At 66.5% G+C, this 48,027-nt stretch carries 39 protein-coding genes and 3 pseudogenes; 17 read left to right on the forward strand and 25 right to left on the reverse strand.

All coding sequences use genetic code 11. From position 1 onward, the window contains the following. The 6 genes and pseudogenes from ON27_RS36695 to ON27_RS36725 all read right to left on the reverse strand — a co-directional run. Nucleotides 1-639, reverse strand: a 639-nt coding sequence (locus ON27_RS36695) for a PLP-dependent cysteine synthase family protein (RefSeq protein WP_043738320.1), incomplete at its 3' end; no start/stop codon positions are given. 98 nt (nt 640-737) lie between these two features. Continuing rightward, complete coding sequence (gene lpqS, locus ON27_RS36700) at nt 738-1,181, reverse strand: putative copper homeostasis (lipo)protein LpqS (RefSeq protein WP_043738242.1); 444 nt, start codon at nt 1,179-1,181, stop codon at nt 738-740. A gap of 713 nt (nt 1,182-1,894) precedes the next feature. Next, a pseudogene (locus ON27_RS36710) lies at nt 1,895-3,314 on the reverse strand (MFS transporter). A 216-nt stretch (nt 3,315-3,530) separates the two neighbouring features. Continuing rightward, nucleotides 3,531-4,910 (reverse strand): MFS transporter, encoded by a 1,380-nt coding sequence (locus tag ON27_RS36715; protein WP_051047438.1) that lies wholly within the window; start codon nt 4,908-4,910, stop codon nt 3,531-3,533. A gap of 114 nt (nt 4,911-5,024) precedes the next feature. Beyond that, entirely contained in the window at nt 5,025-5,876 is an 852-nt protein-coding gene (locus ON27_RS36720) for a DUF8832 domain-containing protein (protein WP_051047439.1), read from the reverse strand. Nucleotides 5,877-6,378: 502 nt separating this feature from the next. Further along, nucleotides 6,379-7,374: an AraC family transcriptional regulator gene (locus ON27_RS36725; RefSeq protein WP_083888086.1), complete on the reverse strand. Its 996-nt coding sequence runs from the start codon at nt 7,372-7,374 to the stop codon at nt 6,379-6,381. 146 nt (nt 7,375-7,520) lie between these two features. Here ON27_RS36725 and ON27_RS36730 point away from each other — a divergent pair, with 146 nt between their 5' ends. Then, on the forward strand, nt 7,521-8,567 hold the full coding sequence (locus ON27_RS36730) for a saccharopine dehydrogenase NADP-binding domain-containing protein (RefSeq protein WP_043738248.1): 1,047 nt from the start codon (nt 7,521-7,523) through the stop codon (nt 8,565-8,567). Nucleotides 8,568-8,620: 53 nt separating this feature from the next. Here the strand turns inward: ON27_RS36730 and ON27_RS36735 are convergent, their stop codons facing one another. After that, the gene (locus ON27_RS36735) at nt 8,621-9,001 is read right to left on the reverse strand and encodes a peptidase inhibitor family I36 protein (protein ID WP_157227829.1); all 381 of its coding nucleotides are present in this window, start codon (nt 8,999-9,001) and stop codon (nt 8,621-8,623) included. 127 nt (nt 9,002-9,128) lie between these two features. Then, a complete protein-coding gene (locus tag ON27_RS36740; RefSeq protein ID WP_043738253.1) occupies nt 9,129-10,097 on the reverse strand; it encodes an AraC family transcriptional regulator in 969 nt (322 codons plus the stop codon). Between the two features lie 1,007 nt (nt 10,098-11,104). Between ON27_RS36740 and ON27_RS36745 the strand changes: the two genes are divergently transcribed. After that, nucleotides 11,105-12,463 (forward strand): DEAD/DEAH box helicase, encoded by a 1,359-nt coding sequence (locus ON27_RS36745; protein WP_063711448.1) that lies wholly within the window; start codon nt 11,105-11,107, stop codon nt 12,461-12,463. A 264-nt stretch (nt 12,464-12,727) separates the two neighbouring features. Here the strand turns inward: ON27_RS36745 and ON27_RS36750 are convergent, their stop codons facing one another. Together ON27_RS36750 and ON27_RS36755 are read right to left on the reverse strand one after the other, a co-directional pair. Continuing rightward, nucleotides 12,728-13,627 (reverse strand): serine hydrolase, encoded by a 900-nt coding sequence (locus ON27_RS36750; protein WP_043738255.1) that lies wholly within the window; start codon nt 13,625-13,627, stop codon nt 12,728-12,730. Continuing rightward, on the reverse strand, nt 13,624-14,499 hold the full coding sequence (locus ON27_RS36755) for a LysR family transcriptional regulator (protein ID WP_043738259.1): 876 nt from the start codon (nt 14,497-14,499) through the stop codon (nt 13,624-13,626). The genes ON27_RS36750 and ON27_RS36755 overlap by 4 nt, the downstream gene beginning before the upstream one ends. A 170-nt stretch (nt 14,500-14,669) precedes the next feature. On the opposite strand from ON27_RS36755, the gene bla reads away from it, so the two are divergent. Next, nucleotides 14,670-15,593, forward strand: a complete 924-nt coding sequence (gene bla / locus ON27_RS36760) for a class A beta-lactamase (protein WP_043738335.1) — start codon at nt 14,670-14,672, stop codon at nt 15,591-15,593. Between the two features lie 159 nt (nt 15,594-15,752). Here bla and ON27_RS36765 read toward each other — a convergent pair whose 3' ends face one another. Further along, complete coding sequence (locus ON27_RS36765; RefSeq protein ID WP_043738262.1) at nt 15,753-16,970, reverse strand: NAD(P)/FAD-dependent oxidoreductase; 1,218 nt, start codon at nt 16,968-16,970, stop codon at nt 15,753-15,755. Nucleotides 16,971-17,194: 224 nt separating this feature from the next. On the opposite strand from ON27_RS36765, the gene ON27_RS36770 reads away from it, so the two are divergent. The 4 genes from ON27_RS36770 (at nt 17,195) to ON27_RS36785 (ending at nt 22,079) form a co-directional block, all read left to right on the forward strand. Next, nucleotides 17,195-18,301: a histone deacetylase-like amidohydrolase gene (locus ON27_RS36770; protein ID WP_043738264.1), complete on the forward strand. Its 1,107-nt coding sequence runs from the start codon at nt 17,195-17,197 to the stop codon at nt 18,299-18,301. A gap of 375 nt (nt 18,302-18,676) precedes the next feature. Further along, entirely contained in the window at nt 18,677-19,804 is a 1,128-nt protein-coding gene (locus ON27_RS36775) for a phosphotransferase family protein (RefSeq protein WP_218003109.1), read from the forward strand. 621 nt (nt 19,805-20,425) lie between these two features. Continuing rightward, nucleotides 20,426-21,049 carry a hypothetical protein gene (locus ON27_RS36780; protein ID WP_043738266.1) on the forward strand — a complete coding sequence of 208 codons (624 nt, stop codon included), beginning with the start codon at nt 20,426-20,428 and terminating at the stop codon, nt 21,047-21,049. Nucleotides 21,050-21,614: 565 nt separating this feature from the next. Continuing rightward, nucleotides 21,615-22,079, forward strand: a complete 465-nt coding sequence (locus ON27_RS36785) for a hypothetical protein (protein ID WP_043738268.1) — start codon at nt 21,615-21,617, stop codon at nt 22,077-22,079. A 704-nt stretch (nt 22,080-22,783) separates the two neighbouring features. On the opposite strand, the pseudogene ON27_RS36795 reads toward ON27_RS36785, so the two are convergent. The 3 genes and pseudogenes from ON27_RS36795 to ON27_RS36805 all read right to left on the reverse strand — a co-directional run bounded on the left by ON27_RS36795 (nt 22,784) and on the right by ON27_RS36805 (nt 25,526). Next, nucleotides 22,784-23,997, reverse strand: a pseudogene (locus ON27_RS36795) (cytochrome P450 family protein). A 400-nt stretch (nt 23,998-24,397) separates the two neighbouring features. Beyond that, entirely contained in the window at nt 24,398-24,673 is a 276-nt protein-coding gene (locus tag ON27_RS36800) for a hypothetical protein (protein ID WP_043738274.1), read from the reverse strand. Nucleotides 24,674-25,058: 385 nt separating this feature from the next. Further along, nucleotides 25,059-25,526: a MarR family winged helix-turn-helix transcriptional regulator gene (locus ON27_RS36805; RefSeq protein ID WP_051047441.1), complete on the reverse strand. Its 468-nt coding sequence runs from the start codon at nt 25,524-25,526 to the stop codon at nt 25,059-25,061. A 114-nt stretch (nt 25,527-25,640) separates the two neighbouring features. Here ON27_RS36805 and ON27_RS36810 point away from each other — a divergent pair, with 114 nt between their 5' ends. Beyond that, nucleotides 25,641-26,768: an NADH:flavin oxidoreductase gene (locus ON27_RS36810; RefSeq protein WP_043738280.1), complete on the forward strand. Its 1,128-nt coding sequence runs from the start codon at nt 25,641-25,643 to the stop codon at nt 26,766-26,768. A gap of 89 nt (nt 26,769-26,857) precedes the next feature. On the opposite strand, the gene ON27_RS36815 is transcribed toward ON27_RS36810, so the two are convergent. Further along, a complete protein-coding gene (locus tag ON27_RS36815; RefSeq protein WP_083888087.1) occupies nt 26,858-28,711 on the reverse strand; it encodes an outer membrane protein assembly factor BamB family protein in 1,854 nt (617 codons plus the stop codon). Between the two features lie 389 nt (nt 28,712-29,100). On the opposite strand from ON27_RS36815, the pseudogene ON27_RS45250 reads away from it, so the two are divergent. From ON27_RS45250 to ON27_RS36825, 3 genes and pseudogenes are all read left to right on the forward strand, one after another. After that, a pseudogene (locus ON27_RS45250) lies at nt 29,101-29,283 on the forward strand (TetR/AcrR family transcriptional regulator); the annotation flags it as partial. 6 nt (nt 29,284-29,289) lie between these two features. Next, on the forward strand, nt 29,290-29,724 hold the full coding sequence (locus ON27_RS36820; RefSeq protein WP_245560539.1) for a hypothetical protein: 435 nt from the start codon (nt 29,290-29,292) through the stop codon (nt 29,722-29,724). Between the two features lie 82 nt (nt 29,725-29,806). Continuing rightward, nucleotides 29,807-30,439 (forward strand): TetR/AcrR family transcriptional regulator, encoded by a 633-nt coding sequence (locus ON27_RS36825; protein WP_043738289.1) that lies wholly within the window; start codon nt 29,807-29,809, stop codon nt 30,437-30,439. 143 nt (nt 30,440-30,582) lie between these two features. On the opposite strand, the gene ON27_RS36830 is transcribed toward ON27_RS36825, so the two are convergent. After that, nucleotides 30,583-31,740 (reverse strand): PucR family transcriptional regulator, encoded by a 1,158-nt coding sequence (locus ON27_RS36830; RefSeq protein ID WP_245560538.1) that lies wholly within the window; start codon nt 31,738-31,740, stop codon nt 30,583-30,585. A 420-nt stretch (nt 31,741-32,160) separates the two neighbouring features. Further along, nucleotides 32,161-32,823: a TetR/AcrR family transcriptional regulator gene (locus ON27_RS36835; protein ID WP_043738295.1), complete on the reverse strand. Its 663-nt coding sequence runs from the start codon at nt 32,821-32,823 to the stop codon at nt 32,161-32,163. Between the two features lie 174 nt (nt 32,824-32,997). On the opposite strand from ON27_RS36835, the gene ON27_RS36840 reads away from it, so the two are divergent. Next, the gene (locus tag ON27_RS36840; RefSeq protein WP_043738341.1) at nt 32,998-34,389 is read left to right on the forward strand and encodes an ABC1 kinase family protein; all 1,392 of its coding nucleotides are present in this window, start codon (nt 32,998-33,000) and stop codon (nt 34,387-34,389) included. Nucleotides 34,390-34,478: 89 nt separating this feature from the next. Here ON27_RS36840 and ON27_RS36845 read toward each other — a convergent pair whose 3' ends face one another. Further along, on the reverse strand, nt 34,479-36,734 hold the full coding sequence (locus tag ON27_RS36845; RefSeq protein WP_051047443.1) for a SulP family inorganic anion transporter: 2,256 nt from the start codon (nt 36,732-36,734) through the stop codon (nt 34,479-34,481). A 554-nt stretch (nt 36,735-37,288) separates the two neighbouring features. Here ON27_RS36845 and ON27_RS36850 point away from each other — a divergent pair. The 3 genes from ON27_RS36850 (at nt 37,289) to ON27_RS43680 (ending at nt 38,484) form a co-directional block, all read left to right on the forward strand. Continuing rightward, entirely contained in the window at nt 37,289-37,471 is a 183-nt protein-coding gene (locus ON27_RS36850; RefSeq protein ID WP_043738347.1) for a hypothetical protein, read from the forward strand. A 198-nt stretch (nt 37,472-37,669) separates the two neighbouring features. Further along, nucleotides 37,670-38,116 (forward strand): MarR family winged helix-turn-helix transcriptional regulator, encoded by a 447-nt coding sequence (locus ON27_RS42215; RefSeq protein WP_157227831.1) that lies wholly within the window; start codon nt 37,670-37,672, stop codon nt 38,114-38,116. A gap of 77 nt (nt 38,117-38,193) precedes the next feature. Further along, complete coding sequence (locus ON27_RS43680) at nt 38,194-38,484, forward strand: hypothetical protein (protein ID WP_157227833.1); 291 nt, start codon at nt 38,194-38,196, stop codon at nt 38,482-38,484. 55 nt (nt 38,485-38,539) lie between these two features. Here the strand turns inward: ON27_RS43680 and ON27_RS36860 are convergent, their stop codons facing one another. Both ON27_RS36860 and ON27_RS36865 read right to left on the reverse strand, forming a co-directional pair. Beyond that, the gene (locus ON27_RS36860; protein ID WP_043738302.1) at nt 38,540-39,229 is read right to left on the reverse strand and encodes an SGNH/GDSL hydrolase family protein; all 690 of its coding nucleotides are present in this window, start codon (nt 39,227-39,229) and stop codon (nt 38,540-38,542) included. Between the two features lie 8 nt (nt 39,230-39,237). Next, nucleotides 39,238-40,644, reverse strand: a complete 1,407-nt coding sequence (locus tag ON27_RS36865) for an MFS transporter (protein ID WP_043738305.1) — start codon at nt 40,642-40,644, stop codon at nt 39,238-39,240. 131 nt (nt 40,645-40,775) lie between these two features. Here ON27_RS36865 and ON27_RS36870 point away from each other — a divergent pair, with 131 nt between their 5' ends. Further along, a complete protein-coding gene (locus tag ON27_RS36870) occupies nt 40,776-41,219 on the forward strand; it encodes a winged helix-turn-helix transcriptional regulator (RefSeq protein ID WP_043738308.1) in 444 nt (147 codons plus the stop codon). A 72-nt stretch (nt 41,220-41,291) separates the two neighbouring features. Here the strand turns inward: ON27_RS36870 and ON27_RS36875 are convergent, their stop codons facing one another. The 5 genes from ON27_RS36875 to ON27_RS36890 are packed head-to-tail and all read right to left on the reverse strand — an operon-like array spanning nt 41,292 to nt 46,563. Continuing rightward, the gene (locus tag ON27_RS36875; RefSeq protein ID WP_043738311.1) at nt 41,292-43,094 is read right to left on the reverse strand and encodes a WD40 repeat domain-containing protein; all 1,803 of its coding nucleotides are present in this window, start codon (nt 43,092-43,094) and stop codon (nt 41,292-41,294) included. Continuing rightward, entirely contained in the window at nt 43,004-44,776 is a 1,773-nt protein-coding gene (locus ON27_RS36880; protein ID WP_043738314.1) for a caspase, EACC1-associated type, read from the reverse strand. The genes ON27_RS36875 and ON27_RS36880 overlap by 91 nt, the downstream gene beginning before the upstream one ends. After that, nucleotides 44,773-45,096, reverse strand: coding sequence for an effector-associated constant component EACC1 (locus tag ON27_RS36885; protein WP_051047444.1), 324 nt, complete (start codon nt 45,094-45,096; stop codon nt 44,773-44,775). Before ON27_RS36885 ends, ON27_RS36880 begins: the two co-directional genes overlap by 4 nt. Beyond that, nucleotides 45,093-45,263: a hypothetical protein gene (locus tag ON27_RS43685; protein ID WP_157227837.1), complete on the reverse strand. Its 171-nt coding sequence runs from the start codon at nt 45,261-45,263 to the stop codon at nt 45,093-45,095. The genes ON27_RS36885 and ON27_RS43685 overlap by 4 nt, the downstream gene beginning before the upstream one ends. A gap of 31 nt (nt 45,264-45,294) precedes the next feature. Continuing rightward, nucleotides 45,295-46,563, reverse strand: a complete 1,269-nt coding sequence (locus ON27_RS36890) for a TMEM143 family protein (protein ID WP_051047445.1) — start codon at nt 46,561-46,563, stop codon at nt 45,295-45,297. 277 nt (nt 46,564-46,840) lie between these two features. Here ON27_RS36890 and ON27_RS36895 point away from each other — a divergent pair, with 277 nt between their 5' ends. Beyond that, on the forward strand, nt 46,841-47,656 hold the full coding sequence (locus ON27_RS36895) for an NmrA family NAD(P)-binding protein (protein ID WP_043738317.1): 816 nt from the start codon (nt 46,841-46,843) through the stop codon (nt 47,654-47,656). Nucleotides 47,657-48,027: the final 371 nt, after the last annotated feature.

Raw genomic sequence — 48,027 nt, forward strand, 5'->3', positions numbered from 1 at the left:
GAACCGCCGCAGCACCCGCGCCACGCCAGCCGAATGCCCGCCGGTGCCGACCGCGCACACCAGCACATCGACCCCACCGAGTTGCTCGATCAACTCGATCGCCAGCGCTTCGTAGCCGGCGACGTTGTCCGGATTGTGGTACTGGTCCGGGCACCACGCATCGGGCTCGTGCTCGAGCAGCTGCGCGACCCGAGCGCGGCGCGCCTGCTGCCAGCCGCCGCTGGCGTGAGGTTCGGTCACTATGTCGACGCGCGTTCCATAGGCCGCGAGCATTCGAGCGATGACCGGCTCCAGCCCAGGGTCGGTGACGACAGTGACCGGATGGTGGTAGGTCATTCCCGCCAGCGCCAAACCCATGCCGAGGGTGCCGCTGGTGGATTCGATGATGCGCGCTCCGGGCACCAGATCGCCGCGTTCTCGCGCTCGCCGCACCATGTGCAAGGCGGGGCGGTCCTTCATGCCGCCCGGATTGAACCCCTCGAGTTTGGCCCAGAACCCGCGGCCCGCGGGTGCCAGCGGCGCGCCGACCCACAACACCGGAGTGTTACCGACCAGCGCGTGCGGCTGGCGGGTCGCATCCGGCGCGACCCCCAGCGCCGCAGGAACCTCGGCACGCCTGCCGAGCACAACGTTGTCCATGACTGTCGCTTTCTGTATCGAGACCGCCCACAAGGGCGGAGCGTGCACGGGCAGCACACCGGCCGACGGTGACGACACGTCGGCCTGGCGCTGACCGATCAGCGTCGGGCGATACAGATGCGCGTCAGCAGGACTCTGCCGCTGACGATGGGCACGGCCGCCACGGGCGGACCGCGCACTCCACCGGGACCGACCCGGTACACGGCCGCGACAACCATGCCCACGACCAGCACGTACAGGAGCAGTTGCAGCGGCACGAAACTTCCGCCACCTGCGGGTAGTGCAGGTGTGATGGCGCAATGGACGGCATGCGGCGCACCGTGGGGTCCTCCGGCATCGGCGAGGGCATGGGCCGTGCCGTCCACAGCCGCGGCCACCAGGGCGGTGATCGGCGTTGCGGCGTCATGGGTGTGCTGAGCGGCGCCATGGTGATGCTCATCGGCGTCGAGCAGCGTGCAGTGCATCAGCGGCGCCATCAGCAGCGCCGCCGCGAGCAGCGCCAGCGTCAAGCCACCGAGCCGCAACCAACCGAGAAGCTTCACAATAGGGCCATTCTAGCGACAAGCTCGTGACCAGCGCTGCCGGCGTAGCCCATGTATCCGTACGCGGCAGATTCGCTGTCCGCGACGACGTCGCACGGCAGGTGTTCGTGCGGCAAGGCCCGCACAATGGGTGACATACTGCGCTGCTCAGTATGCAGGCCGCTCTCCTGACTACCGGGGATTTCCGCCACGTCGAGCGATAGGAGCTGAGCGGTGCTCTCGCACCGTGTAATCCAGCACACCACATACATACGCGGGACTTCTCTGTCTTCAAGCTACTATCTGCGGGCGTACTCAGCTGAAGTCATGTGATCGACACCATGGTCCCGGCGGAGCTCAGGATCGGCGACGCAGCACACTGTGCTTGAATCAGCACACCCGACGTGAGCATGCTCGGCCTACGGGCCACCACATGGCCCAGCTGACGTCGTTCCGCTATGCAGTTCACGTCTGGCAAACAACTGCGGACAACGCCGAACCAACGCGCTGCGTGGAGGGAGAGCAACCTCGGGTCCCACTTCGCAGCCGACCTGACCGGTCGGTGCCGGATCGGGTTCGGCGCTCGGCGTCGCGGTGATCTCGACCGAGACAAACCCGCCGTACCCGGGCGCGGCGACAGTAGGTCGGCACTTCGACGATGTCGACGTGCGACTGAGCCCGCCTTGATGACGGGCTCAGCCTCAGGTTTGCCGGTCTTCCGAGGTCGCGGGGTCTCAAGCGGCCTCGAGTACGGACTCCGGGGCCGGGGTGCGCATGGTCACCGCGGTGATCCCGGCGCCCGCCAGGGCGATGGCTGCCGCTCCGAGGAAGGCTGCGGAAAAACCGTTGGTGAGTTCGGGCAGATCACCGATTCGGTCGGCGCCGAACGCGGTGGCCACGGCGGTCATCGCCGCCAGTCCGATGGCGGAACCGACCTGGTAGCTGACGTTGACGAGGCCGGAGGCCAACCCGCCCTCTTCGGGACGCGCCGCGGAGATGGCTGTGCCGAGCGAAGGGATGAAGGCCAGCGACATACCGCCGGCGGCGACCAGTGAAGCGGGCAGCACGTCGATCCAGAAGTTGCCGGTCGGACGGACCAGCGACATGATGCCCAGGCCGAGTCCCAGTACCACCAGTCCGGTCACGATCATCGGCTTGGCGCCGAAACGCTGCATCGCCCGCGGTGCGAGCACCACCATGCCGAGCATGATCAGCGTGGTCATCGGTAGCAGAGCCGCGCCGGACGGGAAGGCGCTGTAACCGAGGACCTGCTGCAAATACAGGTTCAGGAAGAACCACATCGGTACCCACGCCGCGCCGAGTAGCAACTGAGCGACGTTGGCAGCGGCGAGATCGGGGGCGCGGAAGATGCCGAGCCGCATCAACGGTTGGCTCCGGCGGGACTGGATGACGACGAATCCGGCCAGCAGTGCGGCCGCGACGGCGAGCACTCCCCACGTTCGCACCGAAACCCAGCCGACTTCCGGGGCACGGACGATTCCGTAAACCGCTGCGGCTAGACCGGCGGTGACGGTGGTCGCGCCGAGGAGATCCACGGATCCGGACGTCGCCGCGGCGTTGGGCATCAGCACCGGCACGGCGATCAGCGCCAGGATCGCGATGGGGACATTGATGTAGAAGACCCAGGGCCAGCTGATGTACTCGGTGATGACGCCACCGAGGAACACGCCCGCCGTGCCACCCGCCGGCGCCGCCGCACCGTAGATCGCCAGCGCCTTCGTCAACTCCTGTGGCGAGGAGCCGAACAGCATCATCAACAGGGTCAGCGCCGACGGTGCGATCCAGAGCCGCGCCGCCGCCCTGGATCGCTCGGCCTGCGAGCTCGATGCCGACACTGCCCGCGGCACCCGCGATCACCGAACCGGCCAACAGCACCAGCCACCCCGCACCGAACACGCGACGGGCTCCGAACAGATCGGACAACCGGCCGCCGAGCAGCAGCAGGCCACCGAAGGCGACGACGTAGGCGTTGAACACCCAGCTCAGATTCTCCTGGGAGAAGCCCAGTTCGGCCTGCATCTTCGGCAGTGCGATGCCGATGATCGAGGTGTCCATGATGACCATGAATTGCGCGGCGGCGATCACCGCCAGTGCCGACCACTTTCGCGTAGTCGGCGCAGTCTGCGTAGACATTTCGATTCAGTCCTTCCGGAATGTTCGGACAAAATACCCTACCCCCCTAGGGTATTGCAAGGTCAAGCGGTGGTTGCTGCCTGACACCGCTACTGCTGGGCGTACCCCAGGCAGTGGCGGAGGTGGCGCACGAGATGTTCTCGCCGCGGGCCGCGGGCATCGCACCGGCATCCCATCCCTGACGAGAAGAAGCCTCTGCATGAGGGGTTTCGATCCCTATGCCGCCGCTACCGTTTGCTGTTGCCGCTCTACTCGTGTCGGCCAGCGCTGGTGGTCGGCGTCGATGACGAATGGGTGGGTGTGCTGGTAGAAGCGTTCGTTCACACGCACGGCGTCGGCCAGCCGGATCGGGTCGATGGTGCCGACCTCGTGCAGGTGGGTCAACGTTTCGGGATCGTGGCGGGGCCACGTACGCAGCGCGATCGTGATGCCGACGCTCGCGATGACGCCCAGCGTCGCCCAAGTGACGGTGAAACCGGCGGTGATGGTGAGCCAACCGGCAATGGGGTAGGCGATCAGCCAGGCCAGGTGTGACAGCGAGAACTGGGCGGCGAACAGAGCGGGGCGGTCGGCGGGCTGCGACGAGCGCCGCAGCACCTGCCCGGTCGGGGTGAGCACTGCCGCGGTGCCCGCGCCCACCAGCGCCCATACCGTGATAGCCGCACCCCAGCGCCAATCGCCCACTGCGGCGGTCGACAGGGCGATGGCCGCGCCGAGTCCGACGAGCAGGGTGGCCGCGCCGGTCAGCATCACACTCCGCGCATCGAGCCGGTCGAGTACCCGGGGCAGCGACAGCGCGACCAGCATCGTGCCGAAACCATTGGCGGCCAGCAGCATCGCCACTCCGGATTGGGTGCCGCCGAGAGTGTCGCGCACGTAGTTCACGGTGTTGACCATGATCACCGAGCCCGCGGCGGCGACCACCAGGTTCAGGCCGAGCAGTCCGCGCAGTCGCGGTGTGGCGGCGAAGATTCGCATGCCTACCGTGATCCGGTCGCGGAAGCTGCCCGACGTCGTCGCGCCGGCTTCGGGAATGCGGGTCGTGACCACCAGCGCCGCCGAGACGGCGAATCCGATCGCGGTGCCGACGAACAGCCAGTGGAAGCTGATCACGGCCAGTGCCGCCGCGGCCAGCATCGGGCTGAGCAATGTCTCCATGGTCGCGGCCAGTTGCGCGGCCGACAGTGCCCGGGTGTATTCGCGCTCGTCGGGCAGGATATCGGGGATGATCGCCTGATAGGTGGGGGTGAACGCGGCTGAGGCCGTCTGCAACACCGCGATCAGCACGTAGATCTGCCACACCTGGCCGATGAACGGCAATCCCAGCACTACGGCTGCCCGTATGCCATTGAGTCCTACCAGCAACGAACGGCGTGGGAAGCGGTCGGCGTACGCGGCCACGACCGGCGCGACAGTGACGTAGACGAGCATTTTGATGGTCAGCGCGGTGCCGAGCACGGCGGCCGCGTCGGCGCCGGCGAGTTCGTAGGCGAGTAGTCCCAGGGCGACGGTGGTCAATCCGGTCCCGAAGAGTGCCGATACCTGGGCGATGAAAAGTCGCAGATAGTCCCGGTGGGCGAACAATGAGTTGATCATGAGAAACACTTCCTGGATCTGGTTCGGGTGGGTCGCGGGTACCGGGACAGTGGCACGCGCACATGGTGGCTCCCCTTCGATGAATGGTCGGAATATGTTCCAGCTCGGTAAGTTTCAGTGTCGAGCGGTGATTGTCGGCAGCGTGAAGGCGGCGGTACGTACGACATCACCGTGCTGGAAATCCAAGAACAGGCGGTACGTCCCCGGTCCCGGTACGGCGGTGTGGAAGGTGATGTCCGGGCCGGGCGCGGTCGTTCCGTCACCAGGTTCGCCGTTCGGGTGGACGTGGACGTAGGCCAAGTCGCCCGCGCGGACAATCACCAAGTGGCCGTAGGCGGCCAGGTACGGCTGCAGGTCGGCAACCGGTCGGCCGTCTTTGCGCACGGTCAGGGTCAGCAGCCGGCCTGCGCCGGGAACCAGGTCACCGTCCAGGGTCACCTCGTAGCCGTCCACTATCGCGGTGCGCGTCGCCTCCGGCGTGGGGTGCGGTTCGTACGCTCCCGCGACAGCGAGATCCGCCCCGAGGGTGATCGTCTTACCGAGTGCGCGTGGGGCGATGTCGGTGAAGACGCGGTAGGCGCCCGCCGCGGGGATGTCCAGTCGTACGGTCCAGGTTCCGTCCGCGGCGAGTTCGGGATGCACGTGCCAGAAACCGGTCAACTCGCGCTGCACGACAATCAGATGCAATTCGCGGTCGTGGATGGGGGCGTACTCGGTGACCGGCGCGCCGTCCGGCCCGAGGATCTGGAACCGGAAGTCGACCTCACCCGGGCGCACGACCGGCTCCGCGAGCGCCAGGGTGTAACCATCCTGCGTGATCTGCAGCCCTCCCGGCAGTCCTCCGTCGTGCGCTCCGTGCTGTGCATCACCCGCGTGAGCGGCGTGTGCCGCATGCTGAGCATGCGCGCCGTGCGTTGCGTGGTGGCCGTGCACGCCGTGGTCATTGGTGTGGGTCTGCGTGGTCATTGCCCCAGCCCTTTCTGATTTGTTCTTCCGACACGGAGAACATATACCCCCAGGGGGTATACTGGCAACGCGAGCAAGTGTGACACGCCTCACCCGCAAGCCGGCCCCACGCCCGAGGGCGTCGCTGTCGGCGGGCATTGCCGTGGCATAGACCGCAACGAGGTCGCCGTACGCCTCGGAGAGGGGCGACGACGTTGTAATCGCGATCCGCGGCGGTATCCCGGGCGCTGAACCGCGCCGGATTCAGGACAACAGCCGCTTCCGCATCACCGACAGCAGCGGAAGCCAACGGGCCGGCCCGGCAGCCACTGGATCAGCGCTCGCTCCCAATCGCAGGCACCGATACCCGTGTCCTGCCCTGGACCAGGTTCCGCCGCGCACCTGGCACGACTTCAGCAACGCACTATCGACTTGTCCGGCCCGAGTGAACTCTTCGAAGGAGCGGCTGCCGACGTGGTCTGCGAAATGTTGGTGTAGCTCGCCTGGTAGCGGGTTTTCGGGTCTATCGTTCGGATTCGGCGGCGTGTGTGACTGCGGGAGTCGCGGAGCCGCTCGATCGTCCTGCGTTCCGATCCGGTGGTTGCACTGGCCGGTTCTTCCTCCGGTATCGACCTGGCGGGTGGCCGAATTCGGTTTTGAACGCGTGGGCGAACGCGAATTCGGATGCATAGCCGGCATCTCGGGCGATGACCGTCAGCGGAGTGTCGGTGTCGCGCAGTTGCCGGGCCGCGAGGGTCATGCGCCACCAGGTGAGGTAGGCGATGGGTGGTCGGCCGATCAGTTCGGTGAATCGGCGGGCGAAGCCGGCCCGGGAAATCCCGGCGTGAGCGGCGAGTTCGGCGACGGTCCAGCCGTGTCCGGGCGAGCCGTGGATCGCAGAGAGCGCCGCGGCGATGGCTGGGTCGTGTAGCGCGGCCGACCACCCGCTGTCGGCTCGGCGGTCGAGCCAGCGGCGCAGGATGTGCAGCAGCAGGGCATCCAGCAGCGAGCGGAGCATGGCATCGTGTCCCGGCCGGTCGACGGTGAGTTCGCCGTCGAGCAGGTCGACAATCGCCCCGACAGGGGTGTGGCGAGTTTCCGGGGCGGGCAGGTGAATGACCGCGGGCAGATCGGCGAGCATCGGGTGGGACCGGCTTCGATCGAGAAGGTAGGCACCACATAGCAGCACGGTCTCCGAGCGCGGTTCGGACGGGGGGTCCGGTCGGGACGGTCGCGGGTTGACCCGGCGCAGTGAGGTAGCAGCGGGACGAAGTGGTGTGGCCGGATCGTCGGCCAGCCCGTGGGTGCTTCCTCCCGGGAGCAGGACGATGTCGCCCGGCCGCAGCGCGATCGGGTCGGCGGCCGGGGGCAGGAACCAGCAGGTGCCTGCAAGGACCACATGGAATCCTGCGGCATCGAAGGCGGGAAACTGCCAGCCGAACGGTGCGTAGTGGCTGACCCGGCCGGAATGAGGCTCGCCGATCCGCATAGCGGCCACCACGTCAGAAAGAGGATCCACCCCATCGAAAATATCAAATGATGCTTCGACGGAGACGATTTCGTATAGATCTTGGATTCTGACGCATTGAACGTCGCGGATTGTTGGCTTTAGGCTCGAATCGCTGCTGATCATGCAGCGGAATCATTCAGCCACAGGAGTTGAACATGCTCGTCACCGTCTACGGCGCCAACGGCTATCAGGGCAAGCTCATCCTTGCCGAGTTGTCCCGCCATGGCATCGAGGTCCGGCTCGTCGGCCGAGATCGGACGCGGCTGGAATCCGCAGCCGCGGATGTCGGAATTTCCGACGCCGATCTTCGGGTGGCCGGTCTCGACGACCGCGCCGCTCTCGTTGCCGCTTCGGCGGGTAGCGATGTCGTCATCAACTGTGCGGGACCGTTCACCACCTCCGGCGCGGTGGTGGTCGATGCCGCGATCGCCGCGGGCGCCCACTACGTCGACACCGCGGGCGAGCAACAGTACGTGAAGGACGTCTTCGATTCCTTCCACGGTGACGCCGAGCGAGCGGGTGTCACGGTCGTGCCGGCGGTCAACGACGGCTGTCTGCCGGGCGACCTGCTCGCGCACTTGATCGCCGAACGGACCGGGCCGCTGGCGGAGATCACCGTCAGCCACTTCATCACCGGTGCTGCCGGTCTTTCACGCGGATCGCTGCGCTCGGCGCTGGCGACGATGGACGCGATGCGGTCGGGCGGGCTGAGCTATGACGAGGGTGCCTGGCGCAGCGGCATTCCGGCCCGGCGCGATCGAATCACTCTGCCCGACGGCCGATCCGTCGCGATGGCTGCGCTGCCGACGTGCGAGGTAGTCACCATCCCCCGTCACGTGCAGGTCGATCATGTCGAAAGCCTGCTGGAGGCAACCTTGAAGGCCAGCCTCGAAACACCTATCACGCCGGATTTGATCGCAAAGCTTCCCGCAGGCCCGACCGAGCACGAACGCGCCGCGCAGCGATTCACCTACCTGCTCGACGCCGTGGACCACCAGGGGCAGCAGACACGGGGAGTCATCCGAGGCCGAGACACCTACGGAACCACCGCGGTCGCCGCGGTCGAAGCAGCCCGGCGATTGGCGGAGGGCGACACTACCGCGGGAGTGCGCACCCCGGCGCAAGCATTCGATCCCGCCGACTTCCTCGACACCCTCTCCGGCTACGACCTCAGCTGGACCATCGAGGCGATCCCGAGGTGAACCCTCCCGGCCGAGCGCCGGGAGGGTTCACCGAGTATTGCAAATCGCAACCCTCAGCCGCAGACCCACAGGGCGTCGGCCTTGTTGTCACCGTCGGCGGGCACATTGCCCTTGCTGTTGTCGGGGACCGAGACGAGCAGTTGCCACTCGTGACCGGTCCAGTTGTAGACGCCGACCTTCTTTCCGGTGCGGTTCCAGTACGCGCTCAGACGATCTCCATTTCCTTCGTTGCCGATGTCGTGCAGCAGGCAGTTGTTGTCGACCTGCACGAACATGCCGGTGCCGTTGCGGTGGTCGTAGCCGCAGAACAGTCCGCCCGGGCAGTCATAGGCCGCCGACGCCGGCGTCGGCGTGAGGGCTGCGCCGTACCCGGCGACCGCGAGGGTGGCCGCCGCCGCGACGCTGAGACGGCGAAACAATGTGAATGAGAACATGATTGACCCTTCGTAGCCGATCGGATCCAGTACCGGAGCGGCGGAAATCCGCCGCACTCATGATGGGTGGACCTGGCCGCTCGCGACTATCCACCTCGCGCGAGTTCTGTCCGGGCTGCGCGGCGGGTCAGGCGCGCAGTGTGACCGACGGCGGCACACCCCATCGCCGCCGGTACAGGGCCGAGAAACGGCCCAGATGCCAGAACCCCCAGTCCGCGGCCACCGCGGCGACCGTGGTCATGGTGGGGTCCGCGGCGACCAGCGCGGCGTGCACGCCCACCAGCCGGGCTTCACGCAATCGCGCCGTCGGTGTGGTGTCGAGGTATCGGCGGAAGCCCTCCTGCAGGCTCCGCACCGAAAGTCCCACTGCCTCCGCGATGTCGGTGATGGTGAGCATTTCGTGCGCATGGTCGGTGATGAGTTGTTCGGCCAGGCGGATAGGACGCGGCGTCGACTTTCCGGGTGCGCCGTCGAGCAGAACTTCCGAGTAGCTGTTCGGCTGGGCCAGCAGCAATTGGGACATCATCAGCTGGTCGATCTGCGGCCGCAGCCGCGGTTCCAGGAACAGGCCGGGGCCTTCGGCGTCGGCCTGCAGCATGCGCAGCGATTCGAACCAGATCCGGGCGGCCGGTGACCGCAATTGCATGGCGATGGCCATCCGCAGCGGACGATCCGGCGGCCGGCCCAGCATCCGCCGCAAATGGTCGTCCAACGCGGCACGGTCGAATCGCACGAGGAGTTGTCTGCTGCTCTCGTGCCAGTTCATGTCCAGGGGCGCGTCCGGGTCCGGAACCGAGGCCACCGCCGGGTCGGAGGCGATATCCTCGGTCCCGTTGAGTATCCGGACCCACCCGGCCAGCGGTATTTGAACCAGGCGGAAGGTTTCGATGGGTTCGGTCCGGATCCGAACCTGAACCCCGTAATGCTTGTAGACGAGGCCGACATCGCCGTACCGCACGACATTGCAGCTGGCCTCCATGGTGGAAGCGCCCGGGTCGAGCCGGTGCTCACGCAGAATGCCACTCATCCCGGCCCGGGCCACCTCGGGGTCGGCGGTCCGGAAATAGCGATGCCCCGACAGCGGTTCGACGAACATCCCGACTGCCCTCCAAGCAGCAGGCGCCGCGCGAACGGGCCTGGATCAGTGAATGTCGAAGGTATTGTCCGTCGCCACGATTCCAACAGATCGGTCAACGTTGGATCCCGGCCGATACCCGCCCGATCGTGCTCGAGCCCTCCGAGACCGGTTGAAAGAGTTGGCGCTGGTGTAAGCCAGCATCGCAGGACCTCGGCAACGGCCAATACGGCACCGAGCCGCTCCGCGACGACTGTCTCCGTAACCCCTATGCGGACGATGGCGTCCCGAATTCTCTCTGCCGCAGCGGCATGGGCGCAGTAACGATCGCGGCGTTCCGCAGGGCGACAGCACCTGACCAGCTTGCCGGGCACATCAACGAACCTGGTGACACCACCACCTCGACCTGGCCGGGCGAGAAGGCGACCGGCACTATCGCGAGCCTTTCCCACAGTGCCTCGGCATGAGCCAGTACCGTTTCCACCGTGATCTAGCTCACCTTCGTCTCGCGCCGCAGTCGCAGCAGCGGCCGCTGTCGGCGGTCGGCCGGTGATGCCGACGACAACGTCGTTCGACCGCTTCGCGTGGGACATCGTTGAGGCCCGCGCGATGCTGACCGACCTGTCGAGCTGAACATCCTGTTCGGGCTCGGCAGCACGATCCATGACTGGCACGCTCGACGCCCCGGCGCGAGCGCCGTACGCAGCTGGGCGGCGTCGTGTCCGAGGATCCGCTGTCGGATGGCGGGCGAACGCGAGTCTGGCGGCCAGCCCCGGCCAGAGGCGAGAAACATCACCCGATGAGTACGAACCGTCCATCACAGGCTATTGTTGATCAAGTGCGTGACCTGTCACGCCAAGCGTCGTAGATCGCATTCGCTTCGCAACCAGCGCTTGCCGCATCCGCTCTTCTTACGGCGATCGATTTTGCTCCTCGGCAATCTCGCCATTTCGTGCCCCCGGCGCGGACCCGGAAGGTCCGCAGACGGCTCGGGCACCACCTGATGCCCGAAAGGCACCGCAACACCTATGAGTTCTGCTGATATCTCCTTTGCCACGCTCGGCGTGAGCGCACCGCTGGTGAAGGCGTTGACTCGCGCCGAGATCACCGACCCTTTTCCGATCCAGATAGACACCCTGCCCGATTCACTGGCCGGACGCGACGTGCTGGGCCGTGGCCGGACCGGCAGCGGCAAGACGCTCGCCTTCGCCATTCCGATGGTCGACCGTCTCGGCGGCGGTCTGGCCGGTAGGCGCGCTCCGAGCCGCCCGACCGGCCTCGTACTGGCGCCGACTCGGGAATTGGCCACCCAGATCGCGGCCGCGCTGACACCCCTCGCCGCGGCCTATCGCATGACCGTCACCACGGTTTTCGGTGGGGTCCCGCAGAACCGGCAGGTCCGGGCGCTGCGCGCCGGTGTCGACATTGTCGTCGCCTGCCCCGGCCGGCTCGAGGATCTGATGAACCAACGTCTGATCTCCCTGGATGCCGTCGAGGTCACCGTTATCGACGAGGCCGACCACATGGCCGACCTCGGGTTCCTGCCGGGCGTGACCCGCATTCTCGCGGCCACCCCGAAGGCCGGTCAGCGCCTGCTCTTCTCCGCGACCCTGGACAACGGCGTCAACAAGCTGGTCAGCCGCTTCCTGCCGGATGCCGAGCTGCATTCCGTCGATGAGGCGAACTCCCCCGTCGCCGCCATGACCCATCATGTTTTCGAAACCGCGAGCGTGGAAGCCAAGCGCGAGGTCGTACACCGGCTCGCCTCTGGCTCGGGTCGGCGAATCCTGTTCATGCGTACCAAACATCAGGCTCGCAAACTGGCCAAGCAGCTGACCCTCGCCGGAATTCCGGCCGTCGATCTGCACGGCAACCTCTCGCAGGGCGCCCGCGACCGCAACCTCTCGGTCTTCGCCGCCGGTGACGCCCTGGTGCTGGTGGCGACCGATGTGGCCGCGCGCGGCGTGCACGTCGATGGTGTCGAGCTGGTCGTGCACGTTGATCCGCCCGCCGAGCACAAGGCGTACCTGCACCGTTCGGGCCGTACCGCGCGGGCCGGCAATTCCGGTGAAGTGATCACCCTGGTGCTGCCCGGCGAACGACGCGACCTGGCCGACCTCATGCGCAAGGCCGAGATCACTGTGACCCCGCAACGGGTCACCGCCGATTCGCCCGTGGTGGCCGAGCTCGTCGGCACGGTTGCCCCATTCGTCGCGCCCTCCCACAGCGAGCGGGCGGCACATGACGACGACCGCCGCCGCAGTGGCAGACCGCGCCCAGGCAGTGGCGGACCGCGCCAACGCAGCGGCCGTCGCAACGGCGGTGCGGCGAAAGGGCAGCCGCGCGCCGAGCCGCGCGCTCACTCCGTGCGCGGAGCGGCCGTATAGGGGCCGTTTCTGTCGCTTCGGAGACAACCGGCACTGTGTTCTTGTGGAGTGAGCCGCCCGGGCCAGCGCGCTGGTCGATCCCGCCTCGCGCGCTGACCGCTGATTCGAACATGCCTTGATGTGGGAGCGCATCCGCGGCGCCCGGTCGCGTGATCAGCAGTCCATAACTCCGGCACCGAGTCGTGCCTGGCAAGTGAGGCACCGGTGAGCCAGCCGCTGTACCGGCGGAGACATCGGAAAAATGTGCGCGCTGAGTTGTGAGCGTCACCCTTGCGGTAAGGGGAGGCGGAGTTCGGTGACGGCGATGCGGGCGGCTTCAGCGATGGCGGCGTCGACAACGGGCAGGTGCGGATCCGCGCGGGCCGCCCGGGTGAATATCGCGACCGCGACGGGGTGCTCGCCGGGAAATTCGACGACCGCTACCTCGTTGCGGATGACCCCGATGGTTCCGGTTTTGCCTGCGACCGACACACTGCGGTAGGGAAATCCGGCGGTGACGCGGTGCGGCCAGACTTGGTGGCGCATGACGGTGCGCACGAATTCGGTCTGCTCGTCGGACAGCACCGCGCCGCTCCACAGTGCGCGCAGCAGACGAGTCATTTCCTCCGGTGTCGTCGCGCTCGTGTACGACGGATCGTACGCCGACACCGACCATGCGTCGTCGTTCTCGGCGAGCACGGCGAACGCTTCGGCGGTGGTGTGGGTGTCGGTGTCGCGGACGAGGCTGCGGTGCAGGTCGGCGGTGCCGCCCACGATTCGGGTGTGGGTGAGGCCCAGATCGTTCAGCAAATCCTCCACCGCACCGAGGCCCGTCGCGCCGAGCAGGACATCGGCTGCGGCGTTGTCGGAGACGGTCATCATCGACGTCGCGAGGTCGCGCAGGCTCATGGTCACCGGGTCGCGCATGACGGCGATACCGGTGGGCCCCGGCGTGCAATCGGACGGTGTCACCGTCAGCCGGGTGGCAGGATCGAGGCGCCCGGCGTCGACGAGGCGGCAGAACGCGACGAAGAGCGGCAATTTGTACACCGACGCGAGCACCACCCGCTCGGCGCCGCCCACGGAGATCTCGGTCGCGGAGCCGTCGCACCGGCGGGCGTGCAGCCAGCCGCTGCAGCCCGCGTCGGCGAACACGGCGCGGATCCTGCCCTCGGCGGTGCTCATCGCAGCCGCTCCCGATACAGCACCCGGTCGACGGCATCGGCATGGGCATCAGCGCCCGGACGGTACACGACGCGAACTCGCAGGGCGACCGCCTGTGGTGCGATGCGCAGCCAGGTCACGCCGGGCGCGGACGACGGAGGCACGGCGGTGAGCCCGAAGCTCGTTCCGGCCGCCACCGCCGCGAAAACAGTCCGGTCGTCGGGCGCGGGGACGATCGGTGCGTCAAGGCCCCGTTCGCGCAGAAGATCCACAACGGTGTCGAAGGCGGGAGGATTGGTGGCGCGCGGCGGACAGGCGAAACTCAGTCCGGCGAGCATGGGGAAAGTGGGACGTTCGGCGCCGGCACTGCGATGATCCGACGGCACCACGAGCCACCGCGGCATCCTGACGACCGGGCGAACTTCGACACCGTCGACCAGCGCGGGATGCTCGACCACGGCGACGTCGCACAGTCCGGAGCGCACGTCGGCGACCAGGTCGACGCTGGCGCCCACCGTCGTGGACACTGCGGTATCCGGGACGACCGCTGCGCGCAGCGCGCCCACACACGCCGTGACCACCCGGTCGGGCAACGCCGCGGTCGCGCCCCAGTGCACGGCGCCGTGGGCACTCGCGATGCGGTGCGACTCGGCGAGGAGGCGCTCCGCGTCGTCTACGAGCAGCCGAGCGCGCGGGAGCAGTTGCAGACCGGCCGACGTGAGCACGGCCCCTTGCCGGGTGCGGTGGATGAGGTCGACGCCGAGATGCCGTTCGAGCCGCCGAAGTCCCTGCGACAGCGGTGGCTGGGTCATGTCCAGCGCGGCCGCCGCCCTGCCGAAGTGTCCTTCTTCCGCGATGGAGACGAAGAACCGAAGGTGCCGGATCAGATCCATGCGGTCATTGAACCAGCGGATTCGCGAACATCGGTTCCGCTGTCCCGCCGAGCACTCCCACCGGCGCCGAACCGCGGGCGAACCTGCGACGATATCCAAGTCGACTCGCCCACGCCGGGGCCGGATATTGGCGGCGGCGGCGGCGTCGATGATGTGGTGCGGCAGTGACCATTTCTGACTTTGCTCACCGTTCCCCGCTCGGTCGTCGCCGGTTCCTCGCCACTGTGGCGGTGTCCGCGCTGTCACTCGCCACCGCCGCGTGCGGGTCCGGCGCCGGTGCGCCGGCGGCCTCGAACACCCCATCCGCGGCCCTGACTTCGTCGTTCGCCGAACTGGAGACGACACACTCCGCACGGCTGGGTGTGTACGCGATCGACAGCGGCACCGGCCGCACCGTTGTCCATCGAGACGGGGAGAGATTCCCGATCGCGTCCACGTTCAAAGGTCTCGCGTGCGGGGCTCTCCTGCGTGACCATCCTCTGGCAACGGGTTACTTCGATCAGGTGATCCACTACTCCCGGTCCGAACTCGTCGCCAACTCGCCGGTGACGGAGAAACACGTCGACACCGGCATGACCGTCGCCGAGTTGTGCGATGCCACGATCACCCTGTCCGACAACACCGCGGGCAACCAGCTGCTGAAACTTCTCGGCGGCCCGGAAGGCTTCACCGCGTTCCTGCGGTCCATCGGCGACACCGTCTCCCGCTTGGACCGCTGGGAGCCCGAGTTGAACACCGCCATTCCCGGCGACGAACGGGACACCACCACAGCCGCCGCCCTCGCCACCGACTACCGTAACCTCGTCCTCGGCGACATTCTCGCCGAACCCGAGCGAGAGCGATTGAAGTCGTGGCTGGTCGCCGCCAAGACGGGGGGCGCGCGCATCCGTGCCGCACTGCCCGCCGACTGGACCGTCGGCGACAAGACCGGCAGCCCCGCTTACGGCGGCGCGCTCGACGTCGCGATCGCTTGGCCGCCCGGACGCGCCCCGCTCGTCATCGCCGTGCTGTCCACGAAATTCGAGCAGAACGCCGAAGCCGACAACCCTCTCGTCGCCGAGGCTGCCCGCGCCGCGATTGGTGCGCTCGGGTAGACCATGGGAAGGGCGTCGGTCTCGTGCCTACGCTCGACGAAGTGCTCGCCGCCTTCGCCACGAAGTCGCTGCTGATCCACATCAAGAGCAACGAGCCAGCAGCGGGCCCGACCGGGACAGCATCCAGCGGGCAGCTGCGAGAACCTGCTGCCCGGCGGACTAGTGTCCGTGTTCGGGTGCGGCCTGCGGTTCTGGCGCGGCGGCGGCCAGCAATGCGTCGCGGTCGCGGTTCAACGGAGGATAGATGCGCCGGGTGTTGATGGCGCGCTTGGTGTCTTTGGCCTTCTCGCCGCACGCGACCACGTGGCGCTCCCATCCCTCGGTATACACTGCTCCTGCCGGTCCCAGATCGAGAACCGTGACATACCAAGGGATCCGCAACGGCTTCACGGGCTTGCCCAGAAGATCGCCGATGACGTTGTATCCGGCCCAACGGCCCATCGGGCGGCTGTGCTGGCAGGACATCACCGACACGTGCTCGTCGTCCATTCTCGCGGCGGCGACGTCGCCGGCGGCGAATACCCCGGGCACACCGCGGACCCGTAGATAGTCGTCGACGGGGAGTCGACCCAGCCGGTCACAGTCGACCCCGAAGTCCGCAGTCAGCGGATTGGCCCGCATGCCGGCGCACCAGACGACAGTGGCGGCGGGCACCACTTCACCCGAGGAGAGCGTCACGGCGCGCTCGTCGATGGCGACGACCCCGACGCCCAACTTGGTCTCGATCCCGGTGTATGCCAGCGCCGCCTCGACGACCGGTCGCGCCGATGCGCCCATGTCCGAGCCGACGAACGGATTGCGGTCGATCAGTATGACCCGCGGCGCGACGGCACGCGGGGCAAAGGCGTCGGCGAGCATCGCGGGCATCCCCGTCGCCTCTTCTATCCCCGTCGAACCCGCTCCGACGACGACTACTGTCGCGGCCGCCGGGTCGGCGGGGCCCTCGGCAAGCCGGCTCAGGTGAGCGTGCAAACTGGTCGCCGCGTCATGGGTATCGATGTCGAAACCGAACTCCCGCAGGCCCGGGATATCGGGCTTGACCACCTGGCTGCCCAACGCCAGCACCAGCCGATCGTAGCTGTGAGCGCCCGCGGTGGATTCCACGACCCGCGCCACAGCATCGATCGCCGTCACTTCGCCGATGATGTGCTCTACTCCGACCGGATCGAGAAGAGTGCCGAGCGGGATGCGGGATGTGCTCAGATCGGTCTCGTAGTTACGCACGCGGATGTCGTGATACGGCGTGGCACTGATCATCGTGACATCGACGGTTCCGACCCCCACACCGAGCTCGTCGAGCCTCCGGGCCGCCGCTAGCGCCGCCCAGAGACCCGCAAACCCGGACCCGAGAACCACAACACGCGAAGGCTCGGTCACTGCAGCGCGCTGCACATCGTCATCCTAGTGCCGACCGCACCGCTGCCTAGCGCTTGGCGGCCCGATCGAACGCCTCCCCGCCACTGGAAAGTTTGCCGCCACCGGTGGCGATCGCTCCGGTTGCGGAGTGGTCGCTGCTGTGCTTCTAATGGGGCCGGTCACCCTCGAGACCAAGATCGGAACGAGCGGACGGTGTGGTGGTCCGCTGACTGCTAGGAGTCACCATGACAACTGGATACGTGTGGAACACCCTCTACGGGTGGGCCGACACGGGCAGCGGAAGCCTGTTCCCGTCCGACGTCACGGTGGGTCTCCAGCCGATCGGCCACCACCTCGCGCACCCCGATACCAAACGACGGTTCCACGAATTGGTCGCGGTCTCCGGCTTGTTGGAGAAGTTGCGTCCGATCGAAGCGGTGCCCGCCACCGAGGCCGACATACTGCGAGTGCACACGGCGCAGCATCTGGAGCGGATCAAGGCCGAGAGCTTGCTACCAAAAGGCGGAGACGCCGGCGATGGTGTCTCGTCCTTCGGCAGGGGTGGATACGAGATCGCCGCGCTTTCGGCGGGCGGCGCCATCGCGCTCGTCCAGCAAGTGCTCGACGGTACGGTCGACAATGGTTACGCGCTGGTCAATCCGCCGGGGCACCACGCGACCCGTGCTACCGGCATGGGCTTCTGCATCTTCAACAACGTCTCCGTGGCCGCCGCCTACGCGAAAGACGTTCTCGGTGTGCGGCGCATCGCCGTGGTCGACTGGGATGTACACCACGGCAACGGCACCCAGGACATCTGGTACGAGGACCCTTCGGTGCTGACCATCTCGATCCACCAGCACCTTTGTTTCCCGCCGGAGTCCGGTTACCGGGAGGAGCGTGGCGCGGGCGACGGATACGGTTACGCGATCAATGTGCCGCTACCGCCGGGCAGCGGCGACGCCGCGTATTCGCATGCGATCGACCGAGTGGTGGAGCCGGCGCTGCGGGCGTTCGCGCCGGAACTGATCCTCGTGGCGTCGGGCTTCGACGCGAGCATCCTCGATCCGCTGGCTCGGCAGATGGTCACCAGCGCCGGCTTCCGGCACCTGACCCGCCGGATGCTGGAGATCGCGGACGGAACTTGTGCGGGCCGTATCGCCTTCGTGCAAGAAGGTGGCTACAGCCCGCACTATGTTCCGTTCTGCGGGGTCGCGGTGCTGCGCGAGCTGCTCGGTGAAGAATACGTGGACGACCCGTACACGCCGATCGTCTCGACGCAGGGTGGTGATGTCCTTCTCGAGCACGAGGCCGCGGCGATCGAAGCCGCCGCGGGACTGGTCGCCGAGCTCTGATCCGCTAGCGCAGCCCAGTCGGCGTCGGCCGTGCTCCGTACCGCTCCGGGGGGCAGAAATCAGCGGTCGGTTGTGCCTGTCAGACCGACTGCGGCGAGTCCTCCGCCGCCCAACTGGCCCAGCTCGGGCCCACCAGCTACCGGCCGCTACGCATGTCCGGCGCTACGGTGAATCGGGGCCGGATCGTGGCGGGGCGTGCGGCCGCCGCGACCAGGCGCGGGTGCTCGCTCTCTACGATCCCCACGTCGCCTCTTACGGTCAGCAGTTGAACGGGGTGCGCATGCGCCCGGCCGAAACAACGCCGAGCGCGGTACAGCGTCACCTGCTACGCAAAACCACGCGACATCGGTGCTCACCGCCACGACAATCTCCAGCGTGGAAGAGGTCGAGGTCATCGTCGCCCATCAGGAGCGCGTGACCCTACGCGCCGGTGACGTATTCCTGAAGATCGATGCCGATCAGACGCGCACCGACGCCGAGGTCGAAGCGATGGCCAGGGCGCCGATCCCGACCCCGGAGATCCTGTGGCGCAGACCGCCTGTGCTCGCGCTCGCCGCCCTCCCAGGAAGGGCACTCGGCCGCCTCGGCGAGCCGTCGGCCGCGTCGCCGGCGGCATGGGCCGCCGCCGGTGCCGCCATACGGATGCTGCACAACGCACCGCTGCCGCCATGGCCCGGCCACAGCGGCCGGGGCCTCGCCGAGTTGACGGCGCAGCTCGACGTCGAATGCGCGTGGCTCGTAACGAACGACGTCCTTCCCGCCGACCTGGTCGTACGCAACCGCCAAGCCGCCGAGGCCGCGCTCAGGCCGTGGGCCCCGGTGTTCACGCACGGCGATCTGCAAGTCGGCCACGTATTCGTCACCGGTGACGAGATCACCGGCGTGATCGACTGGTCCGAGGCGGGCCAGGGCGATGCCTTGTACGACCTCGCCACCCTGACGCTCGGGCACGAGGAGCGCCTCGGCGACGTCGTCGCCGGATACGGCACCGACGTCGACATCGACGTGATCCGCGCATGGTGGTCGTTGCGAAGCCTGCTGGGTGTCCGCTGGCTGATCGAGCACGGCTTCGACCCCACCTCGCCAGGCTGCGAGGTCGACGTACTGAGAACCCAGGCGATGCGATTACGCGGCATCCGGTCACACGCACTGCACGTTGGCGCCGGGGCGCTCGGATGCCTATTCGCTATCGCGATGTCCGCGCCGAACCTTTCGGTCACTGTTCGAGTGACCTCCTCCGTGCTGCCGCCGCTGGAAAGCAACTGCGGCAGGGTCGATATCACCTTGCCGAACATGCCTTCCGGCTCCCGGACCTCCACGGTCACCTTGCCGTCGACGGTGCTGACCACGACGGTGCCGTACACGACATCCGGGTGCGGTAGAACGCCTTCGGCGAGCCCGGCCGCAAGTCGATCACTTGACCGCCTTTGCGCTGCTCCAAGATGTGCAATACCGCGCCGACGGCGGCCGCCGCACCGATCAGCAGCAGTGTCACGGTCGTGACCGGCTCGATCCCACGGCGCGGCAATTGCCGCACCTCGACACCGTAAGCCGCTGCCACCGCCCGCGCCGACGGCACATCCCAGGGATCCAAGACGACAGCGTGCGTCTGCGACGGCACGTCCGCGGCCGGTGATCGACGTTCGCCAGATGGTGATGCGCGACCAAAAGTCCAGCTGCACAGGCGGGCCGGGCGATCGCACAAGATTCGCCGTGAACCGATAACACCGGCATGGGCGGGCTGTCCGCCTGCGAGCTGGACCGACTTGGCGGAAGCCTGGAACTGCCGCTGCCAGCGGTGGATGTTGCCCAGACGCCAACGTGCCCAGAGCGACCGCCACTGCCCGTGACGGCGGTGGCGGGAATATCATCCGCTCAGAGTTGCCATGCGACGGAGAGTCCGTTGCGAAATCGAGGGGGTACAAGGTGACCGGTTCCCAGCACGGGCCTGGCGGTCGGCCGCCTGTGCCGGGCGGCGTGCATCCCGCTGCGCAGCAATCCGATCCGCCAGTCGGCGGCCGGGCCGTGCCCCCTGGCCACGGGTTCAGTCCGGCACCGTCGTATCCGTCACCACCGACTCGCACCCGCAGAACAGTTCTGATCATCGCTGGTGTACTCGGGCTGGTGGTGATGCTGGCGCTCGGTGTGGTTATCGGCATCGTCTTCAGCGGTGGTGACCATAGCAGTGATTTCACCGGTGCCTCGGCCACTGCCGGCGAAACCCGAACTTATTCGATGGATACGATCACCAACGCCTGCGACCTTGTCGATGCCACGCCGCTGACCAAGTGGTCGCCTACGCCCAAAGGCACTCCCAAGCATGAGGAAACGCGGCCGTCCGCTTACGCAAGCGGCAGCCTGCAGTGCGATGCCGAATACACCAGCGCGACCGTCGACAAGTTCTCTCTGAACAAGGCCGCGATGAGCGTCGAGGCCGAATTCACGAGCGGTACGGCTCCACCCTTCTACGATCATTGGAAACACGCCGACGTCGCCACACCAGCGCCGGAGTCGGAATCCGGTGATGTCATCGGAATCGGCGAGCAGGGCTACTGGTACTCCGAAGTCAGAGGAGACCTCGTCGCGGACATGACCTACGTCGTCTGTGTGCAAGACGGCAATGTCTCGGTGCGGGTGAGAATATCGCTCACGCGCGAGAAGGGTTCTCCCGCCGTGCGACGGGACGAACTCGATTCGATCGCCAGGTCGCAGGCGAGCAGGGCGCTGGACGGTCTGCGTGAGAAGTAGAGGCCGGCGACTGGTGTGAAGCGGTAATTACTGCGCCGACGACCGACCGTGGCTGGAATACGATCGGATCGGAGTCGACGGGGAGCCCGTTGCGAACCGGAAAGGCTACGGGATGACCGATTCCCAGCACGGACCTGACGATCGGCCGACGCCGGAAAGCGCCGATCCTGCTGTAGCACAACCTGTTCCGTCAGCGGGCGGCTGGGCCGCCCCGGACTCGGCCAGGTACACACCTCCGCCCGGGCCCACCCCCGCCCACCCCGCTACCGGATACGGCCCGCCTGGTCGGGGATATGGACGGCCACCCTACCCACCGCAGGCAAGCCGCAGGACTGGTCTGATCGCTGCGGGGGTTCTCGCCCTGGCGACAGCGCTGACTGTCGGTGTAGTCATCGGTGTCGTCGTCGGCGACAGAGATAGCGAATCCGCCACTGCCGCGACCGCGTCCACCACCTCACCCTCGCCTCGAGCGGCTTCGACCACGCCACCCCGCCGGGAACCGGCGCAGGGCACCTATTCGATCCGTGGCATCACCAACTCGTGCGATCTCGTCGATCCCTCGCCGTTGCACAAGTGGTCGTCCACCCCGAAAGAAGCACCTCAGCATCGGGAATATCCACCGAGTACCGCCGACGGCGGCAACCTGTACTGCGCCATCCGCTTCATCAGCCCCTCGACCCTCCCCGACGACGCCACCGTCGACGAAGCGGGCATCAGCCTTCAAGCACAGATCACCGGCGTCGGCGCCGCCCCCGCCTACGACCTTTGGAAACAGACCGACACCGCCGCCGGATCGGGGCGCGCCTCGGGCGAGATCACCGGAATCGGCGTCCAGGGCTACTGGCATACCGCGACCACGGACACCGGCAACGGAATGACCTACATCGTGGGCGCGCAGGACAGCAATATCTCGGTGCGAGTGCAAGTCGCCGTCCTGCGCGCGAAAGGCGAACCCCCGCCGAACCGTAGCGAACTCGCCACGATCGCCGAAAACCAAGCCCGCAAGGCGTTGGACGGATTGAAGAAGTAGGACGTCGGTACAGGCCAGGGCGCGGCAGCGTTCGCACCGCGGTGTAGCTGGTCGATCTGCCGCTGGTCGGATGTTCCGGAGCACCGCACATGCACCTTCAGCAAGAAGACGCCAGGAGCAATCCAGCGCTCGCCTGGAGCCTTATGGCGATTCGGTACCAAGGTTGCGCCGTTGACGAAGGAGCCAACCCCGCTGCGCGACGTCGTAGATCACGCTGCAATCGATATGTTCCGGAGGCCGCTGACCGAGCCGCCACCGTTCGGAGATGGCCGACAGGTCCACGGTTACGGATTCTTCCGACACAGCACCGAAGCGCCCGATCAAGCACGGACTTCGATTGATCAAGGTCTCCGCTATCACGATGCCCGGATCGGGTATGTCGACCGATGACGCATCGACCTATTGAGGAAGCTGTTGGTCGCCAGGTCCACCACCAGGACCGTGTCGCCGGCCGAGCCCGACAACACGTCGGCCAGTTCGACGGCCTGCGCTGCGGTCGCATCGACTATCCACTAATCACCGGCAGCGCGTACGGCGAAACTCAATGGAAATGGTGCCCGCTCCAGCCCGACGCCGTTCACGACAAACGCGCTGTACGGCCCAACCTCGACCACCATCACCTCCTCGACACCTCGACGGAACGGCGTCACCCGGCCTTCGCCGACATCCCGAAGCACCTGGAGAATTCACCGCCGAACGGCTCCCTACACAAGGTTCAGCGGCGGCGACGCCGGAAAGACGACCGGCAGTGCCGCCAGGGCCCGATGGAACGGTCCCGGGCGCCAGACGAGTTCTTCGACCGGCACCGCCAGCTCCATTTCCGGGAGTGCGTCGAGCAGAAGGTCGATCGCGGCCTCGACCACCACGTACGCCGGCGACCGAGCCGGGCAGGCGTGCGGTCCGATACTCCAGGCCAGGTGGGATCGGTTACCCGCGAAGTCACCACCCCGAATGGCCGGATCGTTGTTGCACGCGGCCAGACTGATCAGCACCGGCTGATTGGCCGGCAGCCACGTATCGTCCACGAGGGTCGGCTGACGCGGATAGGTGGTGCAGAAGTTCGCGAGCGGAGGATCGTTGAACAGCACCTCGTCCAGCGCATCTCGGGTGGCCAGGCTACCGCCGAGCATGCTCCCTCCGAATCGTTCATCGGTCATCAGCAACAGCAGCGTGTTGACGATGAGGTTCTGTTGCGGTTCCACGCCGGCGCCGTAGATGGTGCTCAGGTTGAACAGCGCTTCCTCATCGTCGAGTTCCGCCGAATGGTGAACCAGCCGCGAGGCGACATCGTCGCCCGGATCGGCTCGCTTCTCGATGATGAGCTCCAACAACGCCTCGGCGAGATGTTTCATCCCCCATTCCGCGTCGAGACCTTCGAAAAGCGCTGCCACCCCGGCCGCCACCCGCTGCCCCAACTCCGGGGTGCATCCGACCAAACGGTTGAGCACTTCGAAAACCAGCGGGAACGCATACTGAGTGACGAGATCGGCCTCCCCGATCCGCAGAACGAGTTGATGAGTGGGACGGCGATATGTTCCACATCATGGCGCAACTGGTGCAGATCTATTCCGTCGAGTGCGTACACATGAGCCCGCCGATAGCGCTGGTGCAGTTCACCACTGCTGCGCAGCACGGTGGGGTTCCACTCCATCATCGGCCGTACCGGCGAATCAGCCGGGATGCTGTTCTGCCAGTTGCGTGGGTCCGCGGGAAAGCGCTCGGGATCATTGAGAATTCGAAGGGCGGCAGAGTAGCCGATCACCAACGTGGCCGGCACTCCCGGCGCCAGCTCGATGGGAACCAGGTCACCGTAGCGCTCCCGCATGGCGGCATAGGCACGATGCGGATCGTTCGCGAATTCCTCCGAATAGATACTGAAGCGCGATCCCACTCTTCCGGTGGGCTCGCCGTGGATCATCGGGCACCTGCGGACGAACGCTGCTGCGGCAACACCGGGATGTAGTGCACGGTCAAAGACGAGATATCCGGGTTCGATGAGGCAGATCGTTGTTCTGCTGGTGGGGACGAAGGTGCAGGGATAGGCGGCGTCGCCGTCGGCATCCGGCAGTCCATGCCCGCCGACGAATAGCCGCACTTCACCGAACTCATGACCGGCCACTCCCTGCTTCCGGGCTACGCCTACGCCGACGAATTCACCTACGGCCTCGACCTGATCCTCGACGGCCTCGCAAGCCGCCACATCGAGTAGTCACCTGAGGATCACTGAACCGGAATCACGGGCTCACACTGCCGATCAATGCGGCCCCGCCGCGTGTGGCGGGGCCGCACTCCGGCGCGGTGTTCATGAGCCGGATCTACTAGTCGTTCAGCCTGGAGTGGGGCCGGTGGGGGCCGCCGGGGGTGAGGTTGGTCTGACCGCCAGGGGTGAGGTTGGTCTGACCGCCGGGCGTCAGATTGGTCTGCGGACCGCACACCAGATTGGGCCAGCGACAGGTTGGAAGGTTGGGATCCTGAGAGGCTTGGGCGACGCCGGCGGTCACCAGGCCCACGCCCAGCAGGGCAGGTGCCGCGGCGATCGCCACGGCGCGTGCGAACCGGTGGGCGCGGCGGGTCGAGCGCTGGTTGGTCGTCATGTGAGGTGCTCCTTCGTTTCGTGTGACGGGGCGGTCCCGCTGTCGTGGTGACGCGTCAAGCCTCATCGACGCCGGACCAGGCGGAAAGGGCACCCAGGGTGCGCGGCAATCCACCCTCGACGTGGTTCGGTTCCACCAAGGTGGCTCCGGTTCCGGTCACGCCGACGGTTCAATGCCATCGACAACTCGCGATAGTTGAAAAGCGACAAACAACCCCCGCCGGCGGTTCCCAACATCGTCTCCGACGAGTGGACGACACACCACGGCCCGTGGTCGAGGCCGAGGAACTCGCGGGTTCCGAGCCGGTGGAGCGCATTGTGGTCGCTCGTCGCCGCGCACGGTGGTGTGCTGCGCGGTGCAGGCGGGGGACCGGTGTCGTTGCCGCCTAGCGACCGGCGACCGGCGCAGGTGAGTCCGCTCTGGTGCCGGGCCGGGCGACGAAAACTCGTTCCAGCAATACGTACAGACAATTCCGGTCGTCGTCGCTGAGGCTGTCCAAACCGTCTCGGGTGGCGCGCATTTTCGCCCGGATCGTATCGATTACCCGCTCGCCCTCGGGCGTGATGACGAGATTGGTGACGCGCCGGTCGGATGTGCTGGCTTCCCGGCGCACGAGGCCACGCTTCTCCAGCCGGTTGATGATCCCGGTGACGTTGGAGGCGTCGCAGGCCATGGTCTCGGCCAGCGCGCGCATCGCGACGGGCCCTCGGCGTAGCACGGTCAGCGTCTTGCCCTGGCTCGCCGTGAGGTTCTCACTCGCCGCCGCGGCTGTGAAGTCGCCGTAGTAGCTGCCGAGCGCCACCGAGAGCAGCTCCATGAGCTGGGCCGTGTCGACACGGGGAGCTTCTGCCATGAGAACCACCCTATCCGCAGAAACTTGACCATCTCAAATATTTATGTCTATCGTCTGCGCATTACTTGAAGTTCTCAACCATCTACAGTCTCGACTAACGATGAGAGGTATCCAGTGAGCGTCACCGCGTCCGAGGCGTCCCGCACGGCCGAGATCCTGTCACGGCCCGTCACCCTGAACGGCCTGACCGTCCCGAACCGCATCGTGATGGCGCCGATGACGCGCATGTTCTCCCCTGGCGGCATTCCCGGTGACGACGTGCGCTCGTACTACGCCCGCCGCGCCGCCGCCGGTGTGGGCCTGATCGTCACCGAGGGCACCTACGTCGGCCACGAGTCCGCCGGGCAGAGTGATCGAGTGCCACGGTTCCACGGTGCAGAGCAGTTGGCGGGATGGGCGAAGGTCGCCGAGGACGTACACGCGGCGGGCGGCACGATCGTGCCGCAGCTGTGGCATATCGGCATGGTGCGCAACCACGGCGACGCCCCCTACCCTGACGCGCCCGCCGTCGGCCCCTCCGGTATTCGCCTCGACGGCACCGAGGGCATCGGTAAGGCGATGACCCAGGGTGACCTGGACGACGTGATCGGCGCCTTCGCCGAAGCCGCGGCGGACGCCGAGCGTATCGGCTTCGACGGCGTCGAACTGCACGGTGCGCACGGCTACCTCCTCGACCAGTTCCTGTGGGCGCGGACGAACCGCCGTGACGATGTCTACGGCGGTGATCCCGTGGCCCGCACGAGGTTCGCGGCCGAGGTCGTGGCCGCGGTTCGTGCGGCTGTCTCGCCCGGCTTCCCGGTGATCTTCCGTTACTCGCAGTGGAAGCAGGAGGCCTACCATGCGCGGCTCGCGGAGACTCCGCAGGAGCTGGAGGCGATCCTCACTCCGCTCGCCGCGGCCGGTGTGGACGTCTTCCACGCTTCCACCCGTCGCTACTGGCGCCCGGAATTCGACGGTTCGGACCTGAACCTCGCGGGCTGGACCAAGAAGCTCACCGGCAAGCCCACCATCACCGTCGGCTCGGTCGGCCTCGACGGCGACTTCCTCCGTGCGTTCACGGGCGAGGGCGCCGAACTCGGCAGCCTCGACAACCTCCTCGATCGCCTGGAGCGCGACGAATTCGACATGGTCGCCGTCGGTCGCGCCCTGCTCCAGGACCCGGAGTGGGCGTCCAAGGTCCTGGCGGGGCGAATCGACGAGCTGAAGCCGTACGACGCGGCGGCCTTGCAGACGCTGAGCTAGGTGTATTCGATGGCTGCCCAGGACGCCGTCACCAGCTGACACAGCCATCGGTAGCAGCAGCGGCTGGTGGCAATCGTCGGGTGGGATGTTCAGCGGGCCGGGATGAGCAGGTGACAGCTGTTACCGGAGGCCAATATTCCCCAAGGGGCGATCGAGAGGTGAGCGACGATGAATGGCGGTGGGTCCGGCTGGGTGATGAGCGTCGTTCCGACCGGAATATCGATCAGTGGGCGATCTCCCGCCGCGGTGGGATCGGCTCCGGCCAGTACGGTGGAGCGACCGTCGGCGAGGTCGTAGGCGATGATCCAGTTTCGATCCGCGGTACCGACAGTGACGAGTAGCGCGTTGCCACTGATCCAGGCAGGCCCGGACGTCCCCGATGTGCCGGAGATCTGAAGCGGCGCAGGCATCGGCGCTGTCCACAGGTCGCGCCCGTCCGGCCCGGTCAAACGGGCGGTGTTGCCGGTGACCGTCAACTGATAGCCGCGTGCCAGCGGATATGCGCGCGGTGCGCCGGGCCCGGTGTCGTCGCCGAGGTTCTGGGTACCGAGTGGTTGGCCGGTGCGTGCGTCCAGAATGTCGAGATTGCGGGTTTTGGTACCGGACCCCGCACCGCTTCGCAGGACCGTAGCGACAGGGTCGGTCGGATCGTCGGGGACGTTCGGAAGGGTCAGTTGTTCGTTGGGAACCGACGTGCGGGTCCACAGCAATTGCCCCGATTCGGGGTCCAGCGCACCGACGATCCTCGGCTCGTAGACGTCGGCGGCATTCGATGTCGCGCAGCCGAACTGCACCGCGCCGGCCCGGACGGTCCACACGAGCTTTCCGAAAACAACTCGGTCGGGTGCGCATCCGAGGGCCTGGGCGTGGACTGTCCACATCGGCTCCCCGGTACGAGGGTTGTTGCGCGTCAATCGGTCTGGGCTGGGCTGGCTCGAGTCGGGATATTCCGACCAGCCCAGCTGCCGGTCCGGCACCTTTCCGATGTCGCGGCTCCACAGTTCCCGCCCGGTGTCGGCGGCGTAAGCGTGCACTCGGCTCTCAGCGCAGGAATCGTTGGCACAGTACGCATTCCTCCACCGGACCACGAGGACACGCCCCCCGTCGGCGGTGCTCACCTCGGGCTGGAGCGCTGGACGGCGGACGTACCAGCGAGTTGCGCCGGTACCCGGTTCGACGCCGGTCAACCGGCCGACGTGCGTGGTGTACAGACCGTAGGCGGTCACGCCGATGCTGTCGGGACCGCCGAAGTGGCGGGCGAGGGTGATCCTGGTGAGATCCAGGACCGGGGCCGTCGACGTGGGCGCAGGCAGCTCGGCGGCGGCGGCCGCGGCGCCGACCACTCCGGCGGGTTTCGCGCTGACGACGGCGACCACGGCGCACACCAGTGCCCCCGCCGCCGCGAACGCTACCGTGCCGACCGCATGGGCAACGCTGGATCGCTCGGCGTCGTGCACTTCCTCGCGAACGGCCGTCGGCAGAGTGACGACGGTCGTCAGACCAGCCACACCGATCAGTATTCCGGCGACCAGCCACAGCAGTAGCAATCCATATCTGGGCGACGATGGCAACTCGTCGAACGGAATATATCCGCTGCTGTCCAGTACGCCCCACACGGCCAGCAGCACCGTGATCGCCGCCGCCCATACGACGACGCCGACGATCGCCGCGGCCGCCAAATTCTGCCCGCGGCGTCCGCGCGTGCTTCGCCCCGCACGCCACAGCTGCCAACCGCCGATCGCCACCGCGATCACGATGATCAGGAATATCGTTGCATCGCTGCGAAACCGGGGGCCGTCCCACACGTGCCGGGTGTCCACGAAACCTTGGATCGTGGTCGGACCATCCGTGACCTGGGCCTCGGCGACGAGCCACCCCAAGGCTGCGAGCAACAACAGGCCGTCGCGCGCTCGCGCTGCCAGCCATAGAGTCCTGGACCGCATCTCACTCTCCGTTGCCGCTTCTGCGTCCTGTCATCATGCCAAGACCCCAGCAGCGGGAGGCGTCGAAGACTCGACAGCGTAGAAGCCTACGCAGTGGCGCCTTCCTCGACCTCAGCCTGCCCGTACTCCGCCGGGGTTTGTCGTCTTCTTCACCGCGCATTCGTACCCGGGCCGCGCAGGCTCGAGTTGCACGAGGACGGATGCCGATTCGAACGGCTCGCAGTCCGGAAGCGAGGAAGTGCATTGCGGCTCGCTCGGCGGGGAGCGTTCGCGCAACTGGTAGCGGCTGTGCGGGTCGGTGCGGTAAACGTTCCGGGCCGCGGCTGCTGGTACAGGCCGTAGGGTTGACGACGACAAAGGTTCCCAACGACAGCGGACAGGAGGAGATCATGCCGCCGTACAGTGGGCCCCGTCGTCCGACACAGGAACGTACGAAGGCGACGCGTGAGCATATCCTCGACAGTGCCGCTCGCCTGTTCGGAGAACGCGGGATCGCCGACACTTCGACCAAGCGGATCGCCGCCGAGGCCGGAGTGAGCGTCGGCACTGTCTACCGGTACTTCACCGATCGCACGGTCATGGTGGACAAGCTGATCGAGCGCCTGCTGGAAAGTGCCGAAGAACGCTTCACCGATCGTGTGTTCGGTCTCGCGGAGCAAACCACCGCAGTGCTGGTGAGGTCGATCTTGGAGGTCATCACCGATGAGTTGGTGGCGAACGCGGAGTTGATACGTGCGCTCTCGGTCGGGGTCTCGTTCTATGACACCGGCATTCCCGAGCTCGAACTCCGTCTACGCCTGTTCGCCAAGGTGCTGGTCATCCAGCTGCTGGGCCCAGGCGACGACCACAAGTACGACATCATGAGCATAGTGTTGGTCAACACCGGGATCGCGGCAGCGCTCCGCGCGGCGGTGCTCGAGATCGACGACCAGCAACGTAGCCGGGCACTCGCCGTCACCGCGCGTGCGGTCGCGGCGTGGATCGAATTCGAACGTACGCAGGACTCGGCATGAGGCAGGTCGAACGCGAAACAGTCGGTGCACCGACGAGTCGCGCTGTACCCGGCCTCTCGAGTCGGCATACCGGAGCGGGTACGTGACCTCGCCGAAGAAGGCGACTCGTGGCCCTATACAGGAACGCGCGAAGGTCACCAGGGAGCACATTCTCGATACTGCCGCTCGCCTGTTCGGAGAACGCGGGATCGCCGACACTTCGACCAACCGGATCGCTGCCGAGGCCGGGGTGAGCGTCAATACCGTCTACCGACACTTCACCGACCGCGCGGCAATGGTGAACGAACTGCTGGAAAGGCTGCTCGAGAATATCGAGCAGCACCTCATCCGCAGTGTGTCCGATTCCACCGGCAGAACCGTTCTGGAACTGACCGTCAACATTCTCGAGGCGATCACCGACGAACTGGTAACCAAAGCCCCACTGGTGCGGGCGCTCGCGGGAGGGCTGGCCTACTACAACAGCGCGCTCCCGCACTTCGAACCACGCCTGCGCGCGCTGCTGAAAGTTCTACTGATCCGGGTGCTCGGCCCTGGAGATGAAAATGGCCACGACGCGATGGCATTCGCTCTGATCAACGTCGGTTTCGCGGCGGCGGTCCGCGCCGCGCTACTCGACGCCGACACCGGCGAGCGCCAGGAAGTCATCGTCATGACCGCCCGCCTGATCGCGGCGGGAGCCGAAGCCGAAATCAAGGCATCGACAAGCGGCGGATGACCACCCATAACTGCCGGTCACCGGAGTGGGTAACTGGCCGCGCGGCTGCTCATGGGTCATATTCAGCGACTCGCACCGCGCAAACCTGCTCACCACAAGAGGCGAGTGCCCGTGCCCGAATGATCGAGATTCGTAATGGCAGCTCACACGACGTCGGCCTGCGCGTCGGGTTGGCTGCGTTTGCTGAACGTGCGGGCGATGAGGGCCGAACGTAGCTGCCACACACCCGCCGTGGTAGTGGGATCGAGTTCGGTGAGCTGGCTGATGCGCTTGAGCCGATAGTCGACGGTGTTGGTGTGGATCTGCAATGAGCGGGCGGTGCGTTGGCGATTCAGGTTGTTGCTGATATAGCTCCGCAAAGTTCGAAGCAGATCGGGGTGATCGTCGAGGGGGTCCAGCAGCGACCCGAGAGTTTCGCGCCCCGGCCCCGGCCGGGTCAGCTGGTATTCCAGCGCCATATCGGCGAAACGGTACAGAGCGGGGGCACACCGCAGCCGCCGCACCATGTCGAGCAGTTCGTGAGCGCGGTCGGCCGCACCGGGTACCCCAGTGGCCGACGCGGTGACAACGGCCGCTGTCACCGGTACGCGCGCCGCCGCCGAGAGCTGGACGAGCAGTTCGTCGAGGCTCTCGTCGCTCAGGGTCGCAGTCGGGATCAGGATCGTTCCGCCGTCCACACTGAGCAGCGCGAGTGCGTGCTCACCGCAGCGGGTAGCGAGTTCGGCCTGCAGGCGACGCAATTTGCGGCGGGCGACGACCCTGCCGTCGAGCATCGGATGCTGCTCATCCGGATGTTTCGGAACATCTACCGCCAGTACCGAATACTCCTCGGCGATGCCTACTCCGTCTGCGCGGACCATTGCGGCGGTGGTGTATCCCCCCAGCAGCGCGGAGGTCAGAGTGTGGACCGCGGTGTGGTGCTCACTGACCGCCGCCTTGTGCTCACGGACATAGGCGCGGGCGACCGTCGTGCTCATGATGTCGAGCATTTCCACGACCAGTTTCACGCCGTCCACCAGGGTGGCGTGATCTTCCATTTGCACATTCGAGAAGATGAGATCCATACCGAGCTTCAATCCTGCATGGATGGAATGCAGGACCGTGTCGATCGGCACGCCTTCCCGGGCCCACTCAGTTGCCGCATCGGCCAGCCGGCCGGTTTGCGCCGGAATATCCTTCCCGTCCAGCATGCCGGCGGACAATTCGAGGCAGGTTCGGGTGACGTCGTCACCGGGCAGCATGGCGCAGGTCACCACGTTGTCGATAGAGCGCCCGACCTCCTGCCGAGACACCCTCTGCATGCCTGCTGTGGGTATCGGCATCCGATTGCCCGAGACGGTCGATCCACCTCGAAGTGCCCCGTTGGCTGTCATCGTCGACTCCCTTCCGCCTGGTTGCTGCGGTTCTACCGGCCGATGGCGCGGTCGGCAGCCGCGCCAGGCGGCCCAACTGCCACGGCGAACGCGTTCGACCTGTGGCCCTTCATCGGTCGGGGTCCAACGATAGGAGGATCGCGAACTCACCTTCCACTCTTCTTTGCCCAACCCCTCGATTCCGGCGAATCACGGCGGCAACATGCGGCGGAGAACCCTTCGTCACGACGGTCATGGGAATTGTCGGGCGCTCATGGGAGACGGTTGCTCATCTTTTGCGGCGCTCACAGCGAAGAGCCGACGTCGGCCTACTAGCAGGACGCGCCGACACAGTTCTGGCGGCGGGGCTCAGGGTAGTGACGTCCGTTGCGCAGCTCGTACTTCAGCCTCTAGCCATGCGCCGATCATCTGAGCGGTCATCGCGATAGCCTCGCGGCGTTCGTGATCGGCGACTTCTCGGGCTGTTGTGCGCAGCACCGCCGCGGAGCTGATATCGATCAGCACGTATGCCATCACGTCATACTTGTGATCGTCTCCCCGACCGAGGAGCTGGATCAACAGCGCCTTGACCAGCGGGCGCAGGCGCGGTTCGAACTCGGTAATGCCGCTGCCTCGGGATCGAACTCCGTCGCCCAGCGCGCGCAGCAGATATGCGTTCTCGACCAATTCCTCGGTGAACAACTCCAGCATCTCGGTGAGCACCTTCGGAACCGAAGGGAGCAGCTGGGCAGGTGGGCGCTGCGACAAGTCGGACACCCAGTGTGTGAAGCGCCGCTCCGCGTTCACGAGAAGGCGCTCGAGCAGCTCATCGACGATCGCGGTCCGATCGGGGAAATAGCGATAGACCGTGCCGATGCTCAACCCGGCCTCGGCCGCGATCCGGTTCGTCGAGGTACCAGCGATTCCGAGGTGATCGAACAACCGCGCCGCGGTGTCGAGTATCCGCTCCCTCGTTTCCTTCGCGCGCTGCTGGGTCGGGCGACGACGCTGTCGAGGGGGCTGCTGCGGCATTGCACGTCCCTGTCTCGTGTAAAAACTGAGCTCTGCTCACTTCGACTTCTACTGTCGAATATCGCTGGCACTTGTTGTAAGTTGCTAGACCGTCGAATCGGCGGCCGGCGCTGCGGCAACGGCCGACACCACCGGCGCGCGACATAGGTCATGGGCTGGCCCACGGAGGTGCTGATGGCGGGCGGTCAGCTGCCCAGAGGTCGACTGGTACGAGGCAGTCGGCTGGGCCGACTGGTCGCGGGGCAGGCTGCGCGTGGAGTCGGGACTCGGTTGTCCATGATCGGTCGGCCCGACGAAGCCCGGCGGATCCTCGCTGAGCGGTCCACGCTGCAAGCTGCGCAGCAAATGGTCACAGTGCTCGGCGGTATGAAGGGCGCGGCGATGAAACTGGGCCAGATGCTGTCGGTTCTCGATGTCGACCTCGTCCCCGATTCCCACCGTGAACTCTTCAGAGTGAAGCTCGCCGAACTTCGAGATCGCGCACCGGAAGTTCCGTTGAGGGTGATGCGGAAGGTCATCGAGAGTGATCTCGGCCCGATGTCGCGAGTGTTCGCCGATTTCGAGGAGACACCGGTGGCCGCTGCCTCGATCGGCCAGGTATACCGGGCGAGGTTGCATGACGGGCGCACGGTCGCGGTGAAGGTGAAATACCCCGGTGTGGACGCGGCCGTCCAGGCGGACATGCGTAACTTGCAGTTGTTCGCCAAGCTGTGGAGATCCGTGCTGCCGAGCGCGGCCGACGCCGCCGTGCTGGACGAGATCGCGCGCAACATCGGCGGCGAACTGGATTATCTGCGCGAAGCGCGGACCCAGCACGCAGTCGCGTCGCGCTTTCGTGAACATCCTTTCATCACCGTCCCCGACAGTGTCGGCGAACACTGCACGCACCACGTTCTCGTGACAGAGTTCGTCGAAGGGAAATCCTTCCAGGAGATTCAGGCTCTGCCCGCGGCCGACCGAGATCGGATCGGCGAACTGATCTACCGCTTCTACATCGGTTCCCTGTTCTCCGACTACGAGTTCTGCGGTGACCCGCATCCCGGCAACATTCTTCTGGACGGGGGCGGTCGCCTCGCCTTCGTGGATTTCGGGCTCTATTACCGGATGAATCCTGTGGACGCCGAGTTCGAGCGTGCGTCCCTGCTGGCCGCCGGGGAGCAGCGGGCCGAGGATCTGTATCAAGCGTGGGTCGGCCGCGGCATCATCGACCCGGACGCCAGCGTCACACCACAGGAGTGCCTGGAATACGTTTGGGCCGCCTCGGGTTGGCATCTGCTCGACGAGGAGATCACGATCACCCCGGAACTCGCCACCGCTGCGGTGGTGCTCGCCATCGACCCGAGGGCGGACGAATTCCGGGGTATGCGGCATCAGCTGCTTCCGGCTGAGCACGTGTTCTCCAGGCGGGCGGAGTTGTTCACCTTCGCTGCGCTCGGTCAGCTCGAAACGACCAACAATTGGCATCGACTGGCCCGTGAGTGGCTCTACGGCGAGCCTCCGGCAACCGATATCGGGCGGGCAACGGCACGGTGGCGATCCGGGCGACTGTCGGGACCACCTCCGTAGTGTCGGGCTCGCCCTCGCGGCGGCGTGCGCCGGGATTCGGCGGTCGACGTGTGGTCCGGAGGGCATCGCCACCACCATGGGGTGTGAGTTCATCCGATAAGTCGGCGAACTCGCGCCCGACCGGTCACGATGACCGGTTCGGCGGCCTGGTCTGCGAATTCGCTGATGCCCTGGGTGGTGACCTCGTGTACGCATGCGGTGGAAATGTCGAAGAACAGGCCCGATACCGTCAGGCCGCGGGTGGCGGCGGCCTGACGGATCACCGGGTGGCGTCGCAAGGTCTCGAGCTGAACGGCGACGTTGACCATGCTCAGCTGGGCGGTTTCGTCATACCCTGCGGCCGCCGCAACGGCCCGCACCGGGTGCCCGGCACGGTAGGCGTCCAGGCTCGGGCGGGCATGGGCGAGCCAGGTGTCCAGTCCCGGTCCGGTGGAGATGCCGGTCAGCAGGGCCTTCATCGCGCCGCAGGAGGAATGGCCGCACACCACCACGTTGCGCACAGTCAGATGGTCCACCGCGAAGGACAGGGCTGCCTCGATCGAGGCGTCCGATCCGTCGGCGGGGTGCAGATTGCCGACGTTGCGGATGGTGAAGAGGTCACCAGGACCGCTGTTGGTGATCACATTGGGCACGATGCGCGAGTCGGCACAGGTGAGGAACAGCGAGTGCGGATCTTGCCGGTCACGCAGCTGGTCCAGGTGCGGCCGTATGACGTGGGCGTGGCTGCGATGGTAGGCGACCACGCCCGCTGCGACCGCGTCGCCGCTGCGCTCGCGCCACGGGCCGAGTACCTCGTCGAGCATCCCGCGTGCCCGGCCGCGCCGGGGTGGTCCGCTCGTGGCATGCTCCATGCGGGCGGTACCGATCTCCACGAATCCCACATTCCCACCGGCACTTTCGTGCTGGCGTGCCCAATCGTGGATGGCCTCGTAGCCGGCGTGGTCGAGGAAGTCGACGGCCAGCTCGACCAGTACGTCGGTACCGGCCGGCACCGTGGCCAGCTTTTTGGTCAGCTTCGGCAATGCCAGGAATGTGCACGTGCCCTCGACGCGGACGATCCAGCGGTCGGTGCCCTCCACCGGTGTGGCCTGTACCGATACCTTCACCACTCGCCACAGCAGCATCGCGAACGCCATAGCCAGGCCGATCAGCACGCCCTCGAGCAGGTTCAGGAACACCACACCGATCATGGTCACCGCGTATACCGCCAGGTCGCCGGTGCGATGGGCGAGTTGGATGTGAGCCAGCTTCACCAGCTGAATGCCCACCACGACGAGCAACCCGGCCAATGCCGACTTCGGGACCTGCTGCACGACGCCGACGAGCGCGATAGAGAACACGAGGATCCAGATGCCGTGCAGAACCGCGGAGGCCTGGGTGCGCGCACCGGCGGCCACGTTGGTGGAGCTGCGCACGATCACGCCCGTGACCGGAAGTCCACCGAGCATGCCGGAGGCCATGTTGGCCGTGCCCTGAGCCATCAGCTCGCGGTCGAAATCGGTGCGCTTGCCGGTGTGCAGCTTGTCCACGGCCACCGCCGACAGCAGACTCTCCACACTGGCGATCAAGGCGATCGTCAGCACCGCCAGCACTACTCCGCCCCAGTTGCCGCTGGGTAGGGCGGGCAGGCCGATGGCGTCGAACAGCGAGCTGTCGATCTTGATACGATCCGGATCACCAGGCAGCACCAGCGACAGCGCCGTACCCACCAGCACCGCGACCAGCGGGCCTGGGATCAGGCGAGCCTTTTCGGGCACCCGGCGCCAGGCGACGATGATGCCGATGACGATCACGCCGATGACGAAGTCGTCACTGTGCGCGTTCAGCAGCTGGCCGGGGAGTTCGGTGATGTTCTCGGAGGCCGAGCTGCGCGACGCCCCGCCCAGCAGCACGTGCACCTGCTGCAGCGCGATGGTGACACCGATACCGGCGAGCATTGCATGTACGACGACCGGCGCTATCGCCAGCGCGGCACGCGCGATCCGGCTGAAGCCGAACACGATCTGCAGCAGTCCCGCCGCAGCGGTGATGAAACAGGTTGTCGTCCAGCCGAACTGGTGGATGGTCTCGGCGACGACCACGGTGAGGCCGGCCGCGGGCCCGCTGACCTGTAGCGGGCTTCCTCCGAGGAACCCGACCACGATGCCGCCCACAGCGGCCGCGATCAGGCCGGCGGCAACAGGGGCATCCGAGGCGATGGCAATGCCCAACGACAACGGCAGGGCGACAAGAAACACCACGACCGAGGCGGGCAGATCACGACGGGAAATCGATGAAAGCCCTTCGGACCAGGGACTTCCCTGCGGGGCGGCCGATGTGGAGGGCGCATCGGTGTCGGTGGACATAATTCTCCTTCACCAGGCCTACGGGCCGGTGCGGTCGGTCGAACATGTTCTCCAGGCATCGAAAGCAACTGCGGGACGATGGTGCCGAGACATCAGCGTCCGGCAGCCTCTGAGGCATGCGGAGTTTCCAAGGTCAAAGTACCGGCAATAGTGCAGCAAAAATCCGACCAAAAGAATCTTTGTGAACGCCACCATCTCGAACTGCACCGCTTTCCTCGGCGTCACAACGAGGCACCGACAAAAATGTCGTCCAAAGAAAAAACTTTATGTGACGGCGGGTGCCGGAAACCGCCGGATGTCCTGCAGGTCCTTCGTGTGGCGTGTCGGGCGCTCACGACGAAATGCCACAAGCGGTGGGCAGAACAATCATGTGAATTCGGGTCACAGTCAGCGGTGGATGCCGCTGATACTGTGACGATCTACGACGGATACGGGAATAGTTGATCCAGAAATCCGAATTCCGGACAATGACATGCCACGGCCCCCTGGTTCGTGTTTTGATCGGTCCGTCCCGAACCCGGGAATTCCCTATGAATACGACTGAGGATGACTGTATGAACTCGAGAATTATCCGCCCGCTCGCCGTCGTCGCATTCGCGCTGTCCGCAACCGCCCTCGGCGTCGGCACGGCCTCGGCGGATGCTTCCGCGGCCACCCCGGTCACGGGCTCGGTGGAATTGTGTATTCCCATCCCCCTCGGCTCGGCCGAGAACACCTTCTGTCTGCCTATCGGATAGCTCGAGTGGCACGCGGCGGTGACGACATGGCTCGAGGTGAGCGCAACGGCGCGTTTGCAGACGAGCCGTCACCGCCGCGCGGCAAGCTCGGCCCTGAGGCGGCCCAGCCACCCTCGTCGATCGCCAAGCCCTGGCAGGCGCTGTCGCGGGCCGAATCACACCCATGGATCGCTGCCGAACCGGTGAGTAGGAGTTATGGTGGCCGCTGATACCGCGGACGTCACAGCACTGGCCGCCACGGCGACGCGCCTGCGCATTGCGTTGACCGTAATCCTGCGCCGCATTCGGAGGGATCCGAATGAGTGTCAATTGTCCGCGACGCAGTGGGCGGTCCTGGGGCGCCTGCATCGATGCGGAGCCATGGCCGCTGTCGATCTGGCTCGCCTGGAGATGTTGCGGCCGCAGACGATGCGCAACGTCGTCGACGGTTTGCGAGATCAGGGCTTGATCGTCGGCGTACGCGACCCGATCGACGGACGACGCGTGAACCTGATGCTCACCGACGACGGCTTGGCCTGGGTGTGCGGGCAACAGGGGTCAGTGAACAACGCTCTCGCGCGATTTCTTGCGGAGCGCTTGCCGTCCGACGAGCTGAAGAAGGTGCACGAAGCGCTGGATCTGCTGGAAAAGATCGCCTACGGGTGATCCACTCACTCCGGTCACGCATTCGGCGGCGAGCGCACAGCCGACAGGTGCGCTGCACCGCTCACCAGCGTCTCGGCATGAAGTCGACGAAGCGAAAGCAAGACATGGACGATATCCGACGAACTGAAGCAGACGGATTGTCTGCGACCTGGCGGCTGTTTCAGGACCAACTGATCTCTATCGTCGCCGTCCATGACGCATCCGGCGCCACAACGATCGCATCCTTCGGCCCCGACGACTTTCCGGATCTCGCTCGAGCACGAGAACTCCTTCCGGAACTCGACAAGTTGTGGGACGCCGTACGTCACGATCTCTGGACCAAAATCATCGCTCCGCAACCTCGGTGTCGACAATGGCGATGGATGTGAAACCGACGCTGCGCCCACTGTCGCGTTCGCGTCCGCGCGGTGAGCCAGAGCGCTGTCACCCGACGGAGCCGCCACGTCTGCCCAGGCGCGCCGCGAGCGCCTCGATGAGCAAGCTCGCGATGATCGCCTGTCCGGTGGTGGCGAAGTGAATCCGATCTGCGCTGAGCAGGTTGGGCCGGTCGTTGAGTGGGTGATCCCAGCAGTCGGCGACCGCCGCGTCGTACTCGGCCGCCAGTGTGCGCGTGATGCCGTTGAGGCGGGCGACGCGGTCGCTGAAGTCGGGGAACGCCGGGATCACGAAGGCGCGGCCGAGTGTGAAGACGGTCAACTGAGCGCCTGTCGCGCAGGCCCACTCGTACATCGCGCGCAGGTCGTCCTCGATCCGGTTCCAGTCGGGTTCGCGTCGCATGATGTCGTTCGCGCCGCTGTTGAGGTGCAGCAGGTCCGGGCCGAAGTCCTCGATCCGCTGGGCCTGCTCCTCGAGTGCCTGCGCGGTGGTCGCGCCGACCCTCGCCGTGTTGAGGTAGAGAAGGTCGGGACGGACCTGCCGTAGCGCGCGTCGCACCCGAGCCGACCATCCCAGGTCGTCGTAACCGGGCGTGGCGTCGCCGACGCCGAGCGAGAGGCTGTCACCGAAGACGCCGAATCGTCGCCACGGGGCGCCCGCGAGGATGCTCGCGGCCTCGTCCGGAGAGAGAACGTGGGGGTCCGTGGCTTCCGTGAGCAAATGTGGCTGTGTCGTCATTGTTTTTCTCACTTGTCCTCGATATCTCGACTGTTGTGTTGCCGGATCCCGAGCGCGGTCGTCGCGCTGACGAGCGCCAGCGCGGTGACGAGAATCCAGCCGTGCCGAAAGACGTCACCGGTGTATAGGGCGGCCTGGCTGCCCAGGATCGCCACGAGCCCGGCGACTCCCAGGGCGTAGCCCGCTTGGCGGGCGGTGTTGACGACTGCACTGCCCGTGGCGGCATCCGACGGGGCGAGGTGGGCGGTGGCAGCGCCGATGAGCGTGGGCATGGCGATTCCGATGCCGACGCCGGTGATGACCCAACCGGGCAGGACATCGGTGGCGTAGTGCCCTGCGTCCCGGGCGGCCAGCAGCAGCGAGCCGAGTCCGAAGATCGCGAGGCCGACCGAGACGACGAATCTGGGCTGCACGCTTCCGGCCCAGCGCTGGGTAAGGGTAGCGAACAGCGGCACGGTCAACGGTCCGGGGAGAATGGCCAGACCGGCCTGCAGGGGGCTGTAGTCGGCGACCGTCTGCATCCACAATGACACGCTGAGGAACAGGGCGCCGAAGGCGCTGGTGAACAGCAGGGTCGTGAGGTTGGCGACGCTGAAGCTGGCTACCTGGAACAGGCGCGGTGCCATGACCGGCGCCGGATGCGTCCGGACGCGATAGGCGAGCAGCGCCACGGCGACTGTGGTGACCGCGGCGGCCAGCAGCATCGGCGCCGAGCCCCATCCCCACTCCTCGGCCTTCACCAAACCCAGTGACAGCGCGCCGATCGCGACCGCGACCGCGAGCGCGCCCACCGGGTCGGGAATCCGCGTGCCCGCCGACCGCCGGCCCTCGGGGAGCAGACGGGCGGCCACCACGAGCGCGACGAGGCCGATGGGCACATTGAGCAGGAACGCCCACCGCCACGAGGTCTCGGCCAGCAGGCCTCCGATGACCGGCCCGAGCGCGCCCGCGAACGAGGAAGTGGTGGCCCAGATCTTCACGGCACCGGTGCGACGCGCCTCGGGTAGGACGCTGAGAATCAGTCCGAGGCTCGCCGGCGTCAGCACCGCCGCGCCGGCCGCCTGGGCGACCCGGAAGGCGATCAGGAATTCCAACGTGGGCGCGGCCGCGCATCCGAGGCTGGCGATGGTGAACATCGCCAGTCCGATCTGGAATCCCTGTTTGCGGCCGTATCGGTCGGACAGGGCACCTGCCGGGATCAGACACGCGGCGTACACGACGATGTAGGCGTTGAGGACCCAACTCAGTCCGGCCAAGGAGGATCCGGCATAAGTCCGGCCGATCGATTCGAACGCCACGTTCACGATGAACAGGTCCAGCATCGTCATGAACGCGGCCACGCACAGCAGCGCGGTCGTCTTGGTGGCGGCCTCGGCGGAGACCTCTCCGAGCGGGGTCGTCAGCCGGGTGCTCATCGGCGGCCCCATCGCTCGATGGCGGTGACGTTGGCGGACACACGTTCCTCCAAGTGGGTTGGAATTTCAAACTGAAGACATGGTGGCCCAGTCGGTTTGAAAACGCAACTCACTGAGGGGATGATGTGGATATGCCGACAGCACCCGCGCAGAACACCCCCAGGGACTGCACGATCGCCGACGCACTGGAGGTCGTCGGCGATCGGTGGAGCCTGCTCGTCGTGCGGGAGCTCTTCTACGCGCAGCGGCGCTTCACCGAGATCGCACGCAACACCGGAGCCCCGCGCGACATCCTCACCACGAGACTGCGGAAACTGGTCGAGCACGGCGTGATCGCCCGCGAGCAGTACAGCGACCGCCCGCCACGCTACGAATACCGGCTCACCGAGACGGGCCGCGCGCTTTCACCGGTGCTTCTCACCCTCAAACGATGGGGACACGAGTACGTCAGGAAGAGCGAGGACCCCGTACGGTTCGACCACACATGCGGCCACGAGTTCGTCGCAGAGGTGCACTGCACGGCATGCGGAGACGCACTCGGCCCCGGACAGTTGACCCTGGAGCCCGAGCGGTAGACGCACGCGGCCGATCTGCGCGCGACGTCCCACACCTCGCGTCGGCGGCTTCGAACTGTTCAGTCGCAGGTATCACGGTATGGCTGGTTGACCACGAACGTGTTCCAGGCTTCGCGATCCATCCCTCCACCTGCCAGCTGACAGGCGAGATAAGCCGGGTTGTCGAGCAGACCGACAAGGCGGCTGAGATCCCAGCGCTGGAAGGGTGCTGTCCGCGCCGATGGTGTACAGCGTCCGGCTGTCCGCGCTGAACGCGAGGCGGGTGATTTCACCGTCGTGAGCTTGGATCGAGCCACCCAGCCGGAGCGGCCCGTTGTCGCTGACGAACCACGCCGAGAGCGTGCCGTCGAATCCGGCAGTCATCGCGATCCGGCCAGCGGGGTCGAAGCCGATCGCTGAGACGGGAGAGACGTGTGCGGGCACCGGCAGGCTGCGCCGGTGCGCGTAGCGCCGGTATTCATCGTCGCGTAGCGGTTCCCACAGTGTCAGTGTTCCATCTATTCCTCCGACGGCCAGGGTTCGACCCGCCGGATCGAACGCCACAACCGACCCTTCGGAACCAGGACCGGGCAGTTCATAGGCGCCGCTGCCCGCGATAGGGCCGACCCCGTCCGCGGGCCACAACTCGATCTGGCCCCCGATGGGACTTTCGCCCACCAGGTCTGTCGCTTTGATGCGCGCCATCGCGCGTGCTGGCAGGCTCACAGCGATCGGCCGATGGTAGTACGGCCAAGGGTTGCCCATCGTCACGGCGAGTTCGGCTGTGCTGATGTCCCATTCCACGACGTACTCGGGGTCGGACACCAGCAGCCGGGCGCCGTCGGTCGTGAACGTCAGGCCGGTGATCGTTCGGAGGGTTCCGCCGCGTGGTGTCGCCAGGCGCGACGGATGCCGCGGGTCCGCGACATTCCAGACCTCGATGACCGCTCGGTCGGGTTGTCGGCCTCCGCCGATGGCCAGCAGTGTGCCGCGTTCGTCGGCTGCGAGCGCGGTAACTCCGCCCTCGGCGCCGGTGTGCAATGTCGCGAGCGGTTCTCCGGTGGTGGTCCACAGGAGAACCTGATTCGCAGGTCCGTTCGTCGCTACCCAGGGCCCGGCCGAAGCCAATGCCTTGCCGGACGCTCCCACAGCCGACTCGGCCTGTCGCGCCACCGCCCATTGCAGTGGTCGCATCGTCCACAGTGTCGAGCGCTGCCACGTTTCTCGGACTACCAGCCGCTGTCCATCCGGAGCGAACAGCAGGTCCCCGACTTCACCTCCGGCAGGAGTGGTCCCGGTTCGCTTCGGTACCGTTCCTGTTACGTCCCAGAGCTCGACAGCGCCATTACCGGCGTGCACAGCCAAGATCGAATTGTCAGGACTGAAGGCCGCAGCGGATGCTTTCACAAGAGGATCACCGAGCGGCGCCGGGCGCACAGGATCGGATATGTCCCACGGTTGGCAGCCCCCTGTCGCGCATATCGCCGCCAGCCGGCCATCAGCGCTGATGTCAATGCCGGTGACCTGGTTCGGATCGAGAACGTCGTTGTACGGACGCTGCAGCGAGAGCGGGATCGTGGTCGACATCTGTAGCGGCCCGACCGTCGGGACCTGGAACACCCGCGGCGGATCGTTGCCTACCCCGACCAGCAGCAGGCGGTCGTCGGAGCGCAGGGCCAGGTGTTGCACAGGCGCGTCGACCGGCACCGGATCGCCGAGCCGCCGCGGACTGGTGAGGTCACTGAGATCCCAGTAGCTCAGCGTCCCCTTCCCCGTCCCTGTCACCAGGCGCGAACCGTCCGAACTCAGTGCCACCGCCTCGGTCTGTTCGTCCCCGCCGAACTCCGGACCGATCGGTCTGCCGTGTCTGGGGTCGGTGAGATCCCAGATCCGCAACCTGCCGTGCGTATCCGCGGTGACGAGAACGCGGCCATCTGCTCGGCCCGCCGACTGATCGCTGTCCGGAGGCCGCCCTCGGCGTCGTATCCGGCCACGGTCAGCGTCTTTCCGCTGCGGCGGCTCCACGTCAGCATCAGCGCGTAGGACAGCAGGGGCAGGGCGCCCGCGGGGTTCAGCTCGGTGTCGTTGGCGCGCAATTCGCGCAACACGACACCGACCAGCTCGGGCAGCACGACCAAACCCTCGACCTCGGCGGGCTTTTCGATCGCCTCGGTCAGCTCCGCGTCGGTCATCGGTACCACCAGGCTGGTGCTCGTACGGAGAGCCGTGACCAGCTCTGGATACTCGAGGCAGTGACTGTAGAAGTCGGCGCGCAACACGAGGACGACCACCGCGTTGCCGCCTGCGCCTTCTCCCGCGGCCGCCGAGCACAGCGCGACGATGAAGTCCCGTCGTTCGCCTTCCTCCGAGGTGGTGAAGAGCTCTTCGAACTGATCGACGACCAACATGGTGCGACTGTCGTGGCCTCGGCTGGTTCGTGCCGCGGCCACCAGATCGGCGGCGCTGGGTTGCTCAGTGCTGCCGTCGAGCCCCAGCGCTGCGGCCAACTGCGCCAACGGCCGCTCATCCGGTGTGAACAGCCGCACCCGCCAGCCGCTCGATCCGGGCAGCACCCCCTTCCCGAGCCTCGGTACGACGCCGGCGCGCAGCAGAGACGACTTTCCGGAGCCGGAGGGACCGAGCACGACCAGCGGGCCGCCCTCGCCGACTTTTCGGCCGATGGACTCGACTACCTCGTCGATCGCATCCGAGCGTCCGAAGAAGAAGCGTGCGTCGCCGGATTCGTACGGCTCCAATCCGCGATAGGGACAGCTTGTGCCGTCCTCCCCCACCACAGGCGGCGGCTGGTCGTCGCCCTTTCCGGCGCCGGTCGGAAAACCGGCGTTCGGTGCGAGGATGAACTGAGCCGACGAGTCGCTGGCGAACTGGCGCGGACGCGGATATCCGCGCTGCGGCAGCCGCCGGTCGAGGCATTCGTAGATGTCGGCCAGGCTCAACCATGGACGACGCGTCGGATCTCCGGTCTCGAGCAGCCGTAACAGTTCTCCGGTGAATCCCGTGTACGTGTCGCCGGGCTTCGCCAAGGCGGCCTCACTGCGCGCCGCCGCGGACATCACGTAGGTGCCGCGCACCGCGATAGCGATGAATGGATCAGCGGCGGTCGCGCTGGGGGCTCCGCTCGCTCGCCCAGCGAAGCAGCAATCCAGTACGATCACCGTCGTGGGAGCTTTCGACCTGCTCACCTGATCGCGCACAGTCGCGTAGGACAGTGCGCGATAGGTCAGTTCGTCGACCAGGCTGATGGTGCTCGCGGTCGCGAGGTACAGTTCTCGATCCGGACCGATCAGACCGTGCCCGGTGAAGTAGACGAACAGCACGCTGGTGGCCAATCTGGCGGCCTCGGTGACAGCCGAGCCGAATTCCGCAGGGTCGGCGGGATCGTGCAGGACGCGTACCGCGTCCGGATTCACCCCGCACCGATCGACAAGCGCGGCTGCCAACGCGTTCACCGTCCTCGGTATCGCGGGAATCGAGGACAATTCGGTTCCCGAGTGGCGCCCGGTCCCCACCAGCAGGACACGGGCGCCCTCAGCCGCAAGTCCGCGCGGGTCGATCATCGGCCGGAGTCGCGACCAGGATCCAATCGCGTTGCCAAGTCGCTGGAAAGCCGCATCAGCTGTTCTGGCGGCAGCCCTCGCAGATTGCGGGCTTCCACTTCCAGCGTGGTTCCGTCCGCGCCGGTCATCTTCACCACCAGCGATGCGGGTCGCGTGCGTATCCAAGCGACCACCGCGGTGACCAATGCGCCGGCCAGAGCTGCGGCACCACCTTGGCCCAACGCGACGATCAGCACCTCCTCCACCGCACCGAGTTCACCTTCACCGAGCGGGGCCGCCTGCCGTCGAACCGCACCGCGCAGCTCGTCGACATCGATCATTCCTCTTCCAGAGAGCGCAGTTCATCAATGTCGTCCGACGTCACCGCGATGATCAGTTCCATACCATCCTCGACATTTTCAGCCGCCCGCGATCCATCGTGATCATCATCCATCGAATTCGGGGGAAGCAGAGGCAGTTCAGTGATATCGCCGGACTGCAGCGGCACTCGCTGCGGGACGATTCCTGGAAGACTCACCTCAGCCGGAGACGACCCCGATTCGGCGCGCAGTCGCGGTGTCGCCTGTTTCGGACTGGATACGAAACAGGTTGTCCCAGTGACTGTCCAGCCGCTGTTTCGCCTCGGTCAGCGGTACCGCCTCCAGCGCGCCGTGCTCGTCCTCGACGAGAATTTCCCACTCTCGGAGCCTGCGAAGCCCGTCGCGGACCCGGAAGTCGAAGGTTGTCCCCCACTGCCGTCGGAACCACTCCTCGATCTGCTGATCGAGTTCCGCTGCGGTGAGCGGCCGGTCGGCGGTGCGCAGGAAGTGATAGGCGAGGACGGCCTCCTTCGCCTCCGATTCCTCGGCCGCGCCGAGCAGATGGTGGAACACTCCCGCGTCGTTGTCGAGATTGCGGAAGTAGAGGTGTTCCGACAGCGTCTTCATCAACTTGATCTTGCGGTTCTTGAACTTGGAGAACTGGCGCACCAGGTAACCGCCGAAGGCCGCAACTCCGGCGCCGAGGGTGAGCAACGTGGCCTGATCCAACCGCACGGATTCCTCGCGCAGCCCGAGCCAGAAGGCCAGCAAGAGCACCAGCGGCCCCAGCGAAGCCACCAGCTTCGTGACGACCACGATGATCCCCGAGACCACCGCCGGCACCCCGATCAGCAGTTTGTCCAGTGGCCGCATCCGGACCCGAACGCGCGGGTACAGCATCTCGAGGTCGTTCCTCGGGACGTTCCCGAACAGCTTCAGCAGCACACCGCCGTTGGGCCGATCCGCGACCGCCTCGGGACGCTCGGTGAACGCGATATAGACGAGAACCTTGCCGTAGCTGGTGAATTCGACGCTGCGCCGCCGTAGACCGAACAGCCACCTGACTTGTTCCGTGCGCTGTGACACCCCGCGCCGGAAGAACATCGCGGTGTCGATGTCCTCCTCGTCGAGCTCCAACCGCACTTTCACCAGTGAGTGCTCGGCGAACGCGCGCTCGATCTCGGCGGCATCGATGCGCGTGAAATCCGCCGCCTCGGCCAGCGCGACCAGCTCGGCTTCTACGCGCGTCCGTGCCGCCGCCCGGTCCTCGGGAGTAGCGACACGGATGGCTCGTTCATCCTCCGCGGGATCGACCAGATGATAGGCGTCGAGCACCGCCTCCCCACGCGCGTGGAACTCGTGATGCACCCCCGCCGCCAGCAGCCGCGCGAACTCGGTGAACGATTCACGTTCCGGGTCGGGAAGCTCGTCGGCGCACAGAGAGATCACCGCGCTCGTACGGAATGGCAGGAAGTGTTCGGCATCCATCGGCAACTCCTCTCGACGGACCGGACCGTCGGTCACAACCCTATGGGGCGGGCGCGGAGGCCGGACGCAGGCGCATGGCGTGGCATGCCGATCTACGCCCGTGGACGAACTGGCGTCGATGTGGATTCGGAAGATGTCCGCATCGGCGAAGTTCGGCGTCGCGATCCTGGCATAGGCGCACGGTCGGCCTACCGGTTGCGGGCAGAGGTGGCACAGTGCGATGCAGGTAGCTGCAACGCACGCGCGAAACCGGCCCGGTGCTGGCAGGATCGGCGCAATGATCCTTGTGACAGGAGCGACCGGCAATGTCGGCGCGGAAGTTGTGCAGGCCCTCGCCGCCTCCGGAGAGCCGGTACGCGCGCTGATGCGCGATTCCGGGAATGCCGTTGTGCCTCCAGGGGTGGAAGCGGTGGCGGGTGATCTGACGTCACCCGAGACCCTGAATTTCGACGGGGTGCGTGCGTTGTTCCTGCTCCCCGGTTATCCGGGGGTCGCGCAGGCAGCCGCGAAGGCGGGCGTCGAACACATCGTGCAGCTGTCCGGTGTTTCCGCGGGTACCGGCGACACTTCCAATGCGATCACCCGGTACATGATGGCCTCCGAGCAGGAAGTCACCGAATACGCCGCGGCTTGGACCATTCTGCGGCCCTGCGCCTTTGCCTCCAATGCCCTGCGCTGGCTGCCCCAACTGCGCGACGGAGATGTGATCCGCGCTTCGTTCCCCCAGGTGCGCACGGCCGCTCTGGATCCGCAGGACATCGGCGCGGTAGCCGCCGCCGTGCTGCGCGCAAATAGTCATCACGGCGAAATCCTCTGGCCCACAGGGCCGGAGCCCCTAACACCCGCTGAGCAGGTCGCGATTCTGGCCGGGGTGATCGGCCGCGACCTCACCTGTCAGGGCCTCAGCGACGAGGAGGCGCGGGCCGAGATGCTTCGAACCACTCCCCTCGAGTACGTGGACGCCTTCTTCGACTTCTACGTCAACGGGGCCATCGACGAATCCATTGTCCGCCCGACAGTGCAAGAGGTCGTCGGCCGCGCGCCGCGCACGTTCGAACAGTGGGTCACGGCCCACGCGGACGCCTTCCGCTGATCATCGTCATCACCTCCGTGCGTAGCAGAGCACCGCGCATTCGCCGCCGGGCGGAGAAATCAGAACTTGTGCTCGCCGGCCACTTCGGATGCGATTGCACGCAGGACAGACGGTTCGACAACGGGTAGAGCTGGAAGCGGGACCTCCCACCTCGCAATTGACCAGGCCGGCGCCAGAGAGCGTTTGCTCCGTCTGCGTACTGACTCTGCGATCGAGACTGCCGGGATGCCGATCACCGATTGCGCCCCCGCAATGCCGCTGCGATCGAGGCTTCGGCGCGGTCGGGATCCGTGGCCACCACTGCGGCCAGCCGAGTGAGCACTACTGCTTGCTGCTGCTGGTCGGTGATCGCGCCATGTCCAATGGCGGGG

The sequence above is a fragment of the Nocardia asiatica NBRC 100129 genome, assembly GCF_000308415.1.
In the GTDB taxonomy this organism is placed as follows: Bacteria; Actinomycetota; Actinomycetes; order Mycobacteriales; family Mycobacteriaceae; genus Nocardia; species Nocardia asiatica.

Bases quoted from the DNA above. Each gene is read 5' to 3' on its own strand.
- ON27_RS43680 (WP_157227833.1), top strand. From the start codon at position 38,194: ATGAAGTCGACGAAGCGAAAGCAAGACATGGACGATATCCGACGAACT.
- ON27_RS36755 (WP_043738259.1), bottom strand. From the start codon at position 14,499: ATGGATCTGATCCGGCACCTTCGGTTCTTCGTCTCCATCGCGGAAGAA.
- ON27_RS36750 (WP_043738255.1), bottom strand. From the start codon at position 13,627: ATGAGCACCGCCGAGGGCAGGATCCGCGCCGTGTTCGCCGACGCGGGC.
- ON27_RS36720 (WP_051047439.1), bottom strand. From the start codon at position 5,876: ATGACCACGCAGACCCACACCAATGACCACGGCGTGCACGGCCACCAC.
- ON27_RS36740 (WP_043738253.1), bottom strand. From the start codon at position 10,097: ATGTTCGTCGAACCGCTGTCGGGGCATCGCTATTTCCGGACCGCCGAC.
- ON27_RS36770 (WP_043738264.1), top strand. From the start codon at position 17,195: ATGACAACTGGATACGTGTGGAACACCCTCTACGGGTGGGCCGACACG.
- ON27_RS36830 (WP_245560538.1), bottom strand. From the start codon at position 31,740: ATGCAGAGGGTGTCTCGGCAGGAGGTCGGGCGCTCTATCGACAACGTG.
- ON27_RS36730 (WP_043738248.1), top strand. From the start codon at position 7,521: ATGCTCGTCACCGTCTACGGCGCCAACGGCTATCAGGGCAAGCTCATC.
- ON27_RS36885 (WP_051047444.1), bottom strand. From the start codon at position 45,096: ATGATCGATGTCGACGAGCTGCGCGGTGCGGTTCGACGGCAGGCGGCC.
- ON27_RS36820 (WP_245560539.1), top strand. From the start codon at position 29,290: ATGGTGGACAAGCTGATCGAGCGCCTGCTGGAAAGTGCCGAAGAACGC.
- ON27_RS36880 (WP_043738314.1), bottom strand. From the start codon at position 44,776: ATGATCGACCCGCGCGGACTTGCGGCTGAGGGCGCCCGTGTCCTGCTG.
- ON27_RS36865 (WP_043738305.1), bottom strand. From the start codon at position 40,644: ATGAGCACCCGGCTGACGACCCCGCTCGGAGAGGTCTCCGCCGAGGCC.
- ON27_RS36745 (WP_063711448.1), top strand. From the start codon at position 11,105: ATGAGTTCTGCTGATATCTCCTTTGCCACGCTCGGCGTGAGCGCACCG.
- ON27_RS36845 (WP_051047443.1), bottom strand. From the start codon at position 36,734: ATGTCCACCGACACCGATGCGCCCTCCACATCGGCCGCCCCGCAGGGA.
- ON27_RS36870 (WP_043738308.1), top strand. From the start codon at position 40,776: ATGCCGACAGCACCCGCGCAGAACACCCCCAGGGACTGCACGATCGCC.
- ON27_RS36890 (WP_051047445.1), bottom strand. From the start codon at position 46,563: ATGGATGCCGAACACTTCCTGCCATTCCGTACGAGCGCGGTGATCTCT.
- ON27_RS36850 (WP_043738347.1), top strand. From the start codon at position 37,289: ATGAACTCGAGAATTATCCGCCCGCTCGCCGTCGTCGCATTCGCGCTG.
- ON27_RS36715 (WP_051047438.1), bottom strand. From the start codon at position 4,910: ATGATCAACTCATTGTTCGCCCACCGGGACTATCTGCGACTTTTCATC.
- ON27_RS36735 (WP_157227829.1), bottom strand. From the start codon at position 9,001: ATGTTCTCATTCACATTGTTTCGCCGTCTCAGCGTCGCGGCGGCGGCC.
- ON27_RS36860 (WP_043738302.1), bottom strand. From the start codon at position 39,229: ATGACGACACAGCCACATTTGCTCACGGAAGCCACGGACCCCCACGTT.
- ON27_RS36815 (WP_083888087.1), bottom strand. From the start codon at position 28,711: ATGCGGTCCAGGACTCTATGGCTGGCAGCGCGAGCGCGCGACGGCCTG.
- ON27_RS36805 (WP_051047441.1), bottom strand. From the start codon at position 25,526: ATGGCAGAAGCTCCCCGTGTCGACACGGCCCAGCTCATGGAGCTGCTC.
- ON27_RS36895 (WP_043738317.1), top strand. From the start codon at position 46,841: ATGATCCTTGTGACAGGAGCGACCGGCAATGTCGGCGCGGAAGTTGTG.
- ON27_RS36800 (WP_043738274.1), bottom strand. From the start codon at position 24,673: ATGACGACCAACCAGCGCTCGACCCGCCGCGCCCACCGGTTCGCACGC.
- ON27_RS36840 (WP_043738341.1), top strand. From the start codon at position 32,998: ATGGCGGGCGGTCAGCTGCCCAGAGGTCGACTGGTACGAGGCAGTCGG.
- ON27_RS36835 (WP_043738295.1), bottom strand. From the start codon at position 32,823: ATGCCGCAGCAGCCCCCTCGACAGCGTCGTCGCCCGACCCAGCAGCGC.